We start from the raw sequence: 57671 nt of genomic DNA, 5'->3' as shown, positions 1-57671 counted from the left end.
GGGGTTTTCGCTTCTGTATACGGCTCCATTATGCTTTTACCCCCGGAGCAGAAAAAACGGATAAAAGGTATTATTATCAATAAATTTCGGGGTGATTTGAGACTCTTTGAAGAGGGAAGAAAAATATTGGAAAAGATTACCGGTATTCCCGTATTGGGCGTTGTGCCGTTTTTTAAGGATATACATATCGAAGAGGAGGATTCTGTGGCATTGAGCCTTAAATCGACAACGGCGAGGGATAGCCTTATAAATATAGCTGTTGTCCGACACCCTCAATTGTCGAATTACACAGACTTTAACAGTCTCGAAAGAGATGATCGTGTCAATGTTTATTATACTTATTCTCCGGAAGAACTGAGCAAAGCCGATATTATTATTTTGCCGGGAACGAAAAGTACTCTGTCCGATTTGAGAGATTTGCATAATTCCGGTTTGGCGGAAACCATCGTGCGCAGTCACAGGGCCGGAAAAACCGTTTTGGGAATCTGCGGAGGTTATCAGATGATGGGCATCGAAGTGCGGGATCCCGAGCATGTCGAAGGCACACTCAATCATGTGCCGGGCCTTGGGCTGTTACCGGTGATTACAGAGATGTCAGGAGAAAAAATTACCCGGAGAACCGATTTTACATTTTTACCGGCAAAGCAAAAATGTTTCGGCTATGAAATCCACATGGGGAGAAGTTTTCTCGCAGATGGAGCCGAAGCTCGGGTTTTGAATAAGACCTTGGATGGGAAAGAAGATGGATATTACACCAATGTTCAAACAATGGGTACTTATATGCATGGCATACTGGATAATCCGGAATTTGTGGAATACATTCTTTCCCCATATTTGAAAACAGAAGAAAAAAACAGGGAAAGAAAAGCTTTATCCTACCATGAGTATAAGGACAAACAGTATGACCTGCTTGCAGAACACGTAAGAAAGTACGTGGATGTAGAAAAACTTTATGAATTGATGAAACAAGATGATTAAAGGACACGGAGACGACTTGTATCTCTATAAAGGAATCCGGAACCGGATCAATTTCAGCAGCAATGTCTGTGAAGGAACAGACAGAGCAGGTCTGGAAGCCCATCTTCAAAGCCGTTTATCCGCATTGATTTCGGCATATCCTGAACCCGAGCCATACAGCCTGGAAGCCGAGCTTGCAGCATTTTATGGTGTGGATTGTACCAATATATCGGTCACAAGCGGTGCCACTGAAGGCATCTATCTGATTGCACAACTTTTTCATCATGGCCGTTCCGCCGTATTGCAACCGACTTTCAGTGAATATGCCGATGCTGCCAAAGTACACAATCATACCGTAACAAACTTTTTTTCCTTAGAGGAATTACCGCAAAAAGCAGATATAATTTGGCTTTGCAATCCGAATAATCCTACCGGCAGAGTGTGGGATACCGATATGCTGCAATCATTGATCAGGCAAAATCCGGATAAAGTTTTTGTTATAGACCAGAGTTATGAGTATTTTACTCTGAAAGAACTCTTTACTGTAAAAGAAGCTATCGAATGGCCTAATGTTATTTTACTGCATTCCATGACCAAACGATATGCCATACCGGGAATAAGATTGGGATATATTACGGCCGGCCGATGTATTACAGACCGGCTAAAGCAAATACGCATGCCATGGTCTGTCAATGCTTTAGCCATTGAGGCGGGTTTGTATTTGCTGAGTAAGAAATTGCCCCAGACTCTGAATATCTCTTCATTATTAAAAGAAAGCCAAGTCTTAAGGGAGAATATCGGCCGGATTTCGGGTTTTCAAGTAGAACCTACCGACACTCATTATTTCTTGGCACATTGCAACCGCATGAGTGCATCGGAATTAAAACAGTATTTGATTAGCGAACATGGTATTTTGATTCGTGATGCCTCTAACTTTATCAGCTTAAACTCGGGTCATTTTAGGATAGCAGCTCAAACCCCGAAGCAAAACGACAAATTGTTATACGCATTGAAAAGTCTTTGAGTTTTGAGTATGATATTTATTCTGATTTGTTTATTGATCATGAGCTTCTTATCAGGGGCTTCGATGGATATGATTTTTAAGGATCCTGATGTCAGCTGGCATCCGATTGTTTTAATGGGGCGATCCATAGCCTTTTTAGAACGAAAATTCAACCGTGGAGCTTTCAAAAGATTAAAAGGAACACTGTCGGCCGTATCTTTAATACTGCTGACTTTCACTTTGGTTTTACTCTTTTTGGCAGTCATTTCTCATGGTTTCTCATGGAGCGTTACCAATAACCGCATATTATTACAAGGACTTTTTACAATCGTCTTTATTTTGTTTTATGCGAGTGGAGTTTTTTTCTCTCTATCCGGCTCCACATTAATTAAAGAAGTTCGCAATGTATTTAAGGCGGTAGACCGTTCTTTGGAAGAAGGACGCACTCAAGTGGCACGTATCGTAGGCCGGGATACTCAGAGCCTGAGCCGACAGGAAGTGCAAACGGCAGCATTGGAAACATTAAGTGAAAATCTCAGCGACGGGGTGGTTGCTCCGATGTTTTGGTATGCTCTGTTGGGATTGCCCGGGATGTTTGCCTATAAAATGACCAACACGCTGGATTCCATGATCGGCTATAAAAACAAGCGATATGCAGACTTCGGAAGATTTGCAGCCCGATTCGATGATTTTGCAAACTATGTTCCGGCCAGATTAACAGCAGTTTTGATGGTATTGGCTTCCGGAAATCTGAAACACTGGATGTTCGTCCGTCGATATGCACGATGCCACGCCAGCCCGAATAGCGGTTATCCGGAAAGTGCTTTGGCTGCAATTTTAAATTGCAGATTTGGCGGTCCTCATGACTATTTTGGAGTATTGTTCGAGAAACCGTATATCGGGCATAATGAAAGAGCATTGAATACCGCAGATATGGAGAAAGCGGTTAAAATAAATGTACAGGTGGAAATCATGATGACCATTTTGGCGGCAGCCATTCATATCTTCATTCTGAAAGCTTGTATTTCCGTACTTCTCTGACAAAAGCAGTTCTCTTTCCCTGTATAAATAATTTAAGTGGCCAAATTATCATTATATTTGCATAACAGGCAAAGAACGAAGGGAAATGAATAACAGATTAATCGCACATTTGGAACACACGCTGATGTTGAATCAGTGTGTTGTAATCCCGGGATTCGGAGGTTTTGTGATGCAAACGATCCCGGCCCAATTCGACCGCCAAAAACATTTGGCTTATCCCCCCCGGCAACAATTGCTCTTCAACATCCAATTGAACCATAGAGATGGACTTTTGGAAGAGAGTTATGCCCGCACCTATGGCGTATCTCTCCGTAAAGCACGCATTATGCTCGACGATGATATTACGGCCATGCGTCATGATTTGGTCGATAAACGCTCTTTTTCTTTGGGTTTACTGGGAGAAATAAAGTTGAATACGGGCGGACAGGTTCTCTTTATTCCCTCGATTCATGAAAACAGTATTCTCAGCGTAGCTGCCTACGGGCTGACGCCGGCCTCAATGTCATTAAGACAGGATCGGCTTTCAACGGTACAACAGAGTACGGCTCAGGTGAAAAGTCTTATTCACAAACCTTCTTATACCCCTGAAGACAAGTTTGTTCATCTTTCCATCTCTAAAAGATTTCTGAATGTTGCAGCTGCTGTCATTCTTTTATTATTGAGCCTTTTGCCCATCAATAGAATTGGCAGTTCAAATTCTCAGGGTAAAAGTTCTTATAACGCCGGCTTTATCCCAACAGAAATTGCAGCAGGCAAACTTTGGCAAATAGAAAAAAACGTAATAGCAGCAACACCGGAAGAAGTATCCGAAGCAATCGAATATCTCCATGAACCGGTTTCGGAAAAAACATACTTTTTGGTAGTAGCTACACTGAAAGACAACGTTAAAACAGAAACGTTTTACAAGTCCTCCATTTCCAAAGAAAATTTTCCCAATGCGGGCATCCTGAAAGGAAAGAGTCTTAATCGGGTTTTTATCGATTCTTTCGATAATGCTACCGATGCTTATACTTATTTATCGCATTTGGTAAAAGAACACCCCGAGTTTTCTTCATCTTGGGTATATCTTAGTGAATAACGAGAAATCAAGGAATAAGCTGGGCAGTGATGTTGCAGCACAAATAAAGCAGCGAGCCTTTGAATTGGGGTTCGCTGCTTGTGGTATTGTGCAGGCAAATCCCGTAGACAAAAACGTGGCAGACAGGTATTCTAACTGGTTGCAGGATGGGAAGCATGGATCAATGTCCTATTTGGAGCTAAATATGGAGTTGCGTTTCGATCCCGAATCTTTATTTCCCGGAGTTAAAAGTATTATTGTGGTAGCCATGAACTACAAGCCTCAAACTCTGCAATCTCCGGAGCTGCCTCAAATTGCTTATTATGCTTACGGAAGAGATTACCACAAAGTGGTAAAAAAACAGTTGAATACTCTCTTGGAATACATTGTAAAGGAGATTGCTCCGGAATGCAACGGACGGGCTTTTGCCGATTCTGCCCCCATAATGGAACGGTATTGGGCACAACAAGCCGGTTTAGGGTGGATCGGTAAAAACGGCCTGCTCATTATACCACGTATAGGCAGCTATATCGTACTCGGCGAACTTTTTGTGGATGTGGATATACCGGCAGATAAACCTCTAATAAGAAATTTTTGTGGAAACTGCATGGCCTGTTTAGAAGCTTGCCCGACAAAAGCTCTTTATGCTCCGGGGATTATCGATGCAAGGAAGTGTATCAGCTATATGACCATAGAAGCAAAAGGGGAGATACCTCGGGAGCTTTCGTCCGCCTTGGGCAACCGGCTTTATGGATGCGATGCCTGCCAGCAGTGTTGCCCGCATAACCGTAAAACATCTGCAACGACCGTAACGGATTTTCTGCCTAAACCGGAGTTGTTTGGGCTATCAATAGAAGCAATATTAGCAATGGATGAAGAGGAATTCGACCGTATTTCTGCAGGCAGTCCGATTCGCAGGGCCGGGCTGGATGCTTTGAAGAAAACGGCGCAAATAGTAAAAGATAATCAAAACAATAAATCATAACCATAAAAGGATATTGATTAAGTTTATAGTTCAAAACAAGAACAATGGACAAGAAGAATGAAAAGACAGAGGCGGGCACACTGTATCTTATTCCCGTAACACTCGGAGATGTACCGTTTGATAATTGTTTGCCCTTTTATAATCGTGAAGTTGTAAAATCCTTAAAGTATTTCATTGTCGAGCAGGTGCGTACCGCCAGACGTTTTATACGGGCTTTTACACCGGAAGTGGTTATTGATGAACTTACATTCTTTGAACTGAACAAGCATACACACCCGGAGGATATCGAAAGCTACTTATTACCTCTTACAAGAGGGGAAAGCATCGGTATTATCAGCGAAGCCGGTTGTCCGGCTATTGCAGATCCGGGAGCCGATGTCGTGGCTATTGCCCAGAAAAAAGAGTATGAGATTATTCCATTGATCGGGCCGTCGTCTATTTTATTGTCTTTAATGGCTTCCGGTTTTAATGGACAACGCTTTGCTTTCAGAGGATATTTGCCCATAGATGAAAAAGAAAGGGCATCGGCAATAAAAGATATGGAGCAACGCATCAAACAGTTTGGTGAGGCGCAAATTTTTATAGAAACACCGTACAGAAACGAAAAAATACTGGAGCAACTTATCCGTTATTGTCATGGCAAAACACGTTTGTGTATAGCGGCACAGATTACCTGTCCCGATCAATATATTCGCACCATGACAATCGATAAATGGCGACAGCAAAAGCCCCCGCTTCACAAGGTGCCTGCAATTTTTTTATTGGGATAGAACAGATGGCACAGAATGTAGCTATTCCACCGGGGTTCGAACAACAGATGACCGAGCTTTTGGGTAAGGAAGAGACCCTAAGATTATTGAATTCTTTAGAAGACGCTCCTCCTGTATCTATTCGTATAAACCCCAACAAATGGAGAGAAGAGAATGCTTTCATCGAACTGAAAGAGCTGTTGCCGGTCCCATGGTGCAACAATGGTTTTTATTTGTCTGAACGTCCCCGTTTTTCTGAAATACCGCAATTCCATGGCGGTGCTTTTTACGTTCAGGAAGCATCATCCATGGCTTTGCATGCGGTTAAATCTCTTTTAAGAGAGAGAGAACCGATGGTAGCTTTGGATTTGTGTGCGGCTCCGGGAGGTAAAAGTACGTTACTGAGAGATATTCTGCCGGATAAATCCGTATTGATAAGTAATGAGATTGTACCTGCACGGGCTCATATCCTGTGTGAAAATATGATCAAGTGGGGACATCCGGAGCAGATTATAACGAGAAGTGCTCCTGCACAATGGAGAGAAACAGGGCTTTTATTCGATTTGATTTTGGTAGACGCTCCCTGCTCGGGAGAGGGTATGTTTCGTAAAGATCAGAATGCGAGGGCGGAATGGAGCATAGATGCAGTAGATACCTGTGCAAAAAGGCAACGGGAAATACTGGACTGTGCCTGGCCTTTGTTGAGCCCCGGAGGGTTGCTGGTATACAGTACATGCACCTTCAACATAAAAGAAAATGAGGAACAGCTCGATTATCTGGTACAGAGATACGGTGCACAGCCGATGGCTTTACCTCTGGATGTGCCGGTGTCTGCCCATGGCAAGCATATTTGCTATCGTTTTATGCCGCATTTGACAAAAGGGGAAGGTCTCTTTATGGCTGTGTTGCAGAAAACGGATGGGATGGATATAAAAAAGATTAATATCTCTGCGGGAAACACGAAGAAAGGTAAACAGATAAGCAGACCGATGATTACGGATGATGTAAAAAACTGGGTCGGAAATTCTTCCGGATATGAATGGGAAATGGATAAAGAGGGTATTGTTCATGCCATGTCGAACACCGTATCAGAAATCAAGCGAAGATTGTTCGACAAAAACATCGAAGTACTCTCTTTTGGCATAGCCGTAGCCGAAAACAAAGGGCGAAAATGGATGCCGACACCTGCACTGGCTATGAGTTCCGGGCTGAACAGAGATATTTTTGACATTTATGATATCAACAGACAGGATGCTCTTAAATATCTTAAACGGGAAGCGATAACTGTACCCGAAAGCATCAAAAAAGGATATGTTTTAATCACTCATAAAAATCTTCCCCTGGGGTTTGTAAATCATTTGGGGAACCGTTCCAATAATTTATACCCCTCACACTGGAGAATACGACATTTGTCCGAAACCGGTACCGATGACTAATAAAAAACCGATAAACGATGAATTTATTTATTGAACAGAAGGATAAAATACTTACGGCAGGTTATGCTCCCGCACCTTTCATGCTGGATTATAGAAAAAAGCTGTCTATTGCAACACTTGCCAACTATCTGGTTCATACAGCAGAGTTACACGCCGATCGCAACGGATTCGGTGTAGAAAAATTGCAGTCGAAAAAACATAGTTGGGTACTCATACGCTTAGCCATTGAATTAAAGCGTGCAATTCACGGCAATTCCAACCTGCATATCTCCACATGGGTGGATAAAATATTCGGTATTACCACACTTCGCTGTTATCAGATCGCTCAGGATGATGAGGTTATCGGATATGCTTCGAGCGTCTGGTCGGCCATCGATTTGGAAAAACGAAGTCCTGTCAGGATGACTGAAATATTTCCGGATAAAAATATAGAGGTAACATTCGAACACAGCATAGAAGCTCCGCAAAAGTTACCCTCATTTTCTCCATTCAAATACGGTTTGCCGTTTGAGGTAGGGTATAGTTCCATGGACATAAACAAACATTTTAACAGCATGCGTTACATCGAACGTTGTTTTGATATTTTACCGTTGGAAGAGGCCTTACCCGAAACAGGTTTTTGTAAAAGAGCTGTTATGAACTTCAACAAAGAAGCCTTGCATGGAGAGAGATTGGTGGCCGGATACTGCAAAGATGCCGTAAACGACTCTTTGTACCATTTGTCCATTACTCGTGTGGATGAACCCGAAACAGTATTGTTCGCCATAGATTATTATAGATAGGAGAGCTATAACAAAAACGAAAAAACTGTTCCTCAAAACACTCTGCAGAAACAGCTTGTACAAAGCCTTTCTTTACTTAAGTATAGCTTAAAAGTATTACTTTTGTATTGTCTCCTAATAGTTTTAATAGATATATAAAAGAAATTACCCGGATAAAATAATTTGAAAAATGGCTCTATTAATTAACGAACTATCACACACCTTCGGTGAATACCTTCTTATTCCCGGATTGACAACCCATGAATGTACCCCGGACAATGTCAGCTTAAAAACTCCTTTGATACGTTATAAGAAGGGCGAAGAATCACGTATTCATCTTAATATACCTTTTGTTTCGGCTATCATGCAGTCCGTTTCCAATGATACATTGGCGATTGCATTGGCTCGTAACGGAGGTTTATCTTTTATCTATGGTTCACAGACGATAGAAGAACAGGCAGAGATGGTACACCGGGTAAAGAAGTTCAAATCCGGATTCGTAACCAGCGATGCCAATGTACGTCCGGAAGATGAGCTGCAAGATGTGTTGAAAATCCGTGAAATTACCGGACACAGTACGATAGGTGTTACCGAAGACGGTACTCCGAACGGCAAATTGTGCGGAATCATTACAAGTAGAGATTACCGTATCGGTACGGACAGTTTGGATAAAAAAGTTAAAGACTTCATGACTCCAATGGAAAAACTGACCGTGGGCAAATATGGGATTTCTCTGAAAGAAGCCAACAACATTATTTGGAATCATAAGTTGAATACATTGCCCATTGTGGATGAAAAGGGCAGACTTATATATTTTGTTTTCCGCAAAGACTACGACAGTCACAAGGAAAATCCCCTTGAGCTTTCTAATAAAGAAACCAAAACGTTATTAGTAGGTGCCGGCATAAACACCCGTGACTATAAAGAGCGTGTACCGGCATTGATAGAAGCAGGAGCCGATGTTTTATGTATCGATTCTTCCGACGGTTTCTCCGAATGGCAAGGCGATACGCTCAAATGGATTAAGGCCAACTATGGCGATAAGGTAGCCGTAGGTGCCGGAAATATCGTAGATGCAGAAGGATTTAATTTTTTAGCCGATGCCGGGGCTGATTTCATTAAGATAGGTATCGGCGGAGGCAGTATCTGTATTACGCGTGAACAAAAAGGTATCGGTCGCGGACAAGCAACGGCTGTTATGGATGTGGCAAAAGCCCGTAATGAATATTTTGAGAAGCATGGCATATACATTCCCATCTGTAGCGACGGGGGTATCGTACATGATTACCACATGACTTTGGCTTTGGCCATGGGAGCGGACTTTTTGATGATGGGGCGCTACTTTGCCCGCTTTGATGAATCGCCCACGCGTAAACTGAAAATCGGCAATAACTATGTAAAAGAGTATTGGGGGGAAGGCTCAAACAGAGCACAAAACTGGCAGAGATACGACAGTGGTGGCAATGCCGGACTTAAATTTGAAGAAGGTGTGGACAGCTATGTACCCTATGCCGGTAAGCTGAAAGACAATCTCGATCTTACTCTCAGTAAAATAAAAGCAACCATGTGTAGCTGCGGGAGTATCAATCTCGAACAACTGCATCGTTCTGCCAAAATAACATTAGTATCAAGCACTTCCATTATTGAGGGAGGTGCACACGATGTCATTAGAAAAGAACGCGAATGATTCTGACTCTTTTAGGCCCTACGGCCTCCGGAAAAACAAGACTTGCTGCCCGGCTCGCCTTCGAGCTGGGCAGTGAAGTTATAAGCGCAGACAGTCGACAGGTCTATAAAGGTATGGATCTCGGTACAGGAAAAGACCTTGAAGATTACATCGTTAAAGGAAAAGAGATCAAATATCATCTTATCGATATTCGTAATGCCGGCGAACGATACAATCTGTTTGAATTTCAACACGATTGCCATAAAGCCTTAGAAGATATTTATTCAAGAGGAATAGAGCATCCGATTATATGTGGCGGTACAGGTATGTATGCAGAAAGTATTTTAAGAGGATACAACCTTCCCGATGTTCCTGCAAATGAGTCTCTGAGGAAAGAATTGTCTCATTTTTCTATGGATGAACTCGTTACAAGACTGAAGGGTTACGGTCCTCTGCATAATCAAACGGACATCGACAATCCAAGACGAACGATAAGAGCTATTGAGATTGCAGACTATATCAGTAAGCATCCTACCGAGAAAACGGGATTCCCTCCTGTAAACAGCGTCAATTTTTGCCTGGATCTGCCACGAGAAGAAAGGCGGGCAAGAATTTCGGCCCGATTACAAAAACGTTTGAAAGCAGGTATGACCCAGGAAGTGGAAAGACTGCTTGCCTCCGGAGTAAAAGCAGAAGATCTTATATACTACGGTTTGGAGTATAAATACGTTACACTATATGTAATCGGGGAAATTTCTTATCAAGAGATGGCCGAACAACTCGAAATAGCCATCCATCAGTTTGCCAAAAGACAAATGACCTGGTTTCGGGGTATGGAACGAAGAGGAATAAAGTTAAACATGATCGATGCCATGCTTCCCTTATCGGAGCAAGTCAAAGAAGTTTTAACCGTTTTCAAGAGAAAGTTATAAAATAAAGGAGCTGTGTCAAAACTCCATTCTGCCTAAATCAACTGTCATTTGTAAAGAACAATCGCTATCAAAGAGCTAAAAACTCAATGATAGCGATTGTTTTATTTGATTAGAAAGGGTGGTAACTATCGATATGAAAGGAAACTTCTCTCAATTTCATGTTTTGACACACCCCCTTTTAGGTACGTCAGAAAGCGTAAAGTACAAGGCGGCCTAAGACGAGACTCAAGAGACCGTGCTAAAAAGTACGTGACCGAAGCCGAAGGTCGCAAGCAATGCAGTATTTTGCGTATGATGACATACCGTTGCTTTTATTAAACGATGACAGTTATATCTCTTACTTAAGAGTAAAAGTCGATTTAACCGTAATCGAAGCTGTCTTCTTTCTGCTTGACGTATTAAAAGTTCCACCCCAGCTATAATCTTCATCGGAATTGTAGCCCACAATCTGAAAAACGCCCATTTGAGATTGAGTAAGCCTGTCGATTTTGCTCTTACTTCCTTGTGCAATCACGGAAGCTCTCTCATAAGCATCGGCCGAGGCGTTTTCCAACATCTCTATCTTCAGATCATCCAGCTTGGTGTAGTAGTACTTGGGCATTTCCGACTCGATCATCACATCATTGTTAATGAGTTCGGTAACGTCTTTACTTATTTTTTCGATTTTGTCCACATCATTGCTCTCGATTTTCACGGTCTGAGTCAGTTTATAGCCCGTAAAAACGTTGTAGTAATTATTGTTGTTATACCTTGAATCGAACATTTTCTCTACGCTGATAGAAGATAGGTCTATCATATCTTTTGCAATTCCTTTACCCTCCAGAAATTTCAAAACCTGCTCCCGATCTTCTTTCAGTTGCGAGAAACCGGATTGGAGATCCATGTTTTGTGCACTGAATCTGGCTTTCCAGACAATCAGGTCGCTCTCAAATGTCCGCTCACATATTCCGGTCACTTTTACGGCCTTAGCCGGTTTCTTTATTTGAGCTATTCGAGAGCCAAAAACCGCAGCTGCCAGAATCAAAGCAACCGAAGCAATAATGGTGATGATTAAAGAATTATTTTTCATAACAATGTAAATTGGGTTTTCTTTCAAATTTAATTAAACAAAATCACATAATCAATTCAAATTCTGGATATTAACTTGCTTTATTTGCGGATGATCTTATTTTATTTTCAGAGTTAATCGTATTATTCGGATATTATTGAGTATTTTTTTCCTTAATTGTGTTATATTTGTAGATAGTTAGGATGAAGTATTTATACAACATAGATGAATATTTGCTTGTTACAAACATAGCAGTATTCTCATAAAGGGTTGATGGGAATTAAAAGAGAGAAAATTTCACAATTACAATAATCATTTAACATCTAATTAGAATGAGCAATTTAGATTTATCCAAGTATGGGATCACAGGCGTAAAAGAGATTTTTCACAATCCTTCATACGAACTTTTATTCGAGCATGAAACAAAATCAGATCTCGAAGGCTATGAAAAAGGTCAATTAACAGAATTAGGAGCAGTGAACGTAATGACCGGAGTTTATACCGGCCGTTCACCGAAAGATAAATTCTTTGTTCTGGACGATACCACACGGAATACCATCTGGTGGACATCCGAAGAATATAAAAACGACAACAAACCCGTATCTCCGGAAGCGTGGAAAGCTATTAAAAAGATTGCGGTAAATGAATTGTGCAATAAACCGCTTTATGTAGTCGACGCTTTCTGCGGAGCCAATGAAAACAGCCGTATCAAGATCCGTTTCATCATGGAAGTCGCATGGCAGGCTCATTTTGTTACGAACATGTTTATCCGTCCTACCAAAGCCGAGTTGGAGAATTTCGGGGAACCGGATTTCGTGGTAATGAATGCCTCCAAAGCCAAGGTCGAAAACTACAAGGAGTTAGGCTTGAATTCCGAAACGGCCGTTGTATTCAACCTGACGGAAAAAGTACAGGTTATCATTAACACCTGGTATGGTGGTGAAATGAAGAAGGGTATGTTTTCTTACATGAACTATCGTTTGCCTTTGGCCGGAATGGCTTCCATGCACTGTTCGGCCAATACCAGTATGGATGATAAGGAAACGGCCATTTTCTTCGGTTTATCCGGTACCGGTAAAACCACTTTGTCTACAGATCCCAAACGTAAACTGATCGGTGACGACGAACACGGTTGGGATGACAACGGTATTTTCAACTTTGAGGGAGGTTGTTATGCCAAGGTTATTAACCTGAGTAAGGAAAACGAACCTGATATTTACAATGCCATCCGTAGAGATGCTTTACTTGAGAACGTGACTGTAGATGCCAACGGCAAGATCGACTTCTCCGATAAGTCCGTAACGGAAAATACCCGTGTTTCTTATCCGATTTATCATATCGATAATATCGTTAAACCCATTTCGCACGCCGGTCATGCAAACAAAGTTATCTTCCTGTCTGCAGATGCTTTCGGTGTATTGCCTCCGGTTTCTATTCTTACTCCCGAACAAACGAAGTACTATTTCCTGTCCGGATTTACAGCAAAATTAGCCGGTACCGAGCGGGGTATTACAGAGCCTACACCTACATTCTCGGCTTGTTTCGGGGCTGCATTCCTTTCTCTGCATCCAACTAAATATGCGGAAGAATTGGTGAAAAAAATGGAAAAAACAGGAGCTACAGCTTATTTGGTGAATACCGGTTGGAATGGCACAGGGAAACGAATTTCCATCAAAGATACCCGTGGTATAATCGATGCCATTTTGGACGGTTCTATCGATAAAGCTCCGACCAAGTCTATTCCTTACTTTGATTTTACAGTTCCCACGGCATTACCGGGTGTAGATCCCCAAATTTTGGATCCTCGTGATACCTATGCAGATGTTTCAGAATGGGAAACAAAAGCAAAAGATCTGGCAGAACGCTTTATCAAGAACTTCGATAAGTTCACGACCAATGAGTCCGGAAAAGCTCTGGTATGTGCGGGTCCAAAACTCTGATAAGCATTTACCGAATTTAATAATAAGAACCTCGAGAAATATTTTCTCGGGGTTTCTTTTTATGTAATTCTTTCTTAAAAGAAAATCCAATTCATTGGCAATCTGAAATTTTCTGCCTGATGGTTGAAAATTCTTCAGGCAAAGAATAAAAATCCAAGTTAACTTCGTTGAAAATCCATCAGGCAGAGAATTTTCATTTTCCTTAAGGATTTTTTCCAGCATTTCAAGTTTCCATGTTTTTCCTTGATATTCATGCTGTTAGGTCTTTATATTTGTTTCAATCGATACCGTTTCAAATCATTTCTGTTTTTATATCAATAAAATTTTATAATCATTATTATGTTTAATTGATTACAAGAAAACTAAAAAAACAGATAATTAAGATTACCCGTAATACTACCCGTTTTTTTACCTTTGTATATTAAACAAGAGCACTTTTACAAAATTTATGGATATTACGTTTTCGATTAAATATAGAGCTGAATGGGGACAAAAATTATGTATCACGGGCTCTATTGTCGAACTGGGCAATTGGGACGAAGGAGAACAGGCCTTACAGTTGACCGCAAATGGCGATGACCGTTGGGAAGGAACAGTCTCCATCGATGGGCGCAGAAAAGATTTCGTATATTATTATTTTGTAAAAAATGAACGTGGTGAAGTTTACAGACGGGAATGGAAAAGAATGCACCATATGCTTATTACCGAGCCTGTAAAAACGTTATTTATGGACGACAGGTGGATCGACAGACCGGCCAATGCTCCTTTTTACAGTTCTTCTTTTTATGATGTGCTTTTTAAGCACGAACGAGAACATTATCCCGAAGTTAAGCGCACGAAAGGCGGTGAAAAAATGAGATTTCAGATCTATGCCCCTACCGTGCCGCAAAATATGCGTCTGTACCTTTCGGGAAATACTCCCAAACTTGGAGAATGGGATCCTCAAAAAGCTTTAGAGATGAACTATCTGGGCAAAGGAGAATGGACCTTTACCACAGAAATAGACCGGTTATCCATGAATAAAGAAATCAAATTCAAATTCTTTATTTCGGATGAAAACAAAAAAAATATCCGTTGGGAAACATGTGAAAACCGGACCTTCAAGCTAAAACCAACAGGCAAATATGATATAACATCGCTCATCGGTTTACATTTTGAAGAGAACAACTACTCTCCTCATTTTTCAGGTGTTGTTATACCTCTTTTTTCTTTGAGAAGTGAAAATGATTTCGGTATCGGGGACTTCGGTTCTTTACGCAAAGCCATTGATTGGGCAAGTGAAGCGAAACTGCATGTTTTCCAGATGCTCCCGATCAATGATACCACATTCACCAGGGATATTCAAGACTCCTATCCGTATAATAATATATCGGTTAATGCCATAAACCCGATTTATGTCGACATTCAGGCTTTGCCTCCTCTAAAACACCCGGAACAGCAGCAAAAATTCGAGCAAAGGGCAAAAGGATTGAGGAATCTGGATAGAATCGATTATAAAGAAGTTTATAAGCTTAAAGAAGAATATCTAAGACTGCACTTCAAAGAACAATCGGCATCTGTAATAAAGAAACGACCGTACATCAATTTTTGTATGGAAAATACCGAATGGCTTATCCCCTATCAGGCTTATTGTGTTTTACGAGACACTCACCAGGGGACTCCTCCCTCAGAATGGCCATTGTTTACCGAGTATGATCAGAACACTGTAACCAAGTGGCTCGAATTGGAAGAGAACAAAGATGCAGCCTTATTTTATTCGTATACCCAGTTCTTGCTGTTTACCCAATTAAGAGCGGTAAGCGAATATGCTGCCGAAAAAAGCATTTTGCTTAAAGGAGATATTCCCATAGGTGTATCCCCAAAAGGTATGGATGTATGGGTGCACCCGGAGCTGTTCAACGAAAATCAACAGGCCGGTGCCCCACCCGACGATTTTTCGGCCGAGGGACAAAATTGGGGCTTTCCCACATACAATTGGGAGGAAGGCGAACGAAATAATTTCAAATGGTGGAAAGAGCGTTTCCGGTTTATGTCGAACTACTTCCAAGCTTTTAGAGTAGACCATATATTAGGTTTTTTCAGAATATGGGAGATACCCACTATTCATCGTTCGGGTCTGCTGGGGCATTTTAATCCTGCACTTCCCTATTCTATCGAGGAAATAGAGCAATATGGGTTTCATTTCCGTGAAGATATGCTCACCATACCGCTTATACACCGTGAAGATCTGACTTCTCTTTTTGGGGAATACGTCAAAGCCTTGATATGGGAAGGGTTTGTGATTCCGGTTCCGGAAAGCTCCTTTTATACTCTAAATCAGTTCGGGCAAAAATATTATGAAGAAATCGATCCCGCTCATATCCCCGGAGGGGAAAAGAGCATAAACGCCCTTAAACAATTATGTACCGAGGTTTTATTCCTTCCTGACCCGTATAAGTATAAGAAACTGCACCCTCGGGTTGCTTTGGAAAAAAGTTTGCTGTTTAACCGCTTGGGAGCAGAAAACCGGCAAGCCTGGAGGAAACTGGATTTGGATTTCTTTTTCAACAGGAACAACGAACTGTGGAAACAAACGGCTCTCAAACGTCTGATACCGATGCATAGAAGTACAGATATGCTGGTTTGTGCAGAGGATTTAGGCATGATACCTCCATCGGTGCCCGAAGTGTTGAAGGAGCTTCAGGTTTTTTCTTTGGAATTGGAGCGAATGCCCAAAACATTTACACTTTCGGGATATAATGATACGGAAACTTTCCCTTACTATTCGGTCTGTACCACAAGTACGCACGATATGGCTCCGCTAAGATTGTGGTGGGAAGAATTGGATAAAAAAGACCAGGATGCCTATATGAGACGTCTGGCGGATGTTTCAGAAGATTTGTCGGAAGATTATCCGCATGCAGATAAAACTTTTCACCGCATTATCTATCACAACTTGCAAAGTCCGTCTATGTTGGTTATCTTACCTCTTTCGGACTGGATGTCGATAGATCGCAGGCTTCACATCCAATCTCCGGCAGAAGAGCAGATCAATCATCCGGAAAACCCACACCAGGCATGGGACTACCGGATGCCCATATCGATAGAAAAACTCATTTCCGAATATTCGGATTTCACAAAAGAGATTGTCCGCTTATTGGAACGGACAAATAGAGATTGATACATAGATGACAGAACGTTTGTACATTTTGGAGGATGCTGATCCTAATGTTTTTTCAGGAGTAAATCAGTCTAATCTGGCCCTTCTTTCAAATATCTACCCTAAAGTAAAAATCAGGATGCATAAAAATGTAATCAAGATTTTGGGAGAAGCACGTGAAACGGAGGCACTACTCCGGCTTTTAGAGGTTATCGAAGCGCACTGCTGTAAATACAACAGCCTTTCAGAGCAAGATATATTGAACCTGAAACAGGGTAATGATACACTTAACAGAAAAAATAAAGCACCGGACAACTTAATTTTGTATGGCTTAGGAGGAAAAGCCATTGCCGCACGGGGTGAGAATCAAAAGAAACTGGTGGAGGAGTTTGAGAAAAACGGTCTTTGCTTCGCCATCGGGCCGGCAGGCTCGGGAAAAACTTTTATTGCAATCAGTCTGGCAGTTAAAGCACTTAAGAACAAACAGGTAAGGCGTATCATCCTTTCCAGACCGGCTGTGGAAGCCGGTGAAAAATTGGGCTTCCTGCCGGGAGAAATGAAAGATAAACTGGATCCTTATCTGCAGCCTCTTTATGATGCACTGGGTGAAATGATACCGGGAGCAAAGCTAAGGGATTATATGGATAACGGCACCATCCAGATAGCCCCACTGGCATTTATGAGAGGGCGTACTTTGAATGATGCGGTAATTATTTTGGACGAAGCACAAAATACGACTGCACAGCAAATGAAAATGTTTCTTACACGCTTGGGCATGGGGGGAAAAATGATTGTCACAGGAGATATAACACAGATAGATCTGCCGAGGGGGGTGCGTTCCGGTTTGAAAGATGCACTCTCCATTCTGCAGGATGTGCCCGGCATCGGTTTAATTGAGTTCAATAAAAAAGACATTGTTCGTCACCCCTTGGTAGAACGTATTGTGGATGCTTATGACAATGCCATGTTCACAGAACGGGATTTTAACACAAAATAAAACTAAATAAATATTGAAATATGAATCAAACATTAACAAAGACAGACTTTAAATTCCCGAAACAGACCGGAGTTTATCATGGTAAGGTGCGCGACGTATATTTCTTTGGCAATGACCGTATAGCCATGATTGCCACAGACCGTATTTCTGCTTTCGATGTGGTTCTTCCCAAGGGCATCCCATCCAAAGGGCAGGTATTGAATCAAATAGCCGCACATTTTTTGGATTCCACGAAAGATATTGTGCCTAACTGGAAAATATCTACTCCCGACCCTATGGTTACATACGGGATACGCTGCGAACCTTTCAAGGTAGAGATGGTCATCAGAGGTTATCTGACAGGCAGTGCCTGGCGAGCGTATAAGGCCGGCGAACGAAATCTTTGCGGTATAAACATACCTGAAGGGATGAAAGAAAATCAGGCTTTTGAAACACCTGTAATTACTCCTACCACAAAAGCCGATGAGGGGCATGATGAAAATATTTCAAGGGAAGAAATCATAGCCCGGGGACTGATTTCTGAAGAGGATTACAAACAGATAGAAGCATATACGTATGCTTTGTTTGCCCGCGGGCAGCAAATGGCTGGTGAAAGAGGTTTGATTTTAGTGGATACCAAGTATGAATTCGGCAAAAAAGACGGTAAAATTTATCTGATAGACGAAATTCATACGCCGGATTCTTCACGTTATTTCTATGCCGATGGCTATCAGGAACGTTTTGAAAAGGGAGAACCGCAAAGGCAGCTTTCCAAAGAGTTTGTGCGCCAGTGGCTTATTGCTAACGGATTTGAAGGGAAAGACGGACAAAAAGTACCTGAAATGACACCCGAATATTGCCGGAGTGTGACAGATCGGTATGTGGAATTGTATGAAAAAGTGGTAGGTAAGCCTTTTATCGTAGAGAAAACGGATAATCTTGAAGAACGGATATTCAATAATTTGAAGACTGCATTAGATGATTAAACCCTACAATGAAGATCAGCCCAAAGTAGAGCAAATACGCAAAATGTTCAACCGGATAGCGCCAAACTATGACCGGTTGAATCACATTATCTCTTTGGGTATGGACGTTTCCTGGAGGAAGAAAGCGCTACGCAAAGTGGCGCCTTTCGGACCCCGTAAAATTCTTGATGTAGCAACGGGAACGGGAGATTTGGCTATCGATATGTGCCAGACCATACCCGGTATAGAGAAAATCATCGGCATCGATATTTCGGACGAAATGCTGAGGCTGGGAAATCGCAAAATAAGAGAGTTGGAGCTGGAGCATATAATCGAATTGGAAAAACAGGATTGCACATCCACTTCTTTTGAGGATAATACTTTCGATGCGGTTACTACAGCTTTCGGATTACGGAATTTTGAAAATATTCCGCTTGCACTTAAGGAATTGTATCGAGTGCTTAAGCCCGGTTCACCTTTGATGATATTAGAGTTGAGTGAACCGAGAAACTCCTTTATAAAGTGTTTGTACTCTTTTTATGCAAATCATTTTATTCCGTTTACCGGAAATATTATTTCACATGACAAAGAGGCATACACTTATTTGCCCAAATCCATCACAGACGTTCCTCAGCGCGAAAAATTAGCCGGTCTGCTGAAAGAAGCAGGCTTTGATGATCCTTATTATCAGAGCTTCGAACCAGGTACATGTACTGTATATATGGCAATCAAATGAAAACTTACGGATTAATCGGTTTCCCTCTGGAACACTCCGCTTCCGCTGATTACTTTAATGCAAAATTCAAGGCCGAAGGATTAAATGCGGAGTATAAACCCTTTGCGATAGAATCGCTTAAGGATTTATCCGGCATCCTGAAGCAGAACCCGTCGTTGCGTGGTTTTAATGTGACTTCCCCACACAAAGAAAATATATTGAATCATTTATCATATATAGACCCCGAAGCTAAATTAATCGGGGCTGTGAATGTGGTGAAAATTAAACGGGGATTTTTAGGACGGAAAGAGTTTTGGGGTTACAATACGGATTATCTGGCCTTTGAAGAAACTATTCGCAATCTGGATTTACCTCCGTTCCAAAAAGCTCTTATATTGGGTTCCGGAGGTGCATCGAAAGCTGTAGAACGATCGTTCAAACGATTGGGAATAGCTTGCGATGTTGTCAGTCGTACCCCGCAAGGTGCACAAAAATCGTATCATGACATAACGCCTGAAGTTTTGACAAGCTATACGATTATTGTGAATGCAACTCCTTTGGGTATGCAACCGTATATCGATAAAGCTCCCGAAATTCCTTATCATGCCTTATCGGACAATCAACTTTGTTACGATCTGATCTATAATCCTGAAAAAACGGAATTCCTTAAACAGGCCGAAGCAAGGGGGGCACGAATAAAAAATGGATTGGAAATGCTTATTTTACAAGCGAATGAAGCATGGGAGATTTGGAGGCGATCATAAAAAAATTCTCCTTATAATTTTATAAAAAGAAACCCGGGTATATCGACTTCAGTTTGGTGCTCCCGGGTTCTTTTTCGGATAACTCCTTTTATACCCGGGTCGCCACAGCATCTGCACAGTTAATACCGTCCAATGCTGCAGACACGATACCGCCTGCGTATCCGGCTCCTTCTCCCGCAGGATAAAGTCCATCTACCGATACATGTTTACGGTCTTCACGCCTTCTTGGAATACGAACGGGGGAAGACGTCCGGCTTTCAATGGCTATTAACTGAGCTTCGGAGGTTAAAAATCCGGGAGTTTTCTTATCAAAAACTTTAAAAGCCCGGGCTAAACGCTCTGTAATCATCGCAGGCATCCAATCATATAAATTGCCGGGAGTCAAGCCCAAACGATATGAAGATGAAGGTAGATCGACAGATGTTTTACGTGCAATGAAATCTGTCATTCTTTGTGCGGGAGCACGTAATGTTCGATTAGCAGCATAAAAACTGCTCCTCTCCAACTCTTCGACCCATTCCAGACATTGCAGAGGAGAAAGCAATTCTTTTTTAGAAAAATCTTCAGGCCTGATTTCCACCACCATACCACTATTAGCCCAGTTTGATCCTCTGTTGGCAGGACTCATGCCATTTACCACCATTTCACCAGGAGAAGTTGAAGCAGGAACAATAAAACCGCCGGGACACATACAGAAGCTATACACCCCTCGCTCCTCCACTTGTGCTGTGTAAGTATATTCTGCGGCAGGAAGATAATCTCCCCTACCCTTCACACTATGGTATCTGATCTGATCGATCAAATGCTGAGGATGCTCCAACCGTACACCTACGGCTATACCTTTGATTTCAAGGTCTACTTTTTTTTGCCATAAATGCCTGTAAACATCACGAGCGGAGTGTCCTGTAGCCAAAATGACCGGACCTGTGAATTCGCGACCATCTGCCGTGATGATACCGGTCACCGAACCGTTTTTCATAATAAGTTCCGTCATCTTGGTATTGAAATATACTTCCCCGCCACTTGCAAGAATCTGCTCTCGAATGGCTTTGATAACGACAGGCAGGCGTTCGGTACCGATATGTGGATGAGCATCGATTAAAATAGACTTGCTCGCTCCGTGTTTACAGAGTATTCTCAGTACGCGGTTAACATCACCTCTTTTGGTGCTCCGGGTATATAGCTTGCCGTCCGAAAAAGCCCCTGCTCCACCTTCTCCATAGCCGTAATTACTCTCAGGATTGACTATGCCGGTTTTTTCGATTATAGCGATATCTTTTCTTCGATTCATGACATCCTGTCCCCGCTCTACGATAATCGGTTTTTTACCCAATTCAATCAATCGCAAGGCTGCAAATAAACCCGCAGGTCCGGCTCCCACCACGATTACGGATGGAGCGTTGTGTACATTTCCATAGCTGATATCTCGAAACGTGTCTTCTATATAAGATTCTCCGACCTCATAAATATCCAAGGACAGTTCTATAAAGATATTTTTCTGACGGGCATCGATAGCCCGTTTTCTTATGATAACCTGATCGATCTGACTGTAAGGAATCTTTATTTTGGAAGCGCAAAGAGATTTCAATTGCTGCATATCTGCAGCCTGTTTCGGGGAAACTCGCAGCTTTATACTCTGCATATACGTTTATTTATTGATTACCGGTAAAAAGATAACGAAAAGCTTCCTCTACCCGGGAAACGGGAACAAGGTTGATAGGATAGCGTTTTTTATCTTCTGATTTATAGTTTGCCGCAGGAATTATTATGGAAGTAAAACCGACTCGATGGGCTTCCATAATACGCTGTTCGATCCGGCTTACAGGCCTTACTTCTCCACTCAGGCCGACTTCTCCGGTCATGCACAGATCGGGAGGAATAGGCAGATCTAAATTGGAGGACAAGACAGAGGTTATTACAGCCAGATCGGAAGCAGGGTCATTGATACGCAAACCTCCTGCAATATTGAGAAAAACATCTTTTTGTATCAGTTTGAAACCGGCTCTTTTCTCCAATACGGCCAACAGCATATTCATTCGTCTCAAGTCATATCCTGTGGCCGAACGTTGCGGATTGTTATAAACAGCCGAGCTAACCAATGCTTGCACCTCTATTAAGAAAGAACGAACCCCTTCCATGGCAACAGCAATAGCCACACCGCTGAGTAAATCTTTGTTATAACTGATCAAATGCTCCGAAGGGTTGTTCACAATGCGAAGACCATTTGTACACATCTCATAAATACCTAACTCGGATGTGCTGCCGAAGCGATTTTTTTGAGCACGTAAAATGCGATACAAATAATGTTTATCTCCATCGAATTGGAGCACAACGTCTACGGTATGCTCCAAAATCTTAGGACCGGCAATCGTACCTTCCTTGTTGATATGGCCAATGAGGATTACAGGGGTATTGTGAGTTTTGGAAAACTGTAGCAACAGATTGGCACATTCTCGAATCTGTGAAACACTTCCCGGAGAACTGTCGCTGATGTTCGTATAGATTGTCTGAATGGAATCTATAACAATAATATCAGGCGAGAATTCTTTAGCTGTAGACAAAATTTTCTCAATGGATGTTTCACAATAAATCAAACAGTTACCGCTGTTTTCACCCAAACGTTCTGCCCGCATTTTCAACTGGCTCAGGCTTTCTTCTCCTGAGACATAAAGAGTTGTACAATCAGGCAAACGCATCACTGTTTGCAGAATCAGGGTACTTTTTCCAATACCCGGCTCTCCGCCCAATAAAATAAACGAACCATCGACAAGGCCACCACCCAATACCCGGTTGAATTCACTGTCACCCAAATCTATGCGGTGTTCGCCATGGGTCTGAATATCTTTCAGGAAAACCGGTTTTGAATTGCTCGATGAAAAGTTTTCTTTGGATAATGTCTTTTTCTTGTCAATAAAAACGGTTTCTTCTGCAATTGTATTCCATTGTTTGCAGAAATTACATTGCCCCTGCCATTTAGAGTATTGAGCTCCACATTCAGAGCACACGAATATTTCTTTCTGTTTGATACCCATGCTTTTTATTCACGTACCAGTGGCATCGTTGAGCATCTCAACAGTCCACCCATTTTGGAGATTTCAGCATATGGAACTGTTTCCACCGTCATTTCCCATTGGTTTCGCAGATGTTCGTTCAGGCGTACGAACTTTTCTTCGGTTATTATAACCTCCGGAGATATTGAAAAAACATTTGTATTCATATAATAGGCCTCTTCAGGAGTTACTTCAAAAAGATTGTCTCGCCCGAAGATTTCATCTATTTGAGCCACTTCATTTTCATGTAAAAAACCCTTGCGATAGATTAAAGCGCGCCCTTTTGAAACAGGCTGAAAAGCACAGTCGAGATGCAAAACAGATCGATATGGATCTGAGTCATGTTTGCGAAGTTGCAGAGGAACAATTGTCTTATCAGGAAATCTTTCACGGAAAAAGTCAATGGCATATTGATTGGTTCGGGCTGTTTTATACGAAGAGTAATCGGATGCCAGATACGTGCCGATAAAAAGAATATCATCATACAAAAGCACATCGCCTCCCTCTGCGTGGATTTTTTCCGGTAGACGCTCTAAATGTCCATTGCATATTGAGGCAAAAATATTACTGAAGGCATTCGTTTCCTTGGCTCTGTCTTCAATCAAATTGGAAACGAATAAAGTATTATCAATCGTAAAGGCAACATCACGTGCAAAAACCTGATTATAATCATTTAAAGGTTCAGGTCTTACAACTTCAACGTCATATTTGTTCAGCACATCCAGTAGCGCATTCATTTCTCGAACAATGCTGTTTTGAGAAGGGAAAACGCCTTTTTCTACAGCCTCATAACTCTTGGCATCATAAGTTTCAGAGAGAGAAGGTACGGGGCCTATACTGTCCGGTAAGCCCAATACCACTTTTTTTAATCTTGCAGTCTCATTGGTCACATGCGGGATAAACTTGTCCATAAGATGTGTGTTTTATATTAGTAATATATTATAAGGTCGTTAATTGATATTTCAAACGCAAAAAGATATTCTGAGTGTTACAATACATTCAAAACCTGCTCTTTTATCTGCTCCAGTTCATCTTTCATCCGTACTACAAGCTGCTGCATTTCTGCATGATTGCTTTTCGAGCCCAGAGTATTGATTTCACGGCCTATTTCCTGAGCAATAAACCCTAACTTTTTACCTTGTCCGGGTAAAGTATCCATAGTCGAAAGGAAATAATCCAGATGATTTCTCAATCGAGTCTTTTCTTCATTGACATCTAATTTTTCTACATAGTAGATCATTTCCTGTTCCAGGCGATTTCGATCGAAGCCTTCTGAAATCTGTTTTAACGCTTCCTCTAATTTGGCTTTGATTTGTGCCACTCTTTCTCCCTCGGGTTGATCTATCTCTCTTAACAGTGAACCGATGTTTTCTATTTTTTCAGAAAGAACTTTCTGCAACATGGTTCCCTCCTGTTTTCTAAACTCATTTAATTGTTTCAGGCTATCGATAATTGCCGTTTTGACAATATCCCACTCTTCTTGACAGATTTCATCGGTATTCTCTTCATTTACCTGTATGGGAGATGTCGATCCGGGCAAACGCAAAAGCACTTCAAACCAATTGATAGGTTCCGGAATATCCGCCTCCTGACTTATACAACGAATCTGATGTACATATTCTTTTATTTGCTCGGGCTGAAGATTAACAGCCCCCACAGCAGAAGTATTTTGCTCTTCCACTGAAAGAGTAAAATCTATTTTTCCCCGTTGCAATTCGGATGTAAGCAGATTACGAATTTCAAACTCTTTTTCCTTGAAAGCAGCAGGCATACGAACTTGAATATCAGCTTGTTTGCTGTTAAGTGTCCGTACCGTCACTATAATTTTTTTGTTTCCGTACTCGGCTGTCGCCTTTCCAAAACCGGTCATTGAGTAAATCATAGGCAATAATAAAAGGAGATAGAAGCCACTCCTAAAAAGGAGAAACTTCTATATCCAAATATATGCAACTTAGTATTTATTAAATGCCCTTACCATGGCAATTCTTAAATTTTTTTCCACTACCACAGGGACAAGGATCATTTCGTCCGACTTTCTTTTCTGCACGAACAGGCTCGTTCCGGACCTGTTTTTGAGGTGCTGAAGCTGCTGCTCGCTGTTCAGGGTTATCCGAATAAATATCAGACTTCGATGCCTTATATTTATTCATATCGCTACGACGCTGCGGTACATCCTGTCTGACTTGCATTTCCCGGCTCGCATTTTCGTCTGCAGCAGGCAAAGGCAGTTTCACGCGCATCAGTATACTTACAGTCTTTCGATTCATGGTTTCAACCATGTTTTTGAATAACTCGAAAGATTCCAGTTTATAAATCAGCAGAGGATCTTTGTTTTCGTATGAAGCATTTTGTACAGAATTCCGCAACTCGTCCATTTCACGCAAATGCTCTTTCCATGCTTCGTCAATCTGATGCAATACAATAGCCTTTTCAAACTCTTTTACCAAAGATTTGCCATTCGTTTCATCTGCCTGTTTCAGGTTACAGCTGATGTTGTATGTTCTGCGCCCATCCGTCAATGGTATCAATATACGTTCGAATACAGCTCCTTGCTCGGTATAAACCTTGTGAAGAATAGGATATGCCACTTCAATGATATTCTCCATTTTACGTTTATACACATGATAGGCGGTGTCAAATAATTCATCGGCAAGTTGTTCGATTTTTCCTGAACGAAAACGAGAGTCATCAAAAGGACTGTCAATGGCTAATACTCTGAGCAAATTTTCACGAAATCCCTCAAAGTCGTCCATTCCCTGAAAATTCTCAATAATATTCCGTCCGGCATCATATATGGTGTTCATCACATCCAAGCTGATACGCTCTCCCATAAGAGCATGACGTCTACGAGTGTATATTACCTCTCTTTGAGAGTTCATTACATCATCATACTCGAGTAGACGCTTACGTATGCCGAAGTTATTTTCTTCCACTTTCTTTTGAGCTCTCTCCACGGATTTACTCAGCATACTGTGTTCGAGCATTTCACCTTCCTTAAATCCGAGTTTATCCATCATAGAGGCCAATCTGTCCGAGGCAAACAGACGCATAAGATGGTCCTCAAGTGAAATATAGAAAACCGAAGAACCCGGATCGCCCTGACGACCGGAACGTCCTCTAAGCTGTCTGTCCACCCGTCGGCTTTCATGTCGTTCCGTACCTATAATCGCCAAACCTCCGGCAGCTTTAACTTCAGGAGAGAGCTTGATATCCGTACCACGACCGGCCATGTTGGTTGCGATAGTAACCGTGCCCGACTGTCCTGCCATTGCCACAATATCCGCTTCTTTTTGGTGCAGTTTGGCATTCAATACATTGTGAGGTATTTTGCGAAGTTGCAACATCCGGCTTAGCAACTCGGATATTTCAACCGATGTTGTACCGACCAACACAGGACGCCCTTTTTCTACCAATGAAACAATCTCCTCGATGACCGCAGCATATTTTTCTCTCTCTGTTTTATAAATCCGGTCATTCATGTCATTTCGGGCAATGGGTCTGTTCGTCGGAATAACTACAACATCTAATTTATAAATATCCCAAAACTCCCCGGCTTCTGTTTCTGCCGTACCCGTCATACCGGATAGTTTATGATACATCCGGAAATAATTTTGCAGGGTAATTGTAGCAAAAGTTTGGGTTGCCGCTTCCACTTTAACACGTTCCTTGGCTTCGATAGCCTGATGCAAACCATCCGAATAACGACGACCATCCATGATACGCCCGGTCTGCTCATCGACAATAAGCACCTTGTTGTCCATTACAACATATTGGTCATCCTTTTCAAAAAGCGTATAGGCTTTCAATAATTGATTAACCGTATGTACCCGTTCGCTTTTTATGGAATAATTAGTCAAAAGCTCTTCTTTTTTCTCAGCTTTGGCTTCTTCGTCTAAAGATTGATTATCCAGTTCCGACAATTCAGCTGCAATGTCAGGTAAAACAAAGAAGGAAGAGTCATTGGTACCAGAAGTAAGCAAATCGATACCCTTATCCGTTAATTCCAGACTATTGTTTTTCTCATCTACAACAAAATAAAGTTCATCCGTGGCCAAGTGCATATTACGCATATTGTCCTGCATATAAAACTCTTCCGTTTTAAGCATGGATGCTTTAACCCCCGGCTCACTCAAATATTTGATGAGTTGTTTGTTTTTGGGAAGCCCTTTGTAAGAACGGAACAATAAGGTACTCCCCTGTTCCTGCTCTTCTTTTTTATCGCTCTGCATCAAATTCTTCGCATCAATAAGCATCTGAGCGCACAACTTACGCTGAGCATTCACTACTTTTTCTACGTTAGGGAGGAATTCTTCGAACATTTGATCATCTCCTTTAGGGATTGGCCCGGAAATAATCAAGGGAGTACGGGCATCATCGATAAGGACGGAGTCCACCTCATCCACGATAGCATAGTTATGTTTTCGTTGAACCAATTCGCCCGGACTTCCGGCCATATTATCACGCAGATAATCGAAGCCGAACTCATTATTCGTACCGAAAGTAATATCCGCATTATATGCTTTCCGTCGACCTTCGCTGTTAGGTTGATGCTTGTCGATGCAATCGACCGTTAAACCGTGGAACATATAAAGAGGACCCATCCATTCAGAGTCACGTTTAGAAAGATAGTCGTTCACCGTTACCACATGAACCCCGTTCCCGGTAAGGGCATTCAGGAATACCGGCAATGTAGCAACAAGAGTTTTACCTTCACCGGTAGCCATTTCTGCAATTTTACCTTTATGCAAAACAACACCGCCGATAAGTTGCACATCATAGTGAACCATATCCCAGACTGTTTCATTACCTCCGGCGACCCAACGATTTGTAAATATGGCATTATCTCCTTCTATACGGACAAAATCATGGTTCATGGCCAATTCCCGGTCTAAATCGGTAGCCGGAACAACAATTTCTTCATGCTCTTTGAAACGTCTTGCCGTATCTTTAATAATAGCAAAAGCCTCAGGGAGGATTTCATCCAAAACATCCTCCATTTTATCCAAAATCTGCTTCTCTATTTTATCGACTTCAGCCCAACTTTCTTCCCGCTGTTCATATTCTTTTTCCTCGATAGAAGCTTTGATCTCTTCAATACGTTTACGCTCATCAGCTACATAATCTTGCACTCTCTTACGCAGTTCCAATGACTTTAGTCGTATTTCATGATCCGAGAGGCGTTCTATTTCCGGATAGACTTTCTTTATTTTATCCACATAAGGAGTTATCTCTTTAAGGTCCCTTTGTGATTTGTTGCCGAACAGTTTCGACATGAATTCATTAAATCCCATATAATATGTATATTGTATCTTCGTTTATATCATTATTTAATCTCGATAGCTTTGTCAAAAGCCGAATTCGGAGCCCTGATTTTCAAGAAACCGGAAAGTGTGGGTGCTATCTGTGTAACACGAATTTGCAAATCCGAAACCTTATGTGGTATTCCTGCTCCCATTAAGATAAAAGGAGCTTGTACAGGCCTGTATTGTAGAGGTGTTATTCTTTTTTGTTGAGAAGAATTTGATGTTGAAGAATAAACCTCTTCAACATCGGTCTGCCATCCGGATAAAAAACTGATAACAATATCAGGACAGGAATTGGTGTGAGTCGAAAGTCTCAGCTTTTCAATATCATCATTTAATAGAACACCACTATTCAAAAGAGATGATGTAGCCACCAGTTTCACGCCGTCCATTTCACGGATAAGTTCGGCTACTTTCTGCTGAACTTCTACCAGATTAAGTTTGCGATGTTCAATCTGTTTACGATTCAGGAAAACTCCTTCGGCTGTTATCGCCTTGACCCATTCTTCATTTCCTCCGTATATTGCTTTCAAGTAAAGGTCGACCAACGTTTTCATCTTTTTGGAGCTGAAAACACGGTTTATTCGTTCCTCTCCTTTTGTATGGGATACCGGCTCCAATATATAACCTGTACCGGTGAAAGATACCAGATATTTTCCTGCCCCTGCTTTACTGTCCAAAACAGAGAATAAAGAAGCCAACTGTCTGTCTAATCGAATGTATGTATCGATAAGCTCCGGAGATACGCCATAAAGCCTGTCCTGCAATGATCTTCCACAGTAATATGTCACAAAAAGAACACCGGGTTTCTCCCGATGTCTGTTGTACTCTCCGTTTTCAATAATTTTTTTTGCTACGGTTGTAATCTCTTCGTTGATCAGAGCAGAATGCTTATACTCTGCAATTTTCGTTAAACCGAAAAAGTATTTAAACTTTGGATTTGCAGATTGATAAGATATAGCCTTATAACCTTGTAAAGGTTCCCATTTTTTACTAACAACACTTTGGTTGGGTCCCTCGGCTGAACGATTGTACTGACTTAAATAACCGGGCATTTCCGGATAAAAAGAAGATGTTGCCCATCCGGCAATCTTATCATCTATCCAATATGCTCCATCAGCACTGACACCTCCTGCGGCAATAGCATCGGTTCCATTTGCTGCAACACTGAAAACGGCAGAATGATTATTTGTGGCAGCTTTCAATTCGTCTCCGATCATACCCGATAGCACATTTGCCGGAGAAAGAGCATCTCTCGTGTATACGCCGGAATAATGAATATCGGTTAAAATCGGCTGAAATGTATTTTTCGAACGATCATATATCAGCTCTCCTGTTATACCGTGAACATTCGGGGTGGTTCCGCTATAAATGGAAGCAACTGCGGATGAACGATTGACAGGAGAAAAAGGAAATATCACATTTTTGTGAATAAACCCTTGTGAATAAAGTCTCCGAAACCCATTGTCACTTAAATACGGTTTTATCTGTTCCAAAACATCCGGATCCAACTGATCTGCCGTTATACAAACCAATAACTTCGGGGCATCATCGATCTGTGCATCGGCACACAAAGGCAAGAGTGCCAACAGTGAGGCAAAAAGATATTTTATGGATAGCTGTTCTCTTCGGGGCATCGGGTTATTTTATCTGTGATTTTGCAATTTGCTTACGTTGTGCTCTGATAATAAAAATTCTACAGGCCGAAAGCACTGTTAAAATCAATGTGACAGGTATCATTGCCTGATTGAAATGTTGCGGCAAAAACCATGCCATGGCACAAAAAGCAATAAGCACGACAAAGTTAACAAAATGATAATAATAAGCTTTGTTTATACCGCTGGCAACCATAGGGATACCTAAAACCAGATGAAAGGGATGCAACACAATAAAATTATAGTTCGGAACAGTATGAGGATGAACGGATATGAACATCAGAAAGAATAAAATCAGCCCCCCGACTCCGGCTGAAAAGAGTAGAATATAATCAATAATAAAAGAACACCGTTTAAGTTTTATATCTCTAAAACAAAAAATTAAAAGGAGTATCAGAAGTAATGAAAAGACTGTAAAAGGAGTCAAAAAATTATCCCATATACTGTCGGATTCCTTGGAGATAACAGATGTTTTATGCTCGATAACTTCAGAAACAATGGTCCTCTCCTCCCCTTTTTTTGTCAAAACCGTAGCAGATGGAAGATATTCTACTACCTTTTTCGGCAAAAAAAGCTGCATCCGTTTACTTGCTTTCCTGTCCGTAGGTGCTCCCAAAGCCAAATCGGTTCCAAATAAAAGCCATGGTTGCTTTCTTTCGGCTTCATTGATTAAATCTCTCCAGGAAACCGGCTTTTCTTCTTCGGAATTAAACTTAATCTTATCGACATCTACAGATTGAAGGAAAATTTCAACTGGTCTGGTAGAACAATTGTCATAAAAGAAATTGTATCGGTATGTGCGATTCTCCTTCTTTATATTCCATAAAAGATAGTTCCATGCACGGGTCTGTTCTTCAACTGTCATATTCAAAATCAATTCAGTTACATTGCTACCGCGCATCATATATTCGGACATATAATCGGATGTTGCAACCGGTAAAACGATATAATCTGTTTCACCTTTTACAAATCGCCATATAAAACCTTCGTCAAAAGAAAAGATACCGTAGTTAAATGTAACATCCAGATTTTGTCGAATATCCGTTACACGAAATGCCGCATGACCGTATACCGTATAAACTTCATCTTCTACCGGAGTTGCCAGCACGATACTCATCACGGCATCCCTGCTCAGGCTGTCGGGTAAACCATAATTTCCGGCATAGGCCCTATAATTTGCAACAATATAGAAAAGTATGCCAAAAACAAGGGTAAAGTACTTTACCTTTCTTTTAGTCATTACCGATAAATTCAGAGTCATTATAATTCTGCTCTCCTTCTAAAATGTATGTCTCTCCGGCAAGAGCATTTTCACATGGGCTGAAACCTTCAGGAATATTGAATTTACGATCCTCTTTATATCCCAATTTGGGATCGGCATACACTCTTTTTATAAATTCGGCGAAGATGGGTAATGCAGCTGAAGCGCCCTGCCCCAATGCCATGGAATTGAAGCGTATGCTACGGTCTTCTCCCCCTACCCATACACCTCCTATCAAATCGGGGGTAAAGCCGACAAACCAGGCATCGCTGTTATTTTGTGTCGTACCCGTTTTGCCACCCAAAGGCATTTTCAAATTATAGCGAAATCTCAGACGAGCTCCGGTACCGCCATCTACAACGGCTTTCAACATGTCGAGCATTTTTAATGAAGCATCTTTCGGCAGCACTTCTGTAATCTGAGGTGCAAAAGTTGCAATAATGTTTCCATATTGGTCTGCAATTTGAGTTACAGGAAGAGGCATCACACGTATTCCATTATTAACAAAGGTCGAATATCCACTTACCATCTCGCTGACAGATGCATCACAAGATCCGAGGCTGATAGCCGGCTGGGGTTCCATCGGGCCTTGCAATCCGTAGCTTCTCAAAAGACGTACGAATGTATGAGGAGAGGTTCGCGACATCAATGTTGCAGTAACCCAGTTATCCGATTTTTGAAGCCCCCATTTGATAGAAACCATCTCACCGATCCGCTGTGTATTCGAGTTCCTTATAGACCATCTCACTCCCGCTTCTGTATAAATCGTGGGTTCGACGTGCATTACCTGATCACAGGGTGACATACCTTCTATCATGGACAGAGAATATAAATAAGGTTTAATGGTAGAACCCACCTGGCGTCTGCCCAGTGAAACCATATCATATTGGAATGTACCATAATCGATGCCGCCGACATAGGCTTTTATATGCCCGTTATGAGGATCCATAGCCATGAAACCGGTGCGCATGAAACTCTTATAGTAGACGATAGAGTCCAGAGGAGTCATTGTCGTATCTTTAGTACCATTCCAGCTCCAAACCTGCATCTTGGTTTTCTTTCCGAACTGATCCAAAATTTCTTTTTCCGATAGTCCTTCTTTCTTGCCATTTCTCCACCGGTCTGTTTGTTTGATGGCACGCATCAGAATCTCTTCACGCTCGTCAGCGGTAATGCTCGAAGAGAAAGGAGCATTTCGTAAAGATCTGTTTTGGCGATCAAAAGCCGGTTGTAGATTTTCAGCCATTTGCTTCCGTACGGCTTCCTCTGCATACTGTTGCATGGGTACGGAAATCGTGGTATAAATTTTGAGCCCATCCGTATAAATATTGTAGTTGGAGCCATCCGCTTTTTTGTTCTTCTTACACCAACCATAGAGAGGGTTTTTTTCCCACGCCAGACTGTCATCCCGGTATTGCTGCATCTGCCACGCGGCATACGCACTCCTTTTAGGTTTATCCGCCATCATCATAATTCGCAAATACTCCCGAAAATATGGAGCAATACCGGCTTTATGGCTGATACGGTGAAAATCGGTTACAAGAGGAACCTTTTTTAATGAATCGGACTGCCCCGATGTAAGTTTTCCGGCTCTGCGCATTTGCTCGAACACTGTGTTTCTACGCTGTTTGGGCTTTGGAGAGTCTTTGTGTAAAACGGGATTGAAGAGAGCCGGGTTTTTACACATCCCCACCAAAACTGCTGCCTGATCCAGTGTTAAATCTTTCGGTTCAACTCCGAAGTATGTATACGAGGCCGAACGAATTCCTACTGCGTTATAAAGAAAATCGAATTTGTTAAGATACATGGCTATGATCTCGTCCTTTGTATAATAACGCTCCAATTTTAATGCAATAACCCATTCGATGGGTTTTTGAAACAAACGTTCCAAAAAATTATCCACCGGAGGAGAATAAAGCTGTTTGGCCAATTGTTGCGTAATCGTACTTCCACCTCCGGCGCTTGCCCTGTTTAAGAAAACGCGCTTAACCAATACGCGCATCATACTGCGCATATCTATTCCGGAGTGTTGTCTGAAACGAACGTCTTCCGTAGCAATCAATGCTTCAATGACATTAGGGGAGATATTCTTATAGGGTACATGTATGCGATTGTCACCGCTATGTGCGTAAGACCCCATCACATCTCCTTCCACCGAAATAACCTGAGATGCATATTTATCTATCGGATTTTGCAATTGCTCTATCGGAGGAAGATATCCGATTGCACCGGTCCATATCAACAGGAAAACAGAACCAATCGTAAGCCAACCGAGAATAAATAAAGCCCACAGTGTGCGTATTATAAGCCGTGTCGTTCTCTTCATCAAATAATCATTATTTTTATACATACCATAAAAGTCAACCTTTATATGGCAATCATTTTTCTTTTATTAGTCCAAATTTATATGCTGTAAGCAAATCTTTCAAATCATCCACCTGAGCAGACAGAACTTTTCCGTTATCCGTATCACGCACCAACATCCGATGAGAGCTGGATTCGCGCACCACAGACACACTTTCTATATCCTCGTTTTTCAGGATGGCATTTTGGGTTGAATTAAAAGGATTGTGCTTTACGATATGCAACCCTTGGGAGTTGAATATCAGAGTATAACCTGCAATACCTGTGCTTGACTGATATGCACGGCTGAAACCTCCGTCGATCAACATCAACTTGCCACCCGCCCTTACCGGTTGTTCTCCTTTTATAGCTTTAACGGGAACATGTCCGTTGATAATATGCGCATCCGGACCTTCCAATCCGAATTCTTTCAAAATATCGACACAAACCTGCTCCTCGGTTCTGTAAATGTAATAAAACCCTTTATCCTCTTGATGAGTTGTTTTATCTTCTATGAAATAACGTTCAAACGTCGTCATGGCAGATTTGTCAAAAAGAGGAGAATCAGGACCGCACCAAAGGTACCACATAAAATCAAGAGCCTCTTCATGTTCGGCATGTTCACCCGGTTTCATACGAGCTATGCGAACATACTCGTCAACCCTGTCATACAATGCTTTACCTGCATACTTCTTATTGCCCACACGTACTTTTTTGAGAGTCCGGTCTTCATTCAGAGGCACCGAAGCGTGCAGCAGCAGATTGTGATTACAGCACAGATACATACTGCCCATGCGGTACATAAAAGAAATATGTGTTTGCAGTTTTTCACTACGCAGAAAAGACTGCATCAACCTTTCCACGACATTCTTTTCTTCTGCGGTCAAAGTGTAGGGGTTTTTCGGATCTACTGTGGGAAAACTCTTATCCAAAAGTTCATGTACGGAACCATCATACAGGGTGATTGTTCCCTTTTCCGGATCGCAACGATGCAAAAGATCTCTTTCAGACATCTCATAATTCGGGTTACGCTTAATAATCTCATGCTCCAGTTTAAACTGAATGATGGATATGGCTTTGTGCATCTGTGCAATAAGGTATGCACTCTTTTCATCGTACATTTCAGAGCCGTCTTTACCTATTTTGGGTTTGAAAGGCGTACACGGATCATTGGCATACACTTCGGATGCAAAACGTGCCAAAGGAAGGAGATTGATACCGTAGCCGTTTTCCAGTGTATCCAAGTTTGCATATCGCAAAGATATTCGCACCACATTCGCCATACAAGCTTTGTTGCCGCATGCTGCTCCCATCCATAACATGTCGTGATTACCCCACTGAATATCCACATGGTGATATGTGAGCAAACGCTCCATAATAACATGTGCTCCCGGCCCCCGGTCATAAATATCTCCTACAATATGCAAATGGTCTATAACCAGACGCTGAATGGTCTCAGAAAGCGCAATAATAAAATCTTCGGCTTGCCCGGTTTCGATAATCGATGAAAAAATACTTTGTATGTATGCCGATTTATTGACATTAAGCCCTTCCTCGTGAAGCAATTCCTGAATAATATAAGAATATTTCGGCGGCAAAGCTTTCCTTACTTTGGAGCGTGTGTACTTTTCGCTGACCTTACGGCAAACTTTAACGATTTGGTTTAGTGTGACCATATACCAGTCATCGATGCATCTTTCCGTTTTTTTAACCAAATCGATACACTCACGCGGATAATAAATAAGTGTACAGAGTTCGCTGCGTTCCTGTTCTCTGATTTGGCCTTCAAACAGTTCGTTCACTTTTTTCCGAATACTGCCGGATGCATTTTTCAATACATGGATAAAAGCTTCGTATTCACCATGTACGTCTGCCAAAAAGTGCTCCGTCCCTTTAGGCAAACTAAGAATAGCCTGCAGATTCATGATTTCAGTGGCAACTTCTGCTGCAGTCGGAAATTTGTCTGCAAGCAAACGCAAATACTTGATGTCGTTTTTAATGGTAGATGTCATGTCTATTTCTTGATTTAAGTTTCTTTATATTCTAACAAAACGTCTTTCACAAAGTTAGTAAGAACTCCATACCGTTAAATAAACTATAAACAGCCATGGCTTTTTACAGTCGTTCAACATGTTTCACTCCCACTATATTGCCCAGTTTCCTCATCAAAATGGATAATGTTTCCCTGTTTTCTACTTCAATCAAAAAATGCCCCTTAAATAAGCTGTCTGCAGAGTCTATCGAATAGGTGCGGAGTTTCGTGCGATTTTCTTTTTTTATCACAGAGATAATATTTGTTACAACAGCCAAATCATCACGTCCGATAATTTCCAGTGAAATCGCATAACCCACAGAACCGGTCTGACCACTCCATTGAGCAGTGATAACCTTTTCTCCATAACGGTTCAACAGCTCCGGTGCATTGGGACAATTGAAACGATGAATTTTAATACCTCGATTAGATACGAAGCCGAAAACTTCATCTCCATAGATAGGATTACAACACTGGGCCAAAGAGTATTCGATACCTGTCAAGTTTTGATCCAGTACCAATACGTCCGGGTTTTTGCGGCTATCCGATTGTTGAGCAGCATCCACCGGCTCTGGTTTGTAAACAAAAGTATCGGCCTGTTGCTTAGCGCCTGCTTCAGACAGTCTCTCTCGCAGTTCGTTTTCGGCTTTCAGGCTTTCTTCATACAAATCTATAAAACCACCCACATCGATTTGTTCATGCAAAACAGCACGGTAAAAATCCGAAAGCGTTTTATATCCTTGTTTTTTTGTCAGACGAATAAATACGGAATCGTCATAATCTATTTTTCTGTTTTTCAATCTTCGTGAAACCGTTTCCTTAGCCACACTTATCCCCGCATCCTCTTCGGCACGTAAAATCTGACGGATTTTACTTTTGGCTTTGGAACTCACAACGATCGAAAGCCAATCCGGTTTGGCATTCTGTTGTGTGCTGGTAATCACCTCTACGGAATCACCGTTTTGAAGTTTGAATTTGATAGGCACATTTTTCCCGTTCACTTTCGCCGAAACAGCCTGTGCCCCTACCCTGCTGTGAATGGCAAAAGCAAAATCCAATACCGTAGCTCCCTGAGGCAGGTTGATCACAGCTCCCTGAGGGGTAAAGACATAGATCTCATTATCAGGCATGGTCAGAGCCGTATTCTTCAACAAAGGAAGATTGTCAGAGCCTCCGCTGCCGTATCGGATCGCTTCCAGTACCTCTCTAACGGAATTCATAAACTCATCTATCCGCCCCTGCGTATGGACACCCTTGTATCTCCAGTGGGCTGCCACTCCCAATTCGGCAATCTCATCCATCCTCTTCGTTCGGATTTGAACCTCCACCCACCGTTTATCCGGTCCTAAAACCGTGATATGCAAAGATTCGTATCCATTGCTCTTGGGTACGGAAATCCAGTCTCTAAGCCGTTCGGGATTAGGCTGAAACATATCGGTAATAATAGAGTAAGTTTGCCAGCAGAGTGAGCGCTCACGTTCTAAAGGTGTATCCAGGATTATTCGTATGGCAAAAAGATCGTAGATGTCCTCAAATTGTTGCTTGCGCAATTTATTCCGAATGGAACTGATAGATTTAGTACGTCCTTTTATTTCAAAAGAAACATCTTTCAATTCTTTTTCCAACCGTTCCCTAACGGGCCGGATGAAACATTCTATATATAGATCTCTTGTTTTCTTCGTTTCACCGAGTTTTCGTTTGATAAACTCAAAGATTTTACGATCGGTATATTTCAAAGATAAATCCTCCATTTCCCCCTTGATCTTATACAATCCTAATTTATGAGCCATGGGAGCATAGAGTAAAGAAGCTTCTTTAGCCATTTCGACTGCCAAAGAAGCCGGTTTAAGGTGTTTGGCATATCTCAGTAAATACAAACGATCTGCAATAATCAATAAGATCACTTGAATATCCTGTGCAATGGATAAAAGAAGATTTTGAAAATTATCCGAATCTATATTTCGAGTACGTGAGTACAGCTCGGAAGTTTTGAGTAATAATTTGATAAGTCGAACAGGTTCTTCACCCGTTACACCGACAATGTCCTCTTCTTTGAGATGAGCGTTTTTTACAGGGATGTAATATAAGAGGGCCAATACGGCATGAATACCCAAACCTATTTCTTCTGAAACAATGCGCGCATCTCCCAATTGGCGCAGGAGCATATCCACGTTATGCTCGTCACGCGTAAAGGCTCCCCCGGCATACAACGTTTTCAGTTGTGTATAAATTTGCCTTATATGGGGGCGATCTATTTGTTCGTTCAGATTCCTGATAAGGTATCGTGCTGAACTGTACAATTCTTTACGTTCTTCCCCTGTAATCATATTCAAAGATAACAAATGATTGCACATAATTACTTTTGTTACCGGGGTTGCTCATTTATCTTTTCTACGGCGGCAGAGCGAATTAAGCATAAATATACCTGGACAAAAAAGCGAGTACAAATGGTTGTCGAACAAAATATATAACTTTTGATTTTAATAATCTAAAAGCCTCTTATTATATGATTAAACAGCTAACAAAGAGCGACTTATTTCAAGGTTATAACTGTGAGCAAATATCCGGATTATTGGATAAATTCAAATACCGTGTCAAGAAATTAAAGGACAAAGATATTTTTGCCCTGCAAGGCGATTTGTGCCGGGAAGTCAATATCATTCTCTCCGGTGTGCTGGATGCCCGCATGACGGTACCTTCAGGTAAAGAAATTCAAATAGACCGGCTGGAAGCCGGACGCATTATTGCTCCGGCATTGATCTTTGCTACCGATAATAAATTTCCGGTTACCGTTTATGCCGAAGGAGATACTCATATACTGATATTCGGTCGTGAAGAATTTACACATTTGATGCAGCAAGAAGAAATCATTCTTGCCAATTTTATCCGTAATATCTCAGATATCAATTCTTTTCTGAGTAAAAAGATTAAATTCTTATCGCTAAGAACGATAAAAGGAAAAATTGCAGACTATCTGTTTACGCTTTCGGATCAGAATGTTAATCTCATGAATTATGAAATTCAGATCAAAGAGAAATGGCAAACCGTAGCCGATAAGTTCGGTATCAACAGGCAATCTTTGGCCAGAGGGCTTGCTGAATTAGAAGAAGAGGGGTACATCGAAGTACACGGAAAAATTATCAGAATCAAAAACAAACCGGGGCTAAGATTAGTGGAATAATAGTTCCTCAAACCAGCCTTGTTATATATAATTACATAATTATTACAAAAAGGGGGCAAGACATGGAATTGTGAGAAGTTTCCTTTCATATTGATATCTACTTCCCTTTCTAATCAAATAAAACAATCGGTATCATTGAGTTTTTAGCTCTTTGATAGCGATTGTTCTTTACAAATGATAGTCGATTTAGGCAGAATGGAGTTTTGACACAGCCTCTTTCGCTTTTTTTCGTTCAGAAGAGATACCCAATGGTAAGGAATGTATTAAGCATATGAATGGTACCGCCTGATACTGACGTGTACTGAAAAAATCTCTGCCTGACGGTTCAAAATTCTTCAGGCAAAGAAAAAAAATCCAAGTTAACTTCGTTGAAAATCCGTAGCGCAGAGAATTTTCGACCATCAGGCAAAAAGTTTTTGAAACATATCGGATCGTTCCCAAACGTTCTTTTCGGAATAAATAAAAACGAGGAATGATTTCCAGAGAAATCACTCCTCGCTCAAAAACAATCTCTTTCTACTTGTGCGATATCAAGCCATTATAAGCTTTTCGATATCTTCTTCCACCTCTCCATTCGGAGCTATACCAAAATTCTTCACCAACACATCTATTACATTCGGAGATAAGAATGCGGGCAAAGTGGGACCCAAATGGATATTTTTTACTCCCAAACTCAACAAAGCCAACAATACGATTACGGCTTTCTGTTCGTACCATGCAATGTTGAATACAATCGGGAGCTTATTGATATCATCCAAACCAAAAGCCTTTTGTAATTCAAGGGCTATTACAGCCAATGAATAACTGTCATTACACTGTCCTGCATCTAAAACGCGCGGAATGCCATTAATATTGCCCAAGGGTAATTTATTATAGCGATATTTTGCACATCCGGCCGTCAGGATAACAGTATCCTGTGGCAATGCCTTTGCAAAATCGGTGTAGTAACTGCGTCCGCTCTGACGTCCGTCACATCCCCCCATAACAACAAATTTGCGTATGGCACCACTTTTTACCGCTTCTATTATTTTATCTGCCAATTGCATAACCTGATGATGAGCAAAACCGCCTGTAATTGTTCCGCTTTCGATTTCCTCAGGCGTTTGGCAGGTTTTAGCCAAGGCAATGATTTCAGAGAAATCTTTTTTGCCGTTTTCATCGGTTTGTATTGTCTTAAATCCGGGGAAACCGGTCGCATTGGTTGTAAAAACACGCTCTTTATAGTTTGCCCCTGCAGCAGGGGGAACAATACAATTGGTGGTAAACAGTATGGGACCGTTAAATTTGGAAAATTCTTCACGTTGCTTCCACCATGCATTACCATAATTACCTATAAAATGTTTGTATTTCTTGAATTTAGGGTAATAATTGGCCGGTAACATCTCGCTGTGCGTATAGACATCTACACCCGTACCTTCGGTTTGCTTCAGCAGCATTTCCATATCCTTCAAATCATGCCCGCTAATCAAAATGCCGGGATTCGTACCAACCCCTAAATTGACTTCCGTAATTTCAGGGTTTCCGTAAGTTTCTGTATTGGCCTTATCCAGCAAAGCCATTACAGACACGCCGTTCCTGCCCGTCTGTAAAACCAGCGATACCAATTCATCGCTACTCAGATTTTCCACCGTAATATCGGACAACGCTTTTACGACGAAATCATCCACCGTGGAATCGGTATATCCCAATCGAGCTGCGTGTTCGGCATAGGCGGATAAACCCTTAAGACCGTAAACAGTAAGTTCCTTCAGAGAACGCACATCTTCATCCTCTTCTTTCAGAATACCCACTTGTCCGGCCAGAGTATCATATTGGTTTTCCGCAACATCCCAATTGACTTCAATACACTCTTTACAAGTTAGATTGTGCGTTTTCAAAAGCATTTTAAGTTCATCGCGATTTTTTTTAGCCTCATTGACGCGTTTCTTTATACTTTCATAATCGAAATTGGCATTTGTAATGGTGCTGAAAAAGCTCTCGGTAATCAATCGTACCAATCGGGTACGGTCATAAGAGACATTCCCTTGGCTAAGCTGCATGGCACAAACAGAAATACCTTTGAGTGTACAAATCAACAAGTCCATCATATTGGCTGTTCTCGCATCTTTACCACATACCCCCTTGAGTATACAACCTTTACCCATAGCTGTTTCCTGGCATTGAAAACAAAACATTTGTCCGTCCATAATTTATTGTTTTAGTATGTTTAGCATATCGTTTCTATGGCAAAGAAACGGCTATGGCAAAACAAAAAATGTCGCAAAAGCGACATTCTGAAAAAAGTAATCCATTTTAGTGCAGAAAAGCTGTAGGATATAAAAAATTTTAAGGAATAAATACTCACTCTTTTGCCGGATATTTGGGGCTCCTCGCTGTCAAAAGACGGTTTTCAAGAATTTGTAAACTCTTTTCAAAGATGGGATCATCGATATTGTAATAGTAGTGGAAAGCTTCTGTACCATAGAGATTGCGTGCAAGTTCGGCTTTAAGCAAACGGTTGATAAAAGGTAAAGATTTGGAAATCAAATTTCTATCATAAGTTTTATGAGCATCTGCTTCTGCTCCTGCTATTGCTTGTTTGCTCAAAAACGTAGGCACAGCAAATAACATAAAATCGGACTGTGAGGGATATTTCAATAAAGTTTCTTTTCCATAAGCAACTGTGTATTCCAGAGCCACAGCCGTTATGATGCTTTTTGATATCAAGGAATCCAATAAAGTATTATTGATCAAGATTGAATCCAAGGGAATAAAAATATCGGGCATTATTCCCCCTCCTGCATAAACCGTGCGATGTTCGTTGATGGTTTGATATTTAAGTGAATCGACAAAGCCTATGCTGTCTGCATGTATAAACTCGCCGTGCTCGAATCTATCCCAAAGCTCTCTTTGATATATATCGTGTTTACCTTTAGTATAAGGTTTTTGAATACTTCTACCCGAAGGCGTATAATAGCGTGATGTGGTAAGCCGGACCATAGAACCGTCAGGAAGAACCAACGGACGCTGAACCAATCCCTTACCAAAAGTTCTGCGGCCGACAATAATCCCACGGTCGCAATCTTGTATGGCGCCTGCAAAAATTTCACTGGCAGAGGCACTTTGCTCATTAACCAAAACAACCAAATCGATTTCATGTACCTGAAGATTGCTGCCATTAGAGCGGAATACCACCTCTCCCCCACCGGATGTACGGCTATTGCGTACGGAAACAATCGGTTCTCCTTTGGGAAGAAACAAACCGGCCAACCGGACAGAGGTATCCAACAAACCTCCGGGGTTGTTTCTCAAATCGAAAATCAGAGCTTTCATGCCCTGTTTTTTGAGGTCTTCAATAGCTTTAACACATTCTTTCAGAGTTGTTTTTGCAAATCTGTTCAGCGAGAGATAGCCGATCCGGTCTGAAACCATATAATGGCAGTTAACACTCGGCATTGTTATATTTCCTCTTTTAATTTGTACCGTAAGCACATTCTCCACACCATATCGCTTTAACTCGACATCCAAACGAGAGTCTTTTTTGCCTCGAAGAATACGTTGTACTTCTTCCAATGACAATTTATTGTCTGAAATTCTTATCCCATCTGCCTTTATAATCTTATCACCGGGTACTACCCCAGCTTTCTCAGACGGCCCGCCTTTAATAACATCTACAACATGCAGCGTATCTTTAATCATGACGTAACGGATGCCTATCCCCCCAAACTCTCCATTGACAGACTCCAAAAACAGTTTGGTTTCTTCTGCATTGGTATAAGAACTATGCGGATCGAGTGCAGACAGAATACCTTTTATGGCATTGTCTGTCAGTGTATCACTCTGTATAGGATCCACATATTTTTCGCTCACAAACTCCATGACATATTTTAATTTCTCCAGATCTTTCTTCAAATCGGATCGTTTTTCAACTTTTTGACCGAAAGTGAAATAAGTAAAACAGAGTATCGTGGGAATGATTAAATAATAGCGTAAATGTTGCATGATGCGAGTATTGGACTGCTGAATATAAAGTTAGAGACTAAAAAACGGGTGCATACTTCTATCTATGCACCCGAAATATACGATTATAAAATATTCTCCCCGCTATCTTATCAAAAACTTTTAAGATCGAAATTTTCAGGTAAGAATTTGGAAACGTCGGCACCGAAATGAAGCAACTCACGTACAACGGTACTGCTAATATGTGTCAATTGCTGACGGGCCGGCAACAACACTGTTTCCATGCCGGCTATCTGCTTGTTCAAATCGGCCAACGTCCGTTCATACTCCATGTCCGTACTGGATCTGACACCTCGCAAGAGGAAGTTGGCATTCTTTTGCCGGGCAAACTCCACTGTTAAACCATCAAATATGCAAATCTCGATATCTTTATTCTCATGGTAATAATTGGAAATTTGCCTTAGTCTTTGCTCCGGTGTGAAAAGAGGTCTTTTACTCTCATTTACACCTATAGCAATAATAAGTTTATCGAATATGTTCAATCCTCTTTCCACAATATCGGCATGCCCCCGGGTAAAAGGGTCGAAAGAGCCGGCGTACATCGCTATTCTCATATCTATAGAGTTATTTAAGCAAATCGGCTAAAGATGGAGGAAGATAGAATAATCCGGTCTCTTTTACATAAGGTATTACCGAATTCAATTCTATCATACGTTGACTTTTTTTGCCCCTATTGATGGTTACGACATTGGTATTCGCCTCGATTGTCAGAGAGTGTTTTTTACCTTTTACATCAAAAACCGTTTTTCCTGTCTTATCCTTCTTTACCTCCGTTTTCAAGTTGTTGAATACTTTATTATGAGGTGTGAATATTTCTTGTGTAAGGGCTTCAAGATCGTTGTTCTCGCCTAAAAGTAATCTTAAATAGGCATTTACATCGGTGTTTTGAACAGTTCCTCTCAGCGGTTGCCCATTGGGATTATAACACGCCAAAAACACTTCTTCACCGGTATGCCCGTGTGTGGTAAAACCAATCGAAGTATGCTCTGTATAGAGACGTGAAATATAGGTTTCTAACGAACCGCTATATAAAGCATGTTCATGATCTTTTTTTCTGTCATTTACGGGTATGGGACTTTGTTTATAGTCCAAACAATTATTCAAAAGCTCCAATTCGGAAGGCGTCAACTCGAAACCGCATGTTTCTAAAAATAATTTCTGTATATCCCGGTAAGGTGTTTCGTTTATAAGTTTTGTCAAACCTGACGCTGTATATTTGAATCTTACCAATTGAGAAAAAAGTTTGTCTTTAGACAATTTATCGTAACCTCTCAACGATTGCTTGCCGATACTTATACCGCTATTACCATGGTCTGGTAAAATAACAACAGCTGTATTGCCATCCGCCATGGCAAAATCCAATGCCACCTTACAGGCTTTATCGAAAGCTAAAAAATCAGAAACAATACCTACAGGGTCGTTGGCGTGTGCAGCCCAGTCTACTTTACTGCCTTCAACCATCAGGAAAAATCCGTCACCGTCTTGATTCAACAGACTGATCGCTTTACCCGTCATCTCCGATAAAGAAGGATATTTAGTCGTGTCACGATCAAAATCATAAGGCAAATCTCTTTCGCCATATAAAGACCACATATTGCCGTTCTTATGGTCTCTCATAGCTTGCAAATCATTTAAGTAAACTTTACTTCCTCGAGCGTTAAGTATACGGCGGTACTCATCTTTCATCAAACCGACACCTCCACCGATTACCACATTCAGATTTTGGTGAACCATTTGAGAGCCGATTGTTTCATAATCCTTTCTCTTCGGTGAATGAGCAGAGCAATCTGCCGGTGTGGCATGAGGAAATTCACACGTAAATACCAACCCTGTTTTATAACCTTTCTTAATTTTTGCCGCCTCTAAAATAGTAGCTAATGGATTATAAGCTTTCGTCGAGTCCACCGGGATAAGATCATTTTTACCATCAGACCAGGGGTAAGTGGCAACAAACCCTGTAATGCTGGGCATACCGGTCATATAGCAGGAAGTTGTTGGAGCAGAATCTCCGATGGGGGCATTGGAACTATAAGTAATGACCGTTCCCGACATGTAAGGGTCTATGTGAAGATGCTTATTGTCAGGATTTAGATAACGTTGATACCACCGAGCCAAAGAAACAGCAGCAAAGGAAGTACCGTCCGGTATCATCAAGATAATATTCTTTACGGGCTTTACCGGTTGTTGTTCGGTAGCAAACAAATTGAGGCTGCAGACCAGCATCACTAAAACAATGATGCCATTTCTAAACGTTCTCATAGTGTATAAAGTTTATTTGTCAATATCGATAATTTCTTCATTCAGCTCTGTGAGGAGTTCTACCCCTTTGTCTGTAATTAAATAGGAATTCTCCACTCCTACAGCTCCGACACCCGGAATAACGAACTTCGGTTCGTAGGCAATAGTCATTCCCGGCTGCAGGACATCTTTGCTTCGACCCGTTAAAACCGGCATTTCATTGATATGCAATCCGAAACCATGCCCCACGAATTGAGCACGTTGCGTATGTCCCATAAAAAAGTCTTGTGCCCCGGCTTTTTGAACCCTTTCCAGACTCATATTATAAATATCGGCACATGAAACTCCCGGACGCGCTTTCTGCATGATTTCCCGATGCATCGTTCTGCTCAATTCATGCAATTCATATGCTTGTTGCGGCAATTTCCCAAGGGAATATGTACGGGTAATATCCGTAATGTAAGAACCAAAGTTCCCTGCCATATCGATCATAACGGATTGTCCTTTTTTAATTTTCGATCCGTTCGCTCCAATCGGCAATGCGCACACACCTGCACCTCCTAAAGCAAAATCATACGGAGAGGGAGCATCTGCATTATCTCCCGTCAGCACAGAACCCATAAAGATATTCATGGTAATCCCGAAACTCCTGAATATTCCGATTGACCCCATCTTCCTCATTTCCCGCTCGATTTCAATCTGAAAATCCCGGTCGGTCATTCCTTTCCTGTAAATAGCCGGAATCTTTTGCATCAATGAAACATGGATATTCGCAATAAGTTTGATTTCTTCAATCTCATTATTCGTTTTCACCATACGTACCTGTCTCATGAGTGCGGTAGCATCAATAAAATCGTCACTATCAAAAATGTTCTGATGACGGGTTATTTCGCTGTAAGGCAGTTCTCCAAGTTCCAAACCGATCTTTGCATTTTGCTCAGGGCTCGCAACTTGTTCTGCAAGTAATTCCCGTATCTGTTCTATCTTTCGAATCACATATCCTCCAAAAGAAGCATCGGAAGACAAGGACAAAGGTCTACGGATAAATTTGATTATGCTGCCTTCACTTGGTATGTAAACCGCCCCCATAAAAATCTTTCCGGTTAAATAAAGCAAATTGACTTCTGAAGCAATCAATAGACCATCAACCCCTTGATGTTTCATCATTTCCTGAACTTTCTTTGCACGTATCTCATATTCGTTCAGACAAATCTCATGAGTCATAAAATCATTGTATTAAAATGGTTTAGAGAATTCATTCGCTGCATCCAAATACGAGTCTGACGCACTTTCAGACAATGTTCTCGCATCCAAACCGATCGGACGAACAACGGTAGATTCTCTAAGAGTATAATTATTATCCTTTGAAGAGTCGACTTGTTGTAATGGTAAAAATTTGGCATATTCCCCGATGAAAGTAAGATAGACATCCCCGATGGGGCCGTTACGATGTTTGGCTATGATGAATTCACCCACATTTTTCAGACTCATTCCGTTCTTGTCCTCATAAATCTTATAATACTCGGGGCGGTGGATGAAACACACAATATCGGCATCCTGCTCGATAGCGCCGGATTCTCGTAAATCTGAGAGTTGCGGCCTTTTGCTGTTAATGTCTCCCTGTCGAGTTTCAACGCTACGGTTAAGCTGAGAAAGGGCTATAATAGGTATTTTCAATTCTTTTGCCAGAACTTTCAGTGAGCGCGAAATCATACTCACTTCCTGCTCACGGTTTCCGAAACCCATGCCGCTGGCATTCATCAATTGCAAATAATCGATAATGATAAGCTGGACATTGTGCTCCCGAACCAATCTGCGGGCCTTCGTTCTTAATTCGAAAATCGAAAGTCCCGGAGAGTCATCTATATATAAAGGAGCATTATGTACTTCCTCTGCTTTTGTGAAAAGCTGTTTGGATTCCTGATCGGACAGGCGGCCGTTCTTTATCTTCGTACCATCGATTTCGCAAACATTCTGCAACAAACGCTTTGCCAACTGTACGCCACTCATTTCCAAGTTAAAAACAGCCACGGGAACATTATTGTCCACAGCTATATTTTTAGCCATGGAAAGAACGAACGCTGTCTTTCCCATGGCCGGGCGGGCTGCAATAATAATCAAGTCAGATTTTTGCCAGCCGGAAGTCAAAGCATCGATAGCCGGAAATCCGGATGCCAGACCGCTAATCCCCTCTTGCCTGTTCATGGCGTTCTGAATATCGGTCATAGCCTCGGAAACCAGATTACCTACAGGGCTAAAATCCTGTTTGATATTGCCTTGTGAAATCTCGAAAAGCCTGCCTTCGGCTTCCTGCATCTGGTCTTCGATATCTTCCGCATCATCGTATGCTTTCCGAAGGACATCGGAGGCAAAGCTGATGATTTCACGACTGATGGCTTTTTGCGATAGTATTTTTGCATGGAATTCGAGGTTCGCAGTACTCGCCACCTTCATGGTCAAACCTGCAATATACGACGGGCCGCCTACGGTTTCGAGCTCTCCTAATCTTCTCAACTCTTCTGTAACCGTAAGCATATCGACCGGATGCTGATTCAGAGCCAAATTCATGATAGCCTGAAAGATTATCTCATGAGCTTTCAAGTAAAATGAAGACGGTTTCAGCAATTCGCTTATCTGTCCGTAGGCATCTTTTTCCAGCAACAAGGCACCCAATACCACCTCTTCGAGTTCCAACGCCTGAGGAGGAATACGCCCCTCTATCGGCATTAACTCGGCATCGGCAGTCTTCTTCGTATACTTGCGTTTGGGTTTTTCCATTGTTAGTTGTCGTCAAGTTTAAGTACAGCAAGGAAAGCTTTCTGCGGAACCTCAACCGTTCCAATCTGTTTCATGCGTTTTTTACCTTCTTTTTGCTTCTCCAGCAACTTTCTCTTACGGCTTACGTCTCCACCATAACATTTAGCGGTCACATCTTTCCGAACAGCCTTGACCGTCTCGCGAGCTATAATCTTGGCACCGATGGCAGCCTGGATGGCAATATCGAATTGCTGACGGGGGATAAGCTCTTTCAGTTTCTCGCACATTCTGCGTCCGAAAGATACACTGTTATCCACATGAGTAAGCGTGGAAAGGGCATCCACCGGTTCACCATTCAAGAGTACATCCAACTTAACCAGTTTGGAAGGCCGGTAGTCACTCAAATGATAGTCGAAGGAAGCATAACCTTTTGAAATACTCTTGAGCTTATCATAGAAGTCGATCACGATTTCACCTAACGGCAAATCATAAAAAATCTCGACCCGGTCTCCGGAAATATATTCCTGCTTCACCAATTGTCCGCGTTTACCAAGGCAGAGGGTCATGATTGGTCCTATATAGGTCGTATTGGTAATTACCGAAGCCCGGATATACGGTTCTTCGATGTGATCTATCATTGTTTGATCCGGTAGTCCGGAAGGGTTATGAACTTCTTTGCATCCGCCTTTTTTATCATATACTTTATAAGAAACGTTGGGAACCGTAGTGATAACGCTCATATTGAATTCCCGGTCCAAACGCTCCTGAACGATTTCCATATGCAAAAGACCCAAAAAACCGCATCTAAAGCCGAATCCCAAAGCTGCAGAACTTTCGGGAGTGAAAGTTAAAGAAGCATCATTTAACTGTAACTTCTCCAAAGATGCACGAAGATTCTCAAAGTCTTCGGTATCTATCGGATACAATCCGGCAAAAACCATCGGTTTGACTTCCTCAAAACCGGAGATTGCCTCTTTTGCCCCATTGACTACATGGGTAATGGTATCCCCGACCTTGACTTCTTTGCTGGTTTTTATACCCGAAATAATGTATCCCACATCACCTGTCTTCACCTCTTTCCGAGGCTCCATATCCAGCCTTAATACACCGACTTCATCAGCATCGTATTCTTTGCCCGTGGCAATGAATTTAACCAGATCGCCCGTAGCAATAGATCCGTTTACAACTTTGAAATATGCGATAATACCTCGAAAAGGATTAAAAACCGAATCGAAAATCAAACATTGCAACGGGGCATCGGGCGATCCGTCCGGAGCCGGTATTCGCTCAATGATAGCAGCCAGTATATCTTCTATTCCGATACCCGTCTTTCCGCTTGCACGAATAATATCCGAGGGTGCGCACCCCAATAATTCTACAATCTGGTCTTCTACCTCATCGGGCATTGCTCCCGGCAAGTCGACCTTATTAATGACGGGTATAATTTCCAAATCCTGCTCCAAAGCCATATACAAGTTCGATATGGTCTGTGCCTGAATGCCCTGAGCAGCATCGACCACTAAGAGAGCCCCCTCGCAAGCAGCAATCGAGCGGGATACTTCATAAGAAAAATCAACATGCCCCGGCGTGTCTATAAGGTTAAGAACATATTTCTCTCCTTTGTATTCATAGTCCATCTGTATGGCATGGCTTTTAATCGTAATACCACGCTCACGCTCCAAATCCATATTGTCAAGGACTTGTGCTTGAAGATCTTTTGCAGAAATGGTTCTTGTCGTCTCCAAAAGTCTGTCGGCCAGGGTACTTTTACCATGGTCTATATGTGCAATAATGCAAAAATTCCTAATATGCTTCATAAGTTATACAAAGATAAAATACATTCCTTAACCTTTAGCGTCTCGTAAATGTTTGAATAAATTTTATATCTACTTTCTATGGCTTGTGTGTCAAAAATCCGGCAAGTATAAAAATAAAAAATCTCTCAGTTCCGTCTTTCTATTTTTCAACCGTATATTTTGAAAAGGATATCGGTCTCTTATTTCGTCCAAACCTCATAAAATAATCTTTTGGAGTTTTATTGGACATTCATGTGCCGTATCCTGCTCTTAAATGTTATCTTTATCATATAATTAGGTTGTTATGGTCTTTTTTATTATGTGTATGACAAGATTAACAACCGGGACAAAAAGAAAACAGAAGCCATAAGAGTTTCTAACTTTAACAGACAGTTTACTATTTTTTATCCGTATTTATGATACAGTCTCAAGATAAAAACAGAATTCCCGAAATACCGGAAGAAATGCTCGAACACATCCACCAACTGGATGAGGCTATTCCTTTGACCTTACAAAATAATTACTTCAGACAATCGACACTGATCAGGAAAAAGATGTTCAAAGTGACACCCGATTATATAACCGAAGCCAAGCAAATTTTAGAAAACAGTGAATCGATAGACACTGCTATCTTGATGGACTATCTTTCTCATCTGGCCATAGGTGGGAATATAGAAGCCCTGCGGTTAATCGAATCTTTTGTCCCGGAACAACCCGGCGTACTTCGCCAGTGGGCCTTGATGGCTCAATTAGAGGCTCGATTAGGTGTTTTATCCGAGTTGATAGATGAAAAGCAAATTGCCATAAGCAGTGGTCTGGGCGGTCATAACGGTCTGATGAGAATGGAGGCCTTGATATATCATCAGGCACTTGAACCGTTCAAAGAATACGAAAAGAAATTGATCATGGATGAATTCGGCTTAATAGTCGATCAGCAGAAAGGTGAAATAGAAAAAATCAACTTCGGAGAAAATTATGCAGTTTTATTTTTCCTCTTACCTTTCAAAAACGATATAAAAGCCGTTTTTGAAAAACTTGCCTATCAATGCAATCAGTACGGCAATTTCTTAAGCTCTAAGTTTATGGTTACCAATACGGAACATATCAGTAAGACGGAAATCGATAAAATGTTAGCGGCATACCGGAAAGAAAATATCGATAATAATATTAAAACAACATAGATTTATGGCTATAATTCAGAGTGTCCTCGATACAGACTTGTATAAGTTTACAACAAGCTATGCCTATAGCAAATTATATCCGAGAGCTTTCGGGCATTTTAAGTTTATAGACCGGAACAACCTGGTTTATCCTGCCGGTTTCGCAGAACTTCTCCGTGAGGAAATCAACGAAATGGCAAATCTTAGGCTTTCCGATCGGGAAGCTCATTTCTTAACCAAAGAATTGCCATACCTGCCCCCCACATACGTCGACTTTTTACAAGGATTCAGATACAAGCCCGAGGAGGTGGAAATCGAGCAGGATAAAGACGGACATCTCCATATCGAAGCAAAAGGACTTCTTTACCGTATTACGATGTGGGAGACTCCCATATTAGCCATCGTAAGCGAATTGTACTATAAAGTCAAGAAAATCCATCCGGATATGGAGCATGCAACACGATCGCTTGCAGACAAAACACGTCTATTGAAAGAAAATGAGGTTACATTCTCTCTTTTTGGGATGCGGAGACGTTTCAGCTTCGAAATAGAAGACTGGGTAACTAAATACGTCAAAGAAAATTCCGGAAAGAATTTTTTCGGAACAAGTAATGTATATCTGGCATACAAGCATAACTTGCGTGTGTCCGGCACTCATCCGCATGAATGGATTCAATTCCACGGAGCCATGTTCGGTTACAAGATGGCTAACTATATGGCCATGGAAGATTGGATCAACGTATATGACGGAGACCTCGGCACAGTACTCACAGACACCTATACCACAGATGTATTCCTGAGCAACTTCAGCAAGAAACATGCCATGCTGTTCACCAGTCTAAGGCATGATAGCGGAGATCCTATTTTATTTATAAATAAGGTTATCCGCAGATATGTCGAACTGCGTGTCGATCCGACAATAAAATATATCATTTTCTCCGATGGCTTGGATGCACAGCAGGCCCTTAAGATAAAAAAAGAATGCGGTTCCCGCATAGGGGCTTCTTTCGGTATCGGCACTAACTTCTCCAACGATGTGGGAGAGCATGTAAAACCGATGAACATCGTAATGAAACTATGGGCCTGCAAAATGACAGAAAAAGACAAATGGCATAACTGTGTAAAACTAAGCGATGTGGAAGGAAAGCATACCGGGGAGCAAAAAGAAATCGACTTGGCAATGAGAACGCTGGATCTTGTACCCTAATTCCGACTGTATATATGACTTACCCCTCTTTTCCCTGTTGCGAAGAAAAAAAACGAAATGTTTGCCTGTACTTCGGGTCTTTCAACCCGTTGCATATCGGACATCTGGCTATTGCCAATTACCTCGCCGTTCAAAACGGTATCGATGAGGTTTGGTTTGTCCTAAGCCCTGTGAATCCATGGAAAGACCTTAAAGAACAGCTACCTTTTGAATTCAGAGCATCCATTATCAACGATGCAATAAAAAAAGATACATGTTTCAGACTGTGTACCATCGAAGCAATCTTACCTCGCCCCCACTACACCGTCAGCAGTCTGAGAGCAATATCTTTAATGCATCCGGATACTCATTTTCAGTTGCTTATCGGGGGGGATAACTGGGCAAAGATTCATAAATGGCACCAATATGAAAGGTTGCTTGCCGGGTTCACGGTATACATCTATCCACGAAGAGGGTATCCCGTAGATACCACATTATATGGTACAAGGCCTGTATATTTGGAAAATGCACCGATTATGGAGATCTCTTCCACGGCCATTCGAAATGCAGTTAAAAACAATATAGATCTTCGACACTGGATTGCCGGTGATTATTGGGAACAATTGGTTACAAAACTGAATAACTTATAAAAACAGAATCAATGACCACGTCGCTTACGTTAATCCCCGAATGGGAAAAACAGGATGCAGTTATATTGTCATGGCCGCATCCCGAGACTGATTGGCATGAGATGTTGGCAGAGATAGACGATTGTTATAAAGACATATCCGCCACCATTGTCCGATTTGAAAATCTCATCATCCTAACCCCGGAGCCTCAACGCGTATCCGGACTGATAAAAAGTATCGAACAAAAAGAGCACTCGATTAAAATTATCGAAATCCCCACTAATGATACGTGGATACGTGATTACGGTCCCTTAGCGTTCAGAGATAACAAACGAAAATTGTATCTGTCCGACTTCACGTTTAACGGCTGGGGCATGAAGTTTCCGGCCGACAAGGATAACAGGGTAACGCGGAAATTATTCTCGCGCCGGATATTCAATCCGAACATCAAACTCTGCAACCGTCTCGAATATGTACTTGAAGGCGGTTCGGTCGAGAGCGACGGACTCGGTACCATACTAAGCACAAAGCACTGTCTGTTCGAAGAAAATCGTAATGCAGGAATCGATCATAAAGTGTTATTGAAAAGTATTTCCGAAAAACTCGGGGCAAACAGACTGTTGCTCCTTGAGCATGGACTGCTCGAAGGTGATGATACGGACGGACATGTGGATACTCTGGCACGTTTTTTAACCTCCGACACCATTGCTTATACATGTTGTGAAGATAAAAAAGATGCACATTTCATGGAACTGCAGCAAATGGAAAAGGAGTTGAAACAAATGGTCGACTACAAAGGAGAACCGTACAAATTAGTTCCTCTCCCCCTCCCGGAACCGATATATGCAAAAGACGGACATCGTTTGCCGACCACTTACGCCAATTTCCTGTTTGTGAATGGAGCCATCTTGTTTCCTGTTTACGGTGTCAAAGAGGATAAACCGGCAGCAGAGCGATTGCAAGCCGCTATAAATATGCCTGTAATTCCTGTAAACTGCAGACCGCTTATCGAGCAACACGGAAGTCTTCACTGTGCAACCATGCAAATACCTCAAGGTTTTATCAACTTCAACCAAATATGAAAACAGCAATCATACAACAAAGCAACACGAAGAATATCTCTGACAACATACAAAGACTGTCCGAAAAGATAAGAGAAGCAGCTCGCCAGGGTGCCGAACTTATCATTCTTCAGGAATTGCATAATGGCTTATATTTTTGCCAACACGAGAATGTGGAACTGTTTGACCAGGCCGAACTCATCCCCGGCCCCAGCACCGATCATTACGGCAAGTTAGCCAAAGAATTGGGCGTTGTCCTTGTATTGTCTCTTTTTGAAAAAAGGGCTGCCGGCCTGTATCACAACACCGCCGTCGTGCTGGAAAAAGATGGAACCATAGCCGGGAAATACCGTAAAATGCACATTCCCGATGACCCGGCCTATTATGAGAAATTCTACTTCACACCGGGAGATTTGGGTTTTACACCAATAAATACTTCGTTAGGGAAATTAGGCATACTGGTCTGTTGGGATCAATGGTATCCGGAAGCAGCACGCTTGATGGCCTTAGCCGGAGCAGAAATACTGATCTACCCTACTGCCATAGGCTGGGAAAGTTCCGATGTACAGGCTGAACAGGAAAGACAGTTGAGAGCATGGCAAATAGTACAGCGAGGGCATGCCGTAGCTAATGGATTGCCTGTGGTGGCCGTTAACAGAGTCGGGCATGAAGCAGACCCGACCAATCAGACGAAAGGTATCCGGTTCTGGGGACACAGTTTCGTTGCCGGCTCTCAGGGAGAACTGCTACTGGAACTTGGCACGGAAGAAGAAATCGCCCTGGTAGACATTGATCTGAAACACAGTGAAAACGTAAGACGCTGGTGGCCCTTCCTCCGGGATCGGAGAATAGAAAACTACCATGAGATAACAAAGAGATTTATAGATTAACCTAATTCAAATAATCACCAAAAACATGAAATTAAAACCGACTTTATTACTGACACTGGCTTTGGGGAGTGTTGCCGGCCTTTTTGCACAACAGCCGTCCAATCCTCAAATCTACGGACCAGTGGAATTGCCTAAAACATTGATTGTAGACAGTACCGATGTTAACAAGAAAGCTTATTCCAACACCTTGTTGTTGAATGCCGCCCTCACTTTGCCCAATAGAAAAGGGGAAGCTGTAATACCTGATGAAAACGGTTATTTCCGGATTCCGAAGTTAACCGCAAATAACGGGAATAACAGCATGGCTGTATATTCGTTCGATTTCATTTCAGAAACTTACAGCACCGGCGAATTGAATCTTTACGGGAAAGGACGTTATGCTTTGTATATCGACAATAAATTCATCAAATCGATAGAGAAAACAGATGCCAAAGCCGACTCTGTCGCTATTCTTTCTCATCCGCTTACACTTACTCCCGGTAAGAAAATAATTGCCGTAAAAGCAATTATATTACCGAAAGACAGCGTCGAGGCTCAGTTCAAAATCCTGTATCTCAAGAAAGGACAGAAAACGGAAGAAGCGCTAGCAGAACAGAAAACGTTGTCCAAAGAAAAATATCTTACTCTGGAATATATGATGAACGGTAAGTTCATCTCTTCTGTCGAAACCTCACCCAACGGAAACTACACCCTTCTAAGATATATGGTGAAAAATAAGGCCAAAACAGACTATTACACACAACTAAGAAATCAAAAAGGGGAAATTCTTAGGGATGATAATTTTCTCAACGACTCTCATTGGCTGAAACATGCTCCTTCTACTTTATATAAAATCAAAACAGAAGGAAAACGCAATATGCTTGTCATACAAGATATACCCGAAGGTAAAGAAAATGTACTTGTAGCAGATTTGCCTGAGAAAAGTTTTGTCATAAGCCCTAAGATGGATGCACTTTATTACTATAAAGAAGAGAAAGGGCCTAAAAAAGACAAAAAGGTTATCAGACATTTGGATCCCGACGACAGACAGCCGAACTGGAGAAACAGATCGAGCATCTACAAGTATGATATCGGCACCGGCATCTCTACTCCTGTAACTTTCGGATATCATTCTGTAAGCATCATGGATATTCACGACAACGGTAATAAACTGCTGTTAGGCATCTATAAACGAGACTGGACTAAATTCCCATTTTACCGAACTTCGATTATGGAATACACGGCTTCCAACGGAGCAGTAGATACGTTATTATCCGAACAATTCGGAATCGATGCTGCTTATTATGTGCCCGAAGCCGATAAAATATTGATTTTCGGATCAGCCAATGCATTCAACGGCATAGGAAAAGATCTGGCAAAGGATATGCCGGCGAATGACTATGACAAACAAATGTTTCTCTATAATAAACAAAAGAAACAGGCCATACCGTTAACGAAACACTTTAACCCGGCCGTTCAATTTGGCCAGTTCGATTATAAAAACAACTCTTATGTGTTTCTTGCAGAAAACGGCTCGCGTAAATCCCTCTATCGATTGGATTTCAAAACCAACAAAATCAGCCAGATAGAGACGAAAGAAGATGTTGTGAGAAACTTCTCTGTGTCAAGAATAAACGGCTCTGTATGGTATATCGGCCAGAGCACGAAAAATGCAGACCGCGCTTATCGCATCGAAAAGAATAAAACCCATATGGTTTGGGATCTATCTGCGGAAAAACTCAAAGGCATCAAAGTATCTGAATGTAAAGATTGGAATTATACTTCCGAAGATGGCACCGTAATAGAGGGTTGGTATTTCTTGCCTCCCAATTTCGACCCGAATAAGAAATATCCTCTTCTGGTTTATTACTATGGGGGCACAAGCCCCACACAGCGAACAATGGAAGGGGCCTACAGCCTGCCTATGTTTGCGGCACAGGGATATGTGGTTTATACGCTGAATCCCAGCGGAACGACCGGGTACGGACAGGAATTTGCAGCCAGACATCTCAATGCCTGGGGTACAAGAACGGCCTCCGATATTATTGAAGCGACAAAGGCTTTTGCCGCTAATCACAGCTTCGTCAATGCAAAAAAAATCGGATGTTTCGGGGCCAGCTATGGCGGATTCATGACCCAGTATATACAAACCCGGACCGATATCTTTGCAGCTGCAATCAGCCATGCGGGTATCAGTTCCATCAGCAACTATTGGGGCAGCGGCTATTGGGGTATCGGTTACAACTCCGTAGCTGCTTATAAGAGTTACCCTTGGAATAATCCGGATCTGTATGTAAAACACAGTCCTCTTTTCAATGCCGATAAAATACATACCCCTCTGCTTTTGCTTCATGGCTCCGTGGATACGAATGTACCGACAGCCGAAAGCGTGAACATGTACAATGCGCTTAAAACATTAGGGCGTACCGTAGAGTTTATCGAGTTTACCGGACAAGACCATTTTATTCTGGAACATGACCGTAAAATCAGTTGGACAAATACCATGTTTGCATGGTTTGCCAAATGGCTTCAAGACAATCCCAAATGGTGGGATGACCTCTATCCTTCCATTTCTCTGTAAACGGTAAAAGCAACTAAAGAAGCAGAAGTGGATTCGCTCTACTTCTGCTTCTTTATTTATGGGAATATATCGAATATACATTTTAGCTCTTTCATATTACAGAAACAATGACGTGTACTGAAAAAAAGTCTGCCTGATGGTTGAAAATTCTTCAGGCAAAGAAAAAAAATTATTGCTGTCCGCTAAAAATTTTTGAAAGCAGAAAAAAGTCTTGCTCCCCCGTCAAACCGTTTCCATTAGAGTTATTTTCGTTTTAGTAAGCCCCCCAGTCGAAAAGATTCGGCTCTGGCGGGGCTTCTTCTTGCGCAAATTGCGCTATCCAATCCTGCTCAGGATGATTAAAAAGAGAGTAAAAGTCCATATAGTACATTAGCACGATACGTACCATGGTTGCAAGTCCCGAGAAACTCCACGAACGTTTCAGTCTACGTTGCAT

The 57671-nt window shown here is 41.7% G+C and carries 41 protein-coding genes and 1 pseudogene (1 of these 42 running past the window's edge); 23 read left to right on the top strand and 19 right to left on the bottom strand.

All coding sequences use genetic code 11. The features are described from left to right. The 10 genes from A3GI_RS0109120 to miaA form a co-directional block, all read left to right on the top strand. Nucleotides 1–978, top strand: the 3' portion of a protein-coding gene (locus tag A3GI_RS0109120) for a cobyric acid synthase (RefSeq protein ID WP_025079505.1). It extends 543 nt beyond the left edge of the window; the window shows 978 of its 1521 coding nt (coding positions 544–1521); its start codon lies beyond the left edge, outside the window; it ends in the stop codon at nucleotides 976–978. Further along, nucleotides 971–1981, top strand: coding sequence for a threonine-phosphate decarboxylase (locus A3GI_RS0109115; protein ID WP_018361146.1), 1011 nt, complete (start codon nucleotides 971–973; stop codon nucleotides 1979–1981). Before A3GI_RS0109120 ends, A3GI_RS0109115 begins: the two co-directional genes overlap by 8 nt. 39 nt (nucleotides 1982–2020) lie before the next feature. Continuing rightward, nucleotides 2021–3001, top strand: a complete 981-nt coding sequence (gene cbiB, locus A3GI_RS0109110) for an adenosylcobinamide-phosphate synthase CbiB (RefSeq protein ID WP_244861571.1) — start codon at nucleotides 2021–2023, stop codon at nucleotides 2999–3001. An 85-nt stretch (nucleotides 3002–3086) separates the two neighbouring features. Next, on the top strand, nucleotides 3087–4079 hold the full coding sequence (locus tag A3GI_RS0109105; RefSeq protein WP_018361144.1) for an HU domain-containing protein: 993 nt from the start codon (nucleotides 3087–3089) through the stop codon (nucleotides 4077–4079). Then, nucleotides 4072–5043 carry a tRNA epoxyqueuosine(34) reductase QueG gene (gene queG, locus A3GI_RS0109100; RefSeq protein ID WP_018361143.1) on the top strand — a complete coding sequence of 324 codons (972 nt, stop codon included), beginning with the start codon at nucleotides 4072–4074 and terminating at the stop codon, nucleotides 5041–5043. Before A3GI_RS0109105 ends, queG begins: the two co-directional genes overlap by 8 nt. Nucleotides 5044–5087: 44 nt before the next feature. Further along, on the top strand, nucleotides 5088–5813 hold the full coding sequence (locus tag A3GI_RS0109095) for an SAM-dependent methyltransferase (RefSeq protein ID WP_018361142.1): 726 nt from the start codon (nucleotides 5088–5090) through the stop codon (nucleotides 5811–5813). 5 nt (nucleotides 5814–5818) lie between these two features. Continuing rightward, complete coding sequence (locus A3GI_RS0109090) at nucleotides 5819–7228, top strand: methyltransferase RsmF C-terminal domain-like protein (protein ID WP_018361141.1); 1410 nt, start codon at nucleotides 5819–5821, stop codon at nucleotides 7226–7228. A gap of 17 nt (nucleotides 7229–7245) precedes the next feature. Then, nucleotides 7246–8010 carry an acyl-[acyl-carrier-protein] thioesterase gene (locus A3GI_RS0109085; RefSeq protein WP_018361140.1) on the top strand — a complete coding sequence of 255 codons (765 nt, stop codon included), beginning with the start codon at nucleotides 7246–7248 and terminating at the stop codon, nucleotides 8008–8010. Between the two features lie 169 nt (nucleotides 8011–8179). Then, complete coding sequence (locus tag A3GI_RS0109080; RefSeq protein WP_018361139.1) at nucleotides 8180–9676, top strand: IMP dehydrogenase; 1497 nt, start codon at nucleotides 8180–8182, stop codon at nucleotides 9674–9676. Beyond that, the gene (gene miaA, locus A3GI_RS0109075; RefSeq protein ID WP_026216044.1) at nucleotides 9676–10587 is read left to right on the top strand and encodes a tRNA (adenosine(37)-N6)-dimethylallyltransferase MiaA; all 912 of its coding nucleotides are present in this window, start codon (nucleotides 9676–9678) and stop codon (nucleotides 10585–10587) included. Before A3GI_RS0109080 ends, miaA begins: the two co-directional genes overlap by 1 nt. 337 nt (nucleotides 10588–10924) lie before the next feature. On the opposite strand, the gene A3GI_RS0109070 is transcribed toward miaA, so the two are convergent. Further along, entirely contained in the window at nucleotides 10925–11656 is a 732-nt protein-coding gene (locus tag A3GI_RS0109070; RefSeq protein ID WP_018361137.1) for an SIMPL domain-containing protein, read from the bottom strand. 311 nt (nucleotides 11657–11967) lie between these two features. Here A3GI_RS0109070 and pckA point away from each other — a divergent pair, with 311 nt between their 5' ends. From pckA to A3GI_RS0109040, 6 genes are all read left to right on the top strand, one after another. Further along, a complete protein-coding gene (gene pckA, locus A3GI_RS0109065; protein WP_018361136.1) occupies nucleotides 11968–13575 on the top strand; it encodes a phosphoenolpyruvate carboxykinase (ATP) in 1608 nt (535 codons plus the stop codon). Between the two features lie 448 nt (nucleotides 13576–14023). Further along, complete coding sequence (locus A3GI_RS0109060) at nucleotides 14024–16735, top strand: 4-alpha-glucanotransferase (protein ID WP_018361135.1); 2712 nt, start codon at nucleotides 14024–14026, stop codon at nucleotides 16733–16735. A 7-nt stretch (nucleotides 16736–16742) separates the two neighbouring features. After that, nucleotides 16743–17711, top strand: coding sequence for a PhoH family protein (locus A3GI_RS0109055; protein ID WP_018361134.1), 969 nt, complete (start codon nucleotides 16743–16745; stop codon nucleotides 17709–17711). 20 nt (nucleotides 17712–17731) lie between these two features. Further along, nucleotides 17732–18676 (top strand): phosphoribosylaminoimidazolesuccinocarboxamide synthase, encoded by a 945-nt coding sequence (locus tag A3GI_RS0109050; protein WP_018361133.1) that lies wholly within the window; start codon nucleotides 17732–17734, stop codon nucleotides 18674–18676. Continuing rightward, the gene (gene ubiE / locus A3GI_RS0109045) at nucleotides 18669–19391 is read left to right on the top strand and encodes a bifunctional demethylmenaquinone methyltransferase/2-methoxy-6-polyprenyl-1,4-benzoquinol methylase UbiE (RefSeq protein ID WP_018361132.1); all 723 of its coding nucleotides are present in this window, start codon (nucleotides 18669–18671) and stop codon (nucleotides 19389–19391) included. The genes A3GI_RS0109050 and ubiE overlap by 8 nt, the downstream gene beginning before the upstream one ends. Next, nucleotides 19388–20134 (top strand): shikimate dehydrogenase family protein, encoded by a 747-nt coding sequence (locus tag A3GI_RS0109040; protein WP_018361131.1) that lies wholly within the window; start codon nucleotides 19388–19390, stop codon nucleotides 20132–20134. Before ubiE ends, A3GI_RS0109040 begins: the two co-directional genes overlap by 4 nt. Nucleotides 20135–20222: 88 nt before the next feature. On the opposite strand, the gene A3GI_RS0109035 is transcribed toward A3GI_RS0109040, so the two are convergent. From A3GI_RS0109035 to A3GI_RS0108990, 10 genes are all read right to left on the bottom strand, one after another. Then, nucleotides 20223–21776: an NAD(P)/FAD-dependent oxidoreductase gene (locus A3GI_RS0109035; RefSeq protein WP_018361130.1), complete on the bottom strand. Its 1554-nt coding sequence runs from the start codon at nucleotides 21774–21776 to the stop codon at nucleotides 20223–20225. Nucleotides 21777–21786: 10 nt separating this feature from the next. Beyond that, nucleotides 21787–23166 carry a DNA repair protein RadA gene (gene radA / locus A3GI_RS0109030; RefSeq protein ID WP_018361129.1) on the bottom strand — a complete coding sequence of 460 codons (1380 nt, stop codon included), beginning with the start codon at nucleotides 23164–23166 and terminating at the stop codon, nucleotides 21787–21789. Nucleotides 23167–23171: 5 nt separating this feature from the next. Continuing rightward, a complete protein-coding gene (locus A3GI_RS0109025; protein ID WP_018361128.1) occupies nucleotides 23172–24095 on the bottom strand; it encodes a dimethylarginine dimethylaminohydrolase family protein in 924 nt (307 codons plus the stop codon). 77 nt (nucleotides 24096–24172) lie between these two features. Then, the gene (locus A3GI_RS0109020) at nucleotides 24173–25066 is read right to left on the bottom strand and encodes a YicC/YloC family endoribonuclease (RefSeq protein ID WP_018361127.1); all 894 of its coding nucleotides are present in this window, start codon (nucleotides 25064–25066) and stop codon (nucleotides 24173–24175) included. 79 nt (nucleotides 25067–25145) lie between these two features. Next, nucleotides 25146–28475 (bottom strand): preprotein translocase subunit SecA, encoded by a 3330-nt coding sequence (secA, locus tag A3GI_RS0109015; protein ID WP_018361126.1) that lies wholly within the window; start codon nucleotides 28473–28475, stop codon nucleotides 25146–25148. Nucleotides 28476–28507: 32 nt separating this feature from the next. Next, nucleotides 28508–30124, bottom strand: a complete 1617-nt coding sequence (locus A3GI_RS0109010) for an alkaline phosphatase family protein (protein WP_018361125.1) — start codon at nucleotides 30122–30124, stop codon at nucleotides 28508–28510. A gap of 4 nt (nucleotides 30125–30128) precedes the next feature. Continuing rightward, nucleotides 30129–31403: a lipoprotein N-acyltransferase Lnb domain-containing protein gene (locus A3GI_RS10980; RefSeq protein WP_081612824.1), complete on the bottom strand. Its 1275-nt coding sequence runs from the start codon at nucleotides 31401–31403 to the stop codon at nucleotides 30129–30131. Beyond that, nucleotides 31375–33729: a transglycosylase domain-containing protein gene (locus A3GI_RS0109000; RefSeq protein ID WP_026216041.1), complete on the bottom strand. Its 2355-nt coding sequence runs from the start codon at nucleotides 33727–33729 to the stop codon at nucleotides 31375–31377. The genes A3GI_RS10980 and A3GI_RS0109000 overlap by 29 nt, the downstream gene beginning before the upstream one ends. A 52-nt stretch (nucleotides 33730–33781) precedes the next feature. Next, complete coding sequence (locus A3GI_RS0108995; protein WP_018361122.1) at nucleotides 33782–35758, bottom strand: fructose-bisphosphatase class III; 1977 nt, start codon at nucleotides 35756–35758, stop codon at nucleotides 33782–33784. Between the two features lie 103 nt (nucleotides 35759–35861). Further along, complete coding sequence (locus A3GI_RS0108990; RefSeq protein ID WP_115087385.1) at nucleotides 35862–38105, bottom strand: RelA/SpoT family protein; 2244 nt, start codon at nucleotides 38103–38105, stop codon at nucleotides 35862–35864. Nucleotides 38106–38284: 179 nt separating this feature from the next. On the opposite strand from A3GI_RS0108990, the gene A3GI_RS0108985 reads away from it, so the two are divergent. Further along, nucleotides 38285–38959 (top strand): Crp/Fnr family transcriptional regulator, encoded by a 675-nt coding sequence (locus tag A3GI_RS0108985; protein ID WP_018361120.1) that lies wholly within the window; start codon nucleotides 38285–38287, stop codon nucleotides 38957–38959. Nucleotides 38960–39489: 530 nt separating this feature from the next. Here A3GI_RS0108985 and hcp read toward each other — a convergent pair. From hcp to lepA, 7 genes are all read right to left on the bottom strand, one after another. After that, nucleotides 39490–41145: a hydroxylamine reductase gene (hcp, locus tag A3GI_RS0108975; RefSeq protein WP_018361118.1), complete on the bottom strand. Its 1656-nt coding sequence runs from the start codon at nucleotides 41143–41145 to the stop codon at nucleotides 39490–39492. Nucleotides 41146–41299: 154 nt separating this feature from the next. Then, nucleotides 41300–42940, bottom strand: coding sequence for a S41 family peptidase (locus A3GI_RS10975; RefSeq protein ID WP_018361117.1), 1641 nt, complete (start codon nucleotides 42938–42940; stop codon nucleotides 41300–41302). Between the two features lie 110 nt (nucleotides 42941–43050). Next, entirely contained in the window at nucleotides 43051–43518 is a 468-nt protein-coding gene (gene coaD, locus A3GI_RS0108965) for a pantetheine-phosphate adenylyltransferase (protein ID WP_115087337.1), read from the bottom strand. Nucleotides 43519–43522: 4 nt separating this feature from the next. Then, nucleotides 43523–45217, bottom strand: coding sequence for an alkaline phosphatase (locus A3GI_RS0108960; protein ID WP_018361115.1), 1695 nt, complete (start codon nucleotides 45215–45217; stop codon nucleotides 43523–43525). A 12-nt stretch (nucleotides 45218–45229) separates the two neighbouring features. After that, on the bottom strand, nucleotides 45230–46420 hold the full coding sequence (locus tag A3GI_RS0108955) for a M24 family metallopeptidase (protein WP_018361114.1): 1191 nt from the start codon (nucleotides 46418–46420) through the stop codon (nucleotides 45230–45232). A 12-nt stretch (nucleotides 46421–46432) separates the two neighbouring features. Then, nucleotides 46433–47974, bottom strand: a complete 1542-nt coding sequence (dnaB, locus tag A3GI_RS0108950) for a replicative DNA helicase (protein WP_018361113.1) — start codon at nucleotides 47972–47974, stop codon at nucleotides 46433–46435. A gap of 2 nt (nucleotides 47975–47976) precedes the next feature. Continuing rightward, complete coding sequence (gene lepA / locus A3GI_RS0108945) at nucleotides 47977–49770, bottom strand: translation elongation factor 4 (protein ID WP_018361112.1); 1794 nt, start codon at nucleotides 49768–49770, stop codon at nucleotides 47977–47979. Between the two features lie 395 nt (nucleotides 49771–50165). Between lepA and A3GI_RS10970 the strand changes: the two genes are divergently transcribed. From A3GI_RS10970 to A3GI_RS0108915, 6 genes are read left to right on the top strand one after another with little or no spacing between them, the layout of a single operon-like run. After that, nucleotides 50166–50930: a hypothetical protein gene (locus A3GI_RS10970; RefSeq protein WP_018361111.1), complete on the top strand. Its 765-nt coding sequence runs from the start codon at nucleotides 50166–50168 to the stop codon at nucleotides 50928–50930. A gap of 4 nt (nucleotides 50931–50934) precedes the next feature. After that, nucleotides 50935–52116 carry a nicotinate phosphoribosyltransferase gene (pncB, locus tag A3GI_RS0108935; protein WP_018361110.1) on the top strand — a complete coding sequence of 394 codons (1182 nt, stop codon included), beginning with the start codon at nucleotides 50935–50937 and terminating at the stop codon, nucleotides 52114–52116. Between the two features lie 14 nt (nucleotides 52117–52130). Then, nucleotides 52131–52745 (top strand): nicotinate (nicotinamide) nucleotide adenylyltransferase, encoded by a 615-nt coding sequence (gene nadD, locus A3GI_RS0108930; protein WP_018361109.1) that lies wholly within the window; start codon nucleotides 52131–52133, stop codon nucleotides 52743–52745. 11 nt (nucleotides 52746–52756) lie between these two features. Continuing rightward, the gene (locus A3GI_RS0108925) at nucleotides 52757–53806 is read left to right on the top strand and encodes an agmatine deiminase family protein (RefSeq protein WP_018361108.1); all 1050 of its coding nucleotides are present in this window, start codon (nucleotides 52757–52759) and stop codon (nucleotides 53804–53806) included. Then, nucleotides 53803–54675 carry a carbon-nitrogen hydrolase gene (locus tag A3GI_RS0108920; protein WP_018361107.1) on the top strand — a complete coding sequence of 291 codons (873 nt, stop codon included), beginning with the start codon at nucleotides 53803–53805 and terminating at the stop codon, nucleotides 54673–54675. Before A3GI_RS0108925 ends, A3GI_RS0108920 begins: the two co-directional genes overlap by 4 nt. A gap of 25 nt (nucleotides 54676–54700) precedes the next feature. Next, complete coding sequence (locus A3GI_RS0108915; protein ID WP_018361106.1) at nucleotides 54701–57235, top strand: alpha/beta hydrolase family protein; 2535 nt, start codon at nucleotides 54701–54703, stop codon at nucleotides 57233–57235. 253 nt (nucleotides 57236–57488) lie between these two features. Here A3GI_RS0108915 and A3GI_RS11750 read toward each other — a convergent pair. Then, nucleotides 57489–57671, bottom strand: a pseudogene (locus A3GI_RS11750) (IS4 family transposase); the annotation flags it as partial.

This window comes from Porphyromonas macacae DSM 20710 = JCM 13914, assembly GCF_000379945.1.
GTDB classification, from domain to species: domain Bacteria; phylum Bacteroidota; class Bacteroidia; order Bacteroidales; family Porphyromonadaceae; genus Porphyromonas; species Porphyromonas macacae.
This window is presented reverse-complemented; position numbering and strand designations above follow the sequence as displayed.

What these genes read in the sequence shown, in the direction of transcription:
- A3GI_RS0109115 (WP_018361146.1), top strand. Translation starts at nt 971, where the DNA reads ATGATTAAAGGACACGGAGACGACTTGTATCTCTATAAAGGAATCCGG.
- cbiB (WP_244861571.1), top strand. Translation starts at nt 2,021, where the DNA reads ATGAGCTTCTTATCAGGGGCTTCGATGGATATGATTTTTAAGGATCCT.
- A3GI_RS0109105 (WP_018361144.1), top strand. Translation starts at nt 3,087, where the DNA reads ATGAATAACAGATTAATCGCACATTTGGAACACACGCTGATGTTGAAT.
- A3GI_RS0109095 (WP_018361142.1), top strand. Translation starts at nt 5,088, where the DNA reads ATGGACAAGAAGAATGAAAAGACAGAGGCGGGCACACTGTATCTTATT.
- A3GI_RS0109090 (WP_018361141.1), top strand. Translation starts at nt 5,819, where the DNA reads ATGGCACAGAATGTAGCTATTCCACCGGGGTTCGAACAACAGATGACC.
- A3GI_RS0109085 (WP_018361140.1), top strand. Translation starts at nt 7,246, where the DNA reads ATGAATTTATTTATTGAACAGAAGGATAAAATACTTACGGCAGGTTAT.
- A3GI_RS0109080 (WP_018361139.1), top strand. Translation starts at nt 8,180, where the DNA reads ATGGCTCTATTAATTAACGAACTATCACACACCTTCGGTGAATACCTT.
- A3GI_RS0109070 (WP_018361137.1), bottom strand. Translation starts at nt 11,656, where the DNA reads ATGAAAAATAATTCTTTAATCATCACCATTATTGCTTCGGTTGCTTTG.
- pckA (WP_018361136.1), top strand. Translation starts at nt 11,968, where the DNA reads ATGAGCAATTTAGATTTATCCAAGTATGGGATCACAGGCGTAAAAGAG.
- A3GI_RS0109060 (WP_018361135.1), top strand. Translation starts at nt 14,024, where the DNA reads ATGGATATTACGTTTTCGATTAAATATAGAGCTGAATGGGGACAAAAA.
- A3GI_RS0109055 (WP_018361134.1), top strand. Translation starts at nt 16,743, where the DNA reads ATGACAGAACGTTTGTACATTTTGGAGGATGCTGATCCTAATGTTTTT.
- A3GI_RS0109050 (WP_018361133.1), top strand. Translation starts at nt 17,732, where the DNA reads ATGAATCAAACATTAACAAAGACAGACTTTAAATTCCCGAAACAGACC.
- ubiE (WP_018361132.1), top strand. Translation starts at nt 18,669, where the DNA reads ATGATTAAACCCTACAATGAAGATCAGCCCAAAGTAGAGCAAATACGC.
- A3GI_RS0109040 (WP_018361131.1), top strand. Translation starts at nt 19,388, where the DNA reads ATGAAAACTTACGGATTAATCGGTTTCCCTCTGGAACACTCCGCTTCC.
- A3GI_RS0109035 (WP_018361130.1), bottom strand. Translation starts at nt 21,776, where the DNA reads ATGCAGAGTATAAAGCTGCGAGTTTCCCCGAAACAGGCTGCAGATATG.
- radA (WP_018361129.1), bottom strand. Translation starts at nt 23,166, where the DNA reads ATGGGTATCAAACAGAAAGAAATATTCGTGTGCTCTGAATGTGGAGCT.
- A3GI_RS0109025 (WP_018361128.1), bottom strand. Translation starts at nt 24,095, where the DNA reads ATGGACAAGTTTATCCCGCATGTGACCAATGAGACTGCAAGATTAAAA.
- A3GI_RS0109020 (WP_018361127.1), bottom strand. Translation starts at nt 25,066, where the DNA reads ATGATTTACTCAATGACCGGTTTTGGAAAGGCGACAGCCGAGTACGGA.
- secA (WP_018361126.1), bottom strand. Translation starts at nt 28,475, where the DNA reads ATGGGATTTAATGAATTCATGTCGAAACTGTTCGGCAACAAATCACAA.
- A3GI_RS0109010 (WP_018361125.1), bottom strand. Translation starts at nt 30,124, where the DNA reads ATGCCCCGAAGAGAACAGCTATCCATAAAATATCTTTTTGCCTCACTG.
- A3GI_RS10980 (WP_081612824.1), bottom strand. Translation starts at nt 31,403, where the DNA reads ATGACTCTGAATTTATCGGTAATGACTAAAAGAAAGGTAAAGTACTTT.
- A3GI_RS0109000 (WP_026216041.1), bottom strand. Translation starts at nt 33,729, where the DNA reads ATGAAGAGAACGACACGGCTTATAATACGCACACTGTGGGCTTTATTT.
- A3GI_RS0108995 (WP_018361122.1), bottom strand. Translation starts at nt 35,758, where the DNA reads ATGACATCTACCATTAAAAACGACATCAAGTATTTGCGTTTGCTTGCA.
- A3GI_RS0108990 (WP_115087385.1), bottom strand. Translation starts at nt 38,105, where the DNA reads ATGATTACAGGGGAAGAACGTAAAGAATTGTACAGTTCAGCACGATAC.
- A3GI_RS0108985 (WP_018361120.1), top strand. Translation starts at nt 38,285, where the DNA reads ATGATTAAACAGCTAACAAAGAGCGACTTATTTCAAGGTTATAACTGT.
- hcp (WP_018361118.1), bottom strand. Translation starts at nt 41,145, where the DNA reads ATGGACGGACAAATGTTTTGTTTTCAATGCCAGGAAACAGCTATGGGT.
- A3GI_RS10975 (WP_018361117.1), bottom strand. Translation starts at nt 42,940, where the DNA reads ATGCAACATTTACGCTATTATTTAATCATTCCCACGATACTCTGTTTT.
- A3GI_RS0108960 (WP_018361115.1), bottom strand. Translation starts at nt 45,217, where the DNA reads ATGAGAACGTTTAGAAATGGCATCATTGTTTTAGTGATGCTGGTCTGC.
- A3GI_RS0108955 (WP_018361114.1), bottom strand. Translation starts at nt 46,420, where the DNA reads ATGACTCATGAGATTTGTCTGAACGAATATGAGATACGTGCAAAGAAA.
- dnaB (WP_018361113.1), bottom strand. Translation starts at nt 47,974, where the DNA reads ATGGAAAAACCCAAACGCAAGTATACGAAGAAGACTGCCGATGCCGAG.
- lepA (WP_018361112.1), bottom strand. Translation starts at nt 49,770, where the DNA reads ATGAAGCATATTAGGAATTTTTGCATTATTGCACATATAGACCATGGT.
- A3GI_RS10970 (WP_018361111.1), top strand. Translation starts at nt 50,166, where the DNA reads ATGATACAGTCTCAAGATAAAAACAGAATTCCCGAAATACCGGAAGAA.
- pncB (WP_018361110.1), top strand. Translation starts at nt 50,935, where the DNA reads ATGGCTATAATTCAGAGTGTCCTCGATACAGACTTGTATAAGTTTACA.
- nadD (WP_018361109.1), top strand. Translation starts at nt 52,131, where the DNA reads ATGACTTACCCCTCTTTTCCCTGTTGCGAAGAAAAAAAACGAAATGTT.
- A3GI_RS0108925 (WP_018361108.1), top strand. Translation starts at nt 52,757, where the DNA reads ATGACCACGTCGCTTACGTTAATCCCCGAATGGGAAAAACAGGATGCA.
- A3GI_RS0108920 (WP_018361107.1), top strand. Translation starts at nt 53,803, where the DNA reads ATGAAAACAGCAATCATACAACAAAGCAACACGAAGAATATCTCTGAC.
- A3GI_RS0108915 (WP_018361106.1), top strand. Translation starts at nt 54,701, where the DNA reads ATGAAATTAAAACCGACTTTATTACTGACACTGGCTTTGGGGAGTGTT.